This window comes from Paenisporosarcina sp. HGH0030 (assembly GCF_000411295.1).
GTDB lineage: Bacteria > Bacillota > Bacilli > Bacillales_A > Planococcaceae > Paenisporosarcina.
On record NZ_KE150423.1, the window covers coordinates 173015 to 230392 of the forward strand.

Annotated in this window: 61 protein-coding genes and 1 pseudogene (2 of these 62 only partly in view); 48 read left to right on the plus strand and 14 right to left on the minus strand. The window is 39.9% G+C overall.

What is annotated here, in order from left to right:
- The 4 genes from HMPREF1210_RS15550 to hflX all read left to right on the plus strand — a co-directional run.
- Positions 1-338 carry the 3' portion of a VOC family protein gene (locus HMPREF1210_RS15550; RefSeq protein WP_016429654.1) on the plus strand. The gene continues 337 nt to the left of window position 1, outside the view, so 338 of the gene's 675 nt are visible here — the last part of the coding sequence; the start codon falls outside the window, past its left edge; it ends in the stop codon at positions 336-338.
- A gap of 158 nt (positions 339-496) precedes the next feature.
- Entirely contained in the window at positions 497-865 is a 369-nt protein-coding gene (locus HMPREF1210_RS15555; protein ID WP_369758162.1) for a DUF485 domain-containing protein, read from the plus strand.
- Positions 862-2397 (plus strand): cation acetate symporter, encoded by a 1536-nt coding sequence (locus HMPREF1210_RS15560; RefSeq protein WP_016429656.1) that lies wholly within the window; start codon positions 862-864, stop codon positions 2395-2397. Before HMPREF1210_RS15555 ends, HMPREF1210_RS15560 begins: the two co-directional genes overlap by 4 nt.
- A gap of 289 nt (positions 2398-2686) precedes the next feature.
- Positions 2687-3958: a GTPase HflX gene (gene hflX / locus HMPREF1210_RS15565; protein ID WP_016429657.1), complete on the plus strand. Its 1272-nt coding sequence runs from the start codon at positions 2687-2689 to the stop codon at positions 3956-3958.
- 46 nt (positions 3959-4004) lie between these two features.
- Here hflX and HMPREF1210_RS15570 read toward each other — a convergent pair whose 3' ends face one another.
- Entirely contained in the window at positions 4005-5717 is a 1713-nt protein-coding gene (locus HMPREF1210_RS15570) for an ABC transporter ATP-binding protein (protein WP_016429658.1), read from the minus strand.
- Positions 5718-5972: 255 nt separating this feature from the next.
- On the opposite strand from HMPREF1210_RS15570, the gene HMPREF1210_RS15575 reads away from it, so the two are divergent.
- Positions 5973-7460: a peptide MFS transporter gene (locus tag HMPREF1210_RS15575; protein ID WP_016429659.1), complete on the plus strand. Its 1488-nt coding sequence runs from the start codon at positions 5973-5975 to the stop codon at positions 7458-7460.
- 356 nt (positions 7461-7816) lie between these two features.
- Here the strand turns inward: HMPREF1210_RS15575 and HMPREF1210_RS18145 are convergent, their stop codons facing one another.
- The gene (locus HMPREF1210_RS18145) at positions 7817-7954 is read right to left on the minus strand and encodes a hypothetical protein (protein WP_016429660.1); all 138 of its coding nucleotides are present in this window, start codon (positions 7952-7954) and stop codon (positions 7817-7819) included.
- A 137-nt stretch (positions 7955-8091) separates the two neighbouring features.
- On the opposite strand from HMPREF1210_RS18145, the gene HMPREF1210_RS15580 reads away from it, so the two are divergent.
- A complete protein-coding gene (locus HMPREF1210_RS15580) occupies positions 8092-8949 on the plus strand; it encodes a DUF6612 family protein (RefSeq protein WP_016429661.1) in 858 nt (285 codons plus the stop codon).
- 89 nt (positions 8950-9038) lie between these two features.
- Here the strand turns inward: HMPREF1210_RS15580 and HMPREF1210_RS15585 are convergent, their stop codons facing one another.
- Positions 9039-9383 carry a general stress protein gene (locus HMPREF1210_RS15585; RefSeq protein WP_016429662.1) on the minus strand — a complete coding sequence of 115 codons (345 nt, stop codon included), beginning with the start codon at positions 9381-9383 and terminating at the stop codon, positions 9039-9041.
- Positions 9384-9557: 174 nt separating this feature from the next.
- Here HMPREF1210_RS15585 and HMPREF1210_RS15590 point away from each other — a divergent pair, with 174 nt between their 5' ends.
- The 15 genes from HMPREF1210_RS15590 (at position 9558) to HMPREF1210_RS15665 (ending at position 24475) form a co-directional block, all read left to right on the plus strand.
- Complete coding sequence (locus HMPREF1210_RS15590) at positions 9558-10178, plus strand: phosphatase PAP2 family protein (protein ID WP_016429663.1); 621 nt, start codon at positions 9558-9560, stop codon at positions 10176-10178.
- A 172-nt stretch (positions 10179-10350) separates the two neighbouring features.
- Positions 10351-11406: a hypothetical protein gene (locus HMPREF1210_RS15595; RefSeq protein WP_016429664.1), complete on the plus strand. Its 1056-nt coding sequence runs from the start codon at positions 10351-10353 to the stop codon at positions 11404-11406.
- 280 nt (positions 11407-11686) lie between these two features.
- On the plus strand, positions 11687-12904 hold the full coding sequence (locus HMPREF1210_RS15600) for an MFS transporter (protein WP_016429665.1): 1218 nt from the start codon (positions 11687-11689) through the stop codon (positions 12902-12904).
- A gap of 115 nt (positions 12905-13019) precedes the next feature.
- Positions 13020-13361 (plus strand): DUF6054 family protein, encoded by a 342-nt coding sequence (locus HMPREF1210_RS15605; RefSeq protein ID WP_016429666.1) that lies wholly within the window; start codon positions 13020-13022, stop codon positions 13359-13361.
- A gap of 43 nt (positions 13362-13404) precedes the next feature.
- The gene (locus HMPREF1210_RS15610; RefSeq protein WP_016429667.1) at positions 13405-13773 is read left to right on the plus strand and encodes a VOC family protein; all 369 of its coding nucleotides are present in this window, start codon (positions 13405-13407) and stop codon (positions 13771-13773) included.
- On the plus strand, positions 13730-14302 hold the full coding sequence (locus HMPREF1210_RS15615) for a DNA topology modulation protein (RefSeq protein ID WP_051123245.1): 573 nt from the start codon (positions 13730-13732) through the stop codon (positions 14300-14302). The genes HMPREF1210_RS15610 and HMPREF1210_RS15615 overlap by 44 nt, the downstream gene beginning before the upstream one ends.
- Before the next feature lie 762 nt (positions 14303-15064).
- On the plus strand, positions 15065-15814 hold the full coding sequence (locus tag HMPREF1210_RS15625) for a gluconate 2-dehydrogenase subunit 3 family protein (protein ID WP_016429669.1): 750 nt from the start codon (positions 15065-15067) through the stop codon (positions 15812-15814).
- A gap of 16 nt (positions 15815-15830) precedes the next feature.
- On the plus strand, positions 15831-17543 hold the full coding sequence (locus HMPREF1210_RS15630) for a GMC family oxidoreductase (protein ID WP_016429670.1): 1713 nt from the start codon (positions 15831-15833) through the stop codon (positions 17541-17543).
- Between the two features lie 16 nt (positions 17544-17559).
- Positions 17560-17760, plus strand: a complete 201-nt coding sequence (tatA, locus tag HMPREF1210_RS15635; protein WP_016429671.1) for a twin-arginine translocase TatA/TatE family subunit — start codon at positions 17560-17562, stop codon at positions 17758-17760.
- 11 nt (positions 17761-17771) lie between these two features.
- Complete coding sequence (gene tatC / locus HMPREF1210_RS15640; RefSeq protein WP_016429672.1) at positions 17772-18602, plus strand: twin-arginine translocase subunit TatC; 831 nt, start codon at positions 17772-17774, stop codon at positions 18600-18602.
- Positions 18603-18913: 311 nt separating this feature from the next.
- Positions 18914-19774, plus strand: a complete 861-nt coding sequence (locus tag HMPREF1210_RS15645; RefSeq protein WP_016429673.1) for a GNAT family N-acetyltransferase — start codon at positions 18914-18916, stop codon at positions 19772-19774.
- A gap of 380 nt (positions 19775-20154) precedes the next feature.
- Positions 20155-21798: a ribosomal protection-like ABC-F family protein gene (gene abc-f / locus HMPREF1210_RS15650; protein ID WP_016429675.1), complete on the plus strand. Its 1644-nt coding sequence runs from the start codon at positions 20155-20157 to the stop codon at positions 21796-21798.
- A gap of 139 nt (positions 21799-21937) precedes the next feature.
- Positions 21938-22915: an ABC transporter ATP-binding protein gene (locus tag HMPREF1210_RS15655; RefSeq protein WP_016429676.1), complete on the plus strand. Its 978-nt coding sequence runs from the start codon at positions 21938-21940 to the stop codon at positions 22913-22915.
- Positions 22908-23549, plus strand: a complete 642-nt coding sequence (locus HMPREF1210_RS15660; RefSeq protein WP_016429677.1) for an ABC transporter permease — start codon at positions 22908-22910, stop codon at positions 23547-23549. Before HMPREF1210_RS15655 ends, HMPREF1210_RS15660 begins: the two co-directional genes overlap by 8 nt.
- Before the next feature lie 11 nt (positions 23550-23560).
- On the plus strand, positions 23561-24475 hold the full coding sequence (locus tag HMPREF1210_RS15665) for a glycine betaine ABC transporter substrate-binding protein (RefSeq protein WP_016429678.1): 915 nt from the start codon (positions 23561-23563) through the stop codon (positions 24473-24475).
- 54 nt (positions 24476-24529) lie between these two features.
- On the opposite strand, the gene HMPREF1210_RS15670 is transcribed toward HMPREF1210_RS15665, so the two are convergent.
- Positions 24530-25345, minus strand: coding sequence for an SGNH/GDSL hydrolase family protein (locus HMPREF1210_RS15670; RefSeq protein WP_016429679.1), 816 nt, complete (start codon positions 25343-25345; stop codon positions 24530-24532).
- 87 nt (positions 25346-25432) lie between these two features.
- Entirely contained in the window at positions 25433-25738 is a 306-nt protein-coding gene (locus HMPREF1210_RS15675) for a nucleotide pyrophosphohydrolase (RefSeq protein WP_016429680.1), read from the minus strand.
- Positions 25739-26226: 488 nt separating this feature from the next.
- Between HMPREF1210_RS15675 and HMPREF1210_RS15680 the strand changes: the two genes are divergently transcribed.
- From HMPREF1210_RS15680 to arsC, 6 genes are all read left to right on the plus strand, one after another.
- Positions 26227-26817, plus strand: coding sequence for a DNA-3-methyladenine glycosylase (locus HMPREF1210_RS15680; RefSeq protein WP_016429681.1), 591 nt, complete (start codon positions 26227-26229; stop codon positions 26815-26817).
- A gap of 64 nt (positions 26818-26881) precedes the next feature.
- Positions 26882-27400, plus strand: a complete 519-nt coding sequence (locus tag HMPREF1210_RS15685) for a type 1 glutamine amidotransferase domain-containing protein (protein WP_016429682.1) — start codon at positions 26882-26884, stop codon at positions 27398-27400.
- 178 nt (positions 27401-27578) lie between these two features.
- Positions 27579-28712, plus strand: coding sequence for a M20 peptidase aminoacylase family protein (locus HMPREF1210_RS15690; protein ID WP_016429683.1), 1134 nt, complete (start codon positions 27579-27581; stop codon positions 28710-28712).
- Positions 28713-28836: 124 nt separating this feature from the next.
- Complete coding sequence (locus tag HMPREF1210_RS15695; protein WP_016429684.1) at positions 28837-29169, plus strand: metalloregulator ArsR/SmtB family transcription factor; 333 nt, start codon at positions 28837-28839, stop codon at positions 29167-29169.
- Positions 29170-29183: 14 nt separating this feature from the next.
- Positions 29184-30479 (plus strand): arsenic transporter, encoded by a 1296-nt coding sequence (locus HMPREF1210_RS15700; protein ID WP_016429685.1) that lies wholly within the window; start codon positions 29184-29186, stop codon positions 30477-30479.
- Positions 30480-30493: 14 nt separating this feature from the next.
- Positions 30494-30913 (plus strand): arsenate reductase (thioredoxin), encoded by a 420-nt coding sequence (arsC, locus tag HMPREF1210_RS15705; RefSeq protein WP_016429686.1) that lies wholly within the window; start codon positions 30494-30496, stop codon positions 30911-30913.
- A gap of 39 nt (positions 30914-30952) precedes the next feature.
- On the opposite strand, the gene HMPREF1210_RS15710 is transcribed toward arsC, so the two are convergent.
- Entirely contained in the window at positions 30953-31753 is an 801-nt protein-coding gene (locus tag HMPREF1210_RS15710; protein WP_016429687.1) for a GNAT family N-acetyltransferase, read from the minus strand.
- A gap of 211 nt (positions 31754-31964) precedes the next feature.
- Here HMPREF1210_RS15710 and HMPREF1210_RS15715 point away from each other — a divergent pair, with 211 nt between their 5' ends.
- On the plus strand, positions 31965-32756 hold the full coding sequence (locus tag HMPREF1210_RS15715) for a GNAT family N-acetyltransferase (protein ID WP_016429688.1): 792 nt from the start codon (positions 31965-31967) through the stop codon (positions 32754-32756).
- A 78-nt stretch (positions 32757-32834) separates the two neighbouring features.
- Positions 32835-33635 (plus strand): alpha/beta fold hydrolase, encoded by an 801-nt coding sequence (locus tag HMPREF1210_RS15720; RefSeq protein ID WP_016429689.1) that lies wholly within the window; start codon positions 32835-32837, stop codon positions 33633-33635.
- A 169-nt stretch (positions 33636-33804) separates the two neighbouring features.
- Here HMPREF1210_RS15720 and hmpA read toward each other — a convergent pair whose 3' ends face one another.
- Positions 33805-34989 carry an NO-inducible flavohemoprotein gene (gene hmpA, locus HMPREF1210_RS15725; RefSeq protein ID WP_016429690.1) on the minus strand — a complete coding sequence of 395 codons (1185 nt, stop codon included), beginning with the start codon at positions 34987-34989 and terminating at the stop codon, positions 33805-33807.
- A gap of 156 nt (positions 34990-35145) precedes the next feature.
- On the opposite strand from hmpA, the gene HMPREF1210_RS15730 reads away from it, so the two are divergent.
- Both HMPREF1210_RS15730 and HMPREF1210_RS15735 read left to right on the plus strand, forming a co-directional pair.
- Positions 35146-35583 carry an Rrf2 family transcriptional regulator gene (locus HMPREF1210_RS15730; RefSeq protein ID WP_016429691.1) on the plus strand — a complete coding sequence of 146 codons (438 nt, stop codon included), beginning with the start codon at positions 35146-35148 and terminating at the stop codon, positions 35581-35583.
- A gap of 47 nt (positions 35584-35630) precedes the next feature.
- A complete protein-coding gene (locus HMPREF1210_RS15735; protein ID WP_016429692.1) occupies positions 35631-36560 on the plus strand; it encodes a manganese-dependent inorganic pyrophosphatase in 930 nt (309 codons plus the stop codon).
- A 127-nt stretch (positions 36561-36687) separates the two neighbouring features.
- Here HMPREF1210_RS15735 and HMPREF1210_RS15740 read toward each other — a convergent pair whose 3' ends face one another.
- A complete protein-coding gene (locus tag HMPREF1210_RS15740; protein WP_016429693.1) occupies positions 36688-37476 on the minus strand; it encodes an AAA family ATPase in 789 nt (262 codons plus the stop codon).
- 126 nt (positions 37477-37602) lie between these two features.
- Between HMPREF1210_RS15740 and HMPREF1210_RS15745 the strand changes: the two genes are divergently transcribed.
- Both HMPREF1210_RS15745 and HMPREF1210_RS15750 read left to right on the plus strand, forming a co-directional pair.
- Positions 37603-38310 carry a DsbA family protein gene (locus HMPREF1210_RS15745; RefSeq protein WP_016429694.1) on the plus strand — a complete coding sequence of 236 codons (708 nt, stop codon included), beginning with the start codon at positions 37603-37605 and terminating at the stop codon, positions 38308-38310.
- 120 nt (positions 38311-38430) lie between these two features.
- Positions 38431-39066 carry an FMN-dependent NADH-azoreductase gene (locus HMPREF1210_RS15750; RefSeq protein WP_016429695.1) on the plus strand — a complete coding sequence of 212 codons (636 nt, stop codon included), beginning with the start codon at positions 38431-38433 and terminating at the stop codon, positions 39064-39066.
- Here HMPREF1210_RS15750 and HMPREF1210_RS15755 read toward each other — a convergent pair.
- Entirely contained in the window at positions 39002-39472 is a 471-nt protein-coding gene (locus HMPREF1210_RS15755; protein WP_016429696.1) for a DUF2500 domain-containing protein, read from the minus strand. The two genes, HMPREF1210_RS15750 and HMPREF1210_RS15755, sit on opposite strands and share 65 nt — an antisense overlap.
- A gap of 76 nt (positions 39473-39548) precedes the next feature.
- Between HMPREF1210_RS15755 and HMPREF1210_RS15760 the strand changes: the two genes are divergently transcribed.
- Together HMPREF1210_RS15760 and HMPREF1210_RS15770 are read left to right on the plus strand one after the other, a co-directional pair.
- Entirely contained in the window at positions 39549-40571 is a 1023-nt protein-coding gene (locus tag HMPREF1210_RS15760) for a S66 peptidase family protein (RefSeq protein WP_016429697.1), read from the plus strand.
- A gap of 498 nt (positions 40572-41069) precedes the next feature.
- A complete protein-coding gene (locus HMPREF1210_RS15770; protein WP_016429699.1) occupies positions 41070-43232 on the plus strand; it encodes an EAL domain-containing protein in 2163 nt (720 codons plus the stop codon).
- Positions 43233-43399: 167 nt separating this feature from the next.
- Here the strand turns inward: HMPREF1210_RS15770 and HMPREF1210_RS15775 are convergent, their stop codons facing one another.
- Positions 43400-43921 (minus strand): YceI family protein, encoded by a 522-nt coding sequence (locus HMPREF1210_RS15775; protein ID WP_016429700.1) that lies wholly within the window; start codon positions 43919-43921, stop codon positions 43400-43402.
- A gap of 247 nt (positions 43922-44168) precedes the next feature.
- On the opposite strand from HMPREF1210_RS15775, the gene HMPREF1210_RS15780 reads away from it, so the two are divergent.
- From HMPREF1210_RS15780 to HMPREF1210_RS15800, 5 genes are all read left to right on the plus strand, one after another.
- The gene (locus HMPREF1210_RS15780; protein ID WP_016429701.1) at positions 44169-44477 is read left to right on the plus strand and encodes a helix-turn-helix domain-containing protein; all 309 of its coding nucleotides are present in this window, start codon (positions 44169-44171) and stop codon (positions 44475-44477) included.
- Between the two features lie 74 nt (positions 44478-44551).
- Positions 44552-45466, plus strand: coding sequence for a UDP-N-acetylmuramate dehydrogenase (gene murB, locus HMPREF1210_RS15785; protein ID WP_016429702.1), 915 nt, complete (start codon positions 44552-44554; stop codon positions 45464-45466).
- A gap of 200 nt (positions 45467-45666) precedes the next feature.
- Positions 45667-48030, plus strand: coding sequence for a penicillin acylase family protein (locus HMPREF1210_RS15790; RefSeq protein ID WP_016429703.1), 2364 nt, complete (start codon positions 45667-45669; stop codon positions 48028-48030).
- A gap of 27 nt (positions 48031-48057) precedes the next feature.
- Positions 48058-48405, plus strand: a complete 348-nt coding sequence (locus HMPREF1210_RS15795) for a CrcB family protein (protein WP_016429704.1) — start codon at positions 48058-48060, stop codon at positions 48403-48405.
- Positions 48402-48743 (plus strand): CrcB family protein, encoded by a 342-nt coding sequence (locus HMPREF1210_RS15800; RefSeq protein ID WP_016429705.1) that lies wholly within the window; start codon positions 48402-48404, stop codon positions 48741-48743. Before HMPREF1210_RS15795 ends, HMPREF1210_RS15800 begins: the two co-directional genes overlap by 4 nt.
- A gap of 89 nt (positions 48744-48832) precedes the next feature.
- On the opposite strand, the gene HMPREF1210_RS15805 is transcribed toward HMPREF1210_RS15800, so the two are convergent.
- Positions 48833-49813 carry a P1 family peptidase gene (locus HMPREF1210_RS15805; protein WP_016429706.1) on the minus strand — a complete coding sequence of 327 codons (981 nt, stop codon included), beginning with the start codon at positions 49811-49813 and terminating at the stop codon, positions 48833-48835.
- A 98-nt stretch (positions 49814-49911) separates the two neighbouring features.
- Complete coding sequence (locus HMPREF1210_RS15810) at positions 49912-50331, minus strand: universal stress protein (protein ID WP_016429707.1); 420 nt, start codon at positions 50329-50331, stop codon at positions 49912-49914.
- 280 nt (positions 50332-50611) lie between these two features.
- On the opposite strand from HMPREF1210_RS15810, the pseudogene HMPREF1210_RS17860 reads away from it, so the two are divergent.
- Positions 50612-50836: pseudogene (locus HMPREF1210_RS17860) on the plus strand (cation-transporting P-type ATPase); the annotation flags it as partial.
- A gap of 19 nt (positions 50837-50855) precedes the next feature.
- Positions 50856-51974: a GNAT family N-acetyltransferase gene (locus tag HMPREF1210_RS15820; protein WP_016429709.1), complete on the plus strand. Its 1119-nt coding sequence runs from the start codon at positions 50856-50858 to the stop codon at positions 51972-51974.
- 40 nt (positions 51975-52014) lie between these two features.
- Here the strand turns inward: HMPREF1210_RS15820 and HMPREF1210_RS18150 are convergent, their stop codons facing one another.
- Positions 52015-52170 carry a lmo0937 family membrane protein gene (locus HMPREF1210_RS18150; protein WP_016429710.1) on the minus strand — a complete coding sequence of 52 codons (156 nt, stop codon included), beginning with the start codon at positions 52168-52170 and terminating at the stop codon, positions 52015-52017.
- 305 nt (positions 52171-52475) lie between these two features.
- Between HMPREF1210_RS18150 and mntR the strand changes: the two genes are divergently transcribed.
- From mntR to HMPREF1210_RS15850, 6 genes are all read left to right on the plus strand, one after another.
- The gene (gene mntR, locus HMPREF1210_RS15825) at positions 52476-52898 is read left to right on the plus strand and encodes a transcriptional regulator MntR (RefSeq protein WP_016429711.1); all 423 of its coding nucleotides are present in this window, start codon (positions 52476-52478) and stop codon (positions 52896-52898) included.
- A gap of 24 nt (positions 52899-52922) precedes the next feature.
- The gene (locus tag HMPREF1210_RS15830; RefSeq protein ID WP_016429712.1) at positions 52923-53789 is read left to right on the plus strand and encodes a S1 RNA-binding domain-containing protein; all 867 of its coding nucleotides are present in this window, start codon (positions 52923-52925) and stop codon (positions 53787-53789) included.
- A 162-nt stretch (positions 53790-53951) separates the two neighbouring features.
- Complete coding sequence (locus HMPREF1210_RS15835) at positions 53952-54866, plus strand: DUF1002 domain-containing protein (RefSeq protein WP_016429713.1); 915 nt, start codon at positions 53952-53954, stop codon at positions 54864-54866.
- A 272-nt stretch (positions 54867-55138) separates the two neighbouring features.
- The gene (locus tag HMPREF1210_RS15840; protein ID WP_016429714.1) at positions 55139-56107 is read left to right on the plus strand and encodes a ring-cleaving dioxygenase; all 969 of its coding nucleotides are present in this window, start codon (positions 55139-55141) and stop codon (positions 56105-56107) included.
- A gap of 33 nt (positions 56108-56140) precedes the next feature.
- The gene (locus tag HMPREF1210_RS15845) at positions 56141-56422 is read left to right on the plus strand and encodes a GNAT family N-acetyltransferase (protein WP_016429715.1); all 282 of its coding nucleotides are present in this window, start codon (positions 56141-56143) and stop codon (positions 56420-56422) included.
- Between the two features lie 320 nt (positions 56423-56742).
- Positions 56743-57237, plus strand: coding sequence for a DUF4064 domain-containing protein (locus tag HMPREF1210_RS15850; RefSeq protein WP_231391168.1), 495 nt, complete (start codon positions 56743-56745; stop codon positions 57235-57237).
- 109 nt (positions 57238-57346) lie between these two features.
- Here the strand turns inward: HMPREF1210_RS15850 and HMPREF1210_RS15855 are convergent, their stop codons facing one another.
- Positions 57347-57378, minus strand: the 3' portion of a protein-coding gene (locus tag HMPREF1210_RS15855) for a GNAT family N-acetyltransferase (RefSeq protein WP_036660369.1). 451 nt of this gene lie beyond the right edge of the window; the window shows 32 of its 483 coding nt (coding positions 452-483); the start codon falls outside the window, past its right edge — the gene reads right to left on this strand; its stop codon occupies positions 57347-57349.

A 57378-nucleotide genomic window follows, 5' to 3' on the forward strand; every position in this document is an offset into this window, starting at 1 on the left:
AGACATCTACAGGGTTTATACGGAAATGGAGAATGCTTTTTATTGAACAGACCGTTTCGGATGAATTGCCCCTTCCATTTTTTATCGAATGGAATGAATCTTTTGAAGAGCGTATGCAAAATTTGAGGGAAGATGGGACGCTGAAAGATTACAACGAACAGTTGCAAATTTCACGATGTGAATTCTTGGTAAAACATCCCCGAAACCAAGTGGAAAAGTGGGGAAGTCTTCTGGGGATTGAACCGTCAGATGACACAATAATTTTAGTAAACACCGATTTAGTTTTCCTGAAAGGCACTCAGGAGAAAGAGCGTCTCTCGCATTTAGAAATTAATTAATATTTCTTCCTTCCGAAACACATGCTTTCAGTGCATGTGTTTTTTTCTGCAATCTCAATCTCTCATACTCTTCGAAATCCGAATGAAATAGATTGACATTCTATTCTAATATTGTTTTAATTTTAATTGTATTCTGAAAATTAAAACAAAGAAAAGGGGTGTTTCAATTGGTAGTAGCAACAAAGCGAAATTCAACAAAAATTAAACGCAAATCATTACCCGATTTTGAAAAAATTGAAGAGTCTCCCGGTTTTCGTAATCTCTTAAAAAAGAAAAAAGCATTTCTGATTCCTAGTACACTATTATTTTTAGGCCTTTATATTTTATTTCCTATTATTATTTCGTATTCTGATGTTTTAAATGCCTCATTTATTGGTGATATTTCATGGAGTTGGATATATGCTCTTGGATTATTCATCATGACGTGGACTCTTGTAACCGTTTACATGAAAAAGTCGGCTGAATTTGACCGAATGGCTAATGAAACACTAAAAGAATTTAATTACGAGGAGGAGGATAACCAATGAATCCGATCGTAGTTATCTTATTTTTAATTATCGTAGGGATGACGTTGGTGGTTACATACTTCGCAGCCAAGAAAACAAATACAACAAGTGAATTTTATACAGCTGGTGGAGGTTTGTCAGGTTGGCAGAACGGTCTTGCGATTGCAGGAGATTACCTATCCGCAGCATCCTTTTTAGGAATAGCCGGGGCAATCGCTTTATACGGTTTTGACGGCTTCCTGTTCTCCATCGGTTATTTGGTGGCTTATTTAGTGGTTCTGTTTATCGTTGCGGAACCGTTGCGCAATCTTGGAAAGTATACGCTTGCCGATATGATCAATTCGAGATTTAACGCGAAGAAAGTTCGTGCTGGTGCGGCAATCAGCTCCATTACCATCGTTATTTTCTATATGATTGCCCAGTTGGTTGGAGCAGGGGCACTAATTCAATTGCTTTTTGATATACCTTATTGGATTGCTGTGTTACTCGTGGGGGTCATGATGACAGTCTATGTTTTATTTGGAGGTATGACAGCCACAAGTTGGGTACAGATTATTAAAGCGGTTCTGCTCATGGCAGGTACTATCATAATTTCGTTCCTTGTATTGAAGGAATTCCATTTCAATATTTTTGAAATGTTTACGTCAATGAAAACCGCAACTCCTCATGGAGCAGATTATTTGAATCCGGGAGTTAAATACAAAATGCCGTTGGATACAATATCCCTGATGATTGCCCTTGTATTTGGAACAGCGGGATTGCCTCATATCCTAATGCGCTTCTTTACAGTGCGTGACGCAAAAACGGCGCGCAGTTCGGTTATGTGGGCAACTTGGATTGTTGGTATTTTCTATGTCATGACCATCTTCTTAGGATTTGGTGCAGCTGCGTTTGTTGGACAAGATCTCATCGTGTCAACCAATCCTGCAGGAAATATGGCCGCTCCTCTTTTAGCTCAAGAATTAGGTGGAGATTTCCTGATGTCCTTTGTCTCGGCAGTTGCATTTGCGACGATTTTAGCAGTGGTTGCAGGGCTTGTATTATCAGGTGCCTCCGCATTTGCACATGATATTTATGGGCAAATCATTAAAAAAGGTAAAGCTACAGACAGACAACAGATGATGGCTGCTCGGTTCGCTTCATTGGGTGTGGCTGTATTCTCCATCATTTTGGCATTGTTCGCTCAAAGCTTGAATGTGGCGTTTCTTGTGTCGCTCGCCTTTTGTATTGCTGCCAGTGCCAACTTACCAGTTATCGTCTATACGATTTTCTGGAAAAAATTCAATACAGCAGGTGCAATTTCCGCCATGGCAACAGGACTAATATCTGCTTTAGTACTTGTTTCCATTAGTCCAAGTGTAATGAACCCGGTTGAAGGTGTAGCCATCATTACAGGAAACCCGATTTTCCCATTGACGAACCCGGCACTTGTATCAGTACCACTTGGATTTATTGGTGGATGGATCGGAACGCTTCTGACGAAAGAGTCGGACGTGAAGAAATTTGCAGAAGTTACAGTGAAAGCAAACACAGGTGGCTTCCGACAATTGTAAGAAGTTGTATCTATTTAAACGAGTATGATACGATATAAGTACTTTAAGGAACGGAGGTTTTCCAAATGATTGACTACAAATTCCGATGGAACACTTTGCGATGAAACTAAATAATGCAAAGAACTGCTACTGTGCAGGTTAATCGGGATAGGTCTATCCATTTTGAAAACCAATATACTTTTCAGAAAAAGAGAGCGACTCGTATGCTCTCTTTTTCTGTCTACTATTACTGGCAAAAAAAGGATTATTTCGATTTTCTCTCGGTAGGATATTGAGGAGGAATTCACAAATGGAAGAATTAATGGAACGTGCCATTGTCGTTGGCGTCAATTTAAACAAAGATGAACATTTTGAATATGGCTTAGAAGAATTACACAACTTAGCAGAAGCATTAAATGTAGAAGTTGTTGGAGAAGTGACGCAAAACTTGGATCGGGTAAATCCGGCGCACTATGTTGGAAAAGGAAAAATCGATGAAATCAAAGCCTTCTTTGAAGAAGCGGATGCTAATCTTGTCATTTTCAATGACGAGTTATCACCATCACAAATCCGTAACTTGGAAGCCGCATTGGAATGTAAAGTTATTGACCGCACCATGTTGATTTTGGATATTTTTGCTCGACGGGCTAAATCTAAAGAAGCACAAATGCAGGTAGAGTTAGCGCAGCTTCAATATATGCTTCCACGTTTAGTTGGATTGCGGGCATCACTTGGTCGTCAAGGTGGTGGCACTGGTGGGGGCTTTAAAAACCGTGGGGCCGGGGAAACAAAACTTGAACTCGACCGCCGGAAAATCGAAGACCAGATTGCGAAACTTCGTCGTGACTTAGATCATGTAAAAGACCAACGCGAAACGCAAAGAAAACAACGGAAGAAAAATGAAATCCCTGTAGTATCAATTGTGGGCTATACGAATGCCGGGAAATCAACGATCATGAATCGCCTACTTGCAAAAACAGGGCAAATCGATGACAAACAAGTTTTTGAAAAAGATATGTTATTTGCAACACTTGAAACGTCAGTCCGTCAAATCCGTTTACCTGATCAAAAAGAGTTTTTACTTACTGATACAGTAGGATTTGTCAGCAAGTTGCCAACACATTTAGTAAAAGCATTCCGTTCTACTTTGGAAGAAGCGCGAGAAGCTGATTTGCTCCTTCACGTAGTCGATGTGTCCAATGATGAGTATCGATACATGATGGACGTTACAAATGAAACGTTGCAAGCGGTTGGAGTTGAAAATGTTCAGACGCTTGAGGTATACAACAAGTCTGACTTAGCAGGTGTGAATTATCCACATGTGAGTGGAAATAACATCTGGATTTCTGCCAAAGAAGAAGCAGGACTGGATGAATTGATTGAACTGATTCGCACGCATATTTTTGCGGACTACAAGATGTGCCGAATGCTCATACCATATGACCGCGGAGACGTGGTGTCCTATTTAAACGAACAAGCCTCTGTTCAAGGGTCTGAGTATGAAGAAGAGGGTACGTTATTGAAAGTTGAACTAAAACAAGCAGATTATGAACGGTACCATGATTTTGTGCTGGATAAGTAAAAAAACGCATTCCCGATTTCCCGGGAATGCGTTTTTGCTTTTCTATTTATTGATATTGGATATTGTGTAATCTTGCAAATAGACCATCTGCTTCTACTAATTCCGTATACGAACCTTCTTCGGCAATACCTTCTTTCGTTACGACTAGTACACGATCTGCATCACGTATAGTTGCAAAGCGATGAGCAATAATAAGTGTTGTGCGATTTTCAGCCAGTTCACTTAAAGCTGCCTGGATAATTTTTTCCGTCTCCGTATCAAGTGCCGATGTTGCTTCATCTAATATGAGAATCGGTGGGTTTTTCAGGAACATACGAGCGATGGCTAAACGTTGTTTTTGTCCACCTGATAGTTTCAAGCCTCGTTCCCCGATTTGGGTCTCGTAACCATCTGGCAACTCGGAAATGAATTCTTGTAAATGGGCTTTCTTTGCTGCCTCCATTATTTCTTCCTCTGAGGCATCTTTTTTTCCATAGGCAATGTTTTCTCGGACCGTCCCAGTAAACAGAAACACATCCTGTTGTACGATTCCAATTTGTGAGCGCAATGATTGCTTACTCATATCACGAATATCAAGTCCATCGATTGTGATGGAACCTTCCGTGACCTCGTAAAAACGGGGGATCAATGAACAAATCGTCGTTTTACCTGCCCCAGAAGGACCGACAAATGCCACGGTTTCTCCAGCTTTAACTGTTAGGTTGATATCTGAAAGTACATGTTGATGTTGATCGTAGTTGAAATGGACATGATTAAACGAAATATTGCCCTGCAAATGATTCACATGTTTTGCATTTGGACGATCATTAATTTCCGGTTCCTGTTCGATTAAATCCAGGAAACGTCTGAATCCGGCCATTCCTTTTGGATAAAGCTCAAGCAATGCACTGATTTTATCCACAGGTTTAATTAGTACATTTATAAAGAGGACAAAGCTGACAAGTTCTCCATATGATAATTTTCCATTGACTGTGAACCATGCACCTACGACCAATACGATCAAAGTCATTAGACGCGTCATCATGTAAATGCTGGAATGCGTTCCAGCCATTACTTTGTAAGCGACAAGTTTAGCTAGTCTAAATTGCCCATTATCATGTTTGAATCTGTTGATTTCAAATTCTTCATTTGTGAAAGATTGAACCACCCTAACACCTGAAACACTGTCTTCAACACGACCATTTACATCGGCAATTTTGATGTACATGTTCTTCCATGCTTGATTCATTTTGATATTGCTGAATGTAACCAAAACAATCAAGAATGGAATCATAATAATAGCGATGATTGCAAGCTCAGGATTGATGTTGTACATAATGAGAAATGCACCGATAAACGTCATGATGGCGATAAAGAAATCTTCCGGTCCATGATGGGCCAGTTCGCCAATATCGAATAAATCATTTGTGATACGACTCATTACATGTCCCGTTTTGGTATTATCAAAAAAGCGAAAGGATTGGCGTTGTACATGGGTAAACAGTTGTTCACGCATGTCCGTTTCAATATTGATTCCAAGCTTGTGGCCTAAATAACTGACGATAAAATTCAGTAAGGTACTGAGTAAATATACGGCCAGCAGGAGGACGCTTACGGTTACAATCGTACCCCATTCCCCTGTAGGCAATAATTGGTCAATGAACCACTGGACTGCCAGTGGAAATGCAAGCTCTAATATAGCCACGATTATTGCACTGGTGAAGTCGATAATAAATAGTCGTTTATGGGGGCGATAATAAGAAAAGAATTTCCTAATCATATAAGTTCTCCTTGGTATTTTTAATACTGGCAATTATAACGGAAAATGGTCCTAAACACGATAAAAAACTTCAGAACTCGAAGGAAATCAAAGTATTTCAAGTTCCGAATGTTTTTTGACAATTTAAAGAGGGGACGTTAAAATGTATAAGTTGTCTTTTACTGATAAATCAATCGGACCTTTATTATCAGTATATTTTGCACATTCATTTACAAAAACGTATGTGTAATTATTAAAAAGAAAGTAGGGAAAAGAATGGCGACAAAACAAGAAATCGTCCAGTCGGTTCCTCAAAAAGGATTCTTTGGACATCCAAAAGGCTTATTAAGCTTATTCTTTACAGAGTTTTGGGAGCGTTTCTCCTACTACGGAATGCGCGCAATCCTGCTCTACTATATGTACTATGAACTAAACCAAGGTGGACTTGGTTTGGACAGATCGACAGCGAACTCGATTATGGCGGTATATGGATCACTCGTATACATGTCGGGGATTATCGGGGGCTGGATTGCTGACCGTCTATTCGGTACAACCAAAACCGTATTCTACGGTGGGGTAGCCATCATGTTAGGACATGCAGTCTTGGCATTACCAGGCGGAATCACGACACTATTCATTTCAATGGGCTTAATCATTATTGGTACAGGTTTATTGAAACCTAATATCTCTAGCATCGTGGGAGATTTGTATTCGGAAAACGACGTTCGTCGTGACTCTGGATTCAGTATCTTCTACATGGGTATCAACATGGGTGCATTCATTGCGCCATTAATTGTAGGTACTATCGGATTGGAATATAACTTCCATTTAGGATTTGGACTTGCATCAATCGGTATGTTCCTTGGATTAGTTGTATTCGTTGCTACGAAAAAGAAATTTCTTGGACTTGCAGGATCTCATGTTCCGAATCCAATGACTAAAGGTGAGCGTAAAACTGTATTCACGCGTATTTCGATTGCATTAGTTGCCATCTTGATTATTGGTTATATATTGATTGAAAACGGTATCATGACAATCGATGTCTTTACGATGATCGTTTCCATCTTGGGTATCGTCATTCCTACGATTTTCTTTATCGTAATGTATCGTAGTTCAAAAACGAACGCAGATGAAAAATCTCGTGTTCTTGCGTACATTCCATTATTCATCTCGGCGATGGTATTCTGGGCAATTCAAGAGCAAGGGTCAATCATCCTAGCTCAATATGCAGATGAGCGAACTAACTTAGTGCTTGGTTCATGGGAAATTAACCCAGCTTGGTTCCAATCGTTAAATCCATTATTCGTTATTGGGTTTGCACCGTTATTTGCATGGTTATGGGTCCGTCTTGGTGTTAAACAACCGTCAACACCTAAGAAATTTGCCCTTGGTTTATTCTTTGCGAGTATGTCATTCTTAGTGATGATTATCCCTGCTTACATGAATGGAACTGAAACTTTGGTTAGTCCATGGTGGCTAGTATTAAGTTTCTTCTTAGTAGTACTTGGGGAATTACTTCTTTCTCCAGTCGGAATATCAGCAACTACGAAGCTTGCGCCAGCAGCATTCGCTGCACAAACAATGAGCTTATGGTTCTTAACGAGTGCTGCCGCTCAAGCAATCAATGCGCAAGTCGTGAAATTCTACAATCCTGAAACTGAAATCGTCTATTTCGGTGTCATCGGGGCTGTTGCATTGATAATCGGTTTAGTGTTATATATTTCTTCACCAATGATCGAGAAGTTTATGCGTGGCGTACGTTAATGCACATTTTAAAGCCTACCGATATATATCGGTAGGCTTTTTTTGTATGGATTGATGAGTGGTGGAAGTTTAACGAGGTACTTATTTATCGTACTTTTGCGCTTGCCGCATGTTCCGCATAAGCCAACAAGTATGAAAACCACATATTTGTTGACTCACACTTCGAAAGTGCCGCTCCTGCGGTTACTCGTCGCAAAGAATATGGTCAAACTACCTTTGACCATATTCTTTCTTGCGGCTTGCTATTCGCAGTACTTTTTCGTTTTTGTGAAAAATCTTCAATATCAAGCAGAGACTAATTGTAGATGATAAGGGAGCCGATTCCCTCTAATTCGCATTAAAAGTTAACAAATCCATTATCTAATAATTACTTTCAATATCACGTTTAAGAATACAGTCAGCCATTTTAGAACTCCTCTTTTTTCATTCTGTTTTTGCATGCGATATTGTCGGTCTTTTTTCAAAATCGGGTATTCTTTTTCCAAATCCTTCATTGAGATCACTCCTTAAAATACATATTCAACAAAAGGTAAAAATTCCCTTCAACTCAAAAAAGATTTCCAATTGAAACCTTTTCGCGATACACTCGTATTATAAGTAGAAAGAAAATTGAGGTAAAGGTGGCGACAACATGAAAAAGTGGATGACACTTATGGCTACTAGTGCATTAGCGCTAAGTTTAGTTGCATGTAACACATCAGCAACTCCAACTTCCAAAACGTCAGAAGAAAACACAAGTGATTTAACACTTAAACAAGTATTTGAAAAATCATTAGCACAATCAGAATCTATTGAAAGCCTTAGTGCAGATCTTGATATGGTTCAAAAAATTGAAGTTCCCGCTCAAGATGTAGCAATGGATACATCTTCAAAAATGACAATGGATTTGATTGTCGATCCTTTGAGCATGCATCAAAAGGGTACTACGTCGACGACGATTCCAGGTGAAGAGTCAACAGGACAGCCACAAGAAATTGAAATGGAAAGTTTTATGACTGCAGATGGATTCTTTACACAAGATAACATGTCACAGCAATGGATGAAGTTGCCGAAAGATATGTACGAACAAATGATTTCCATTTCACAAAAACAAGCTGATCCATCTCAACAGCTGAAGGATTTAGAGATATTCATGGATGACTTCACATTCAATCAAGATGATAAAGAATACGTTTTGAAATTGTCTGCGTCTGGGGAAAAGTTTAATGAATTGATCCAAAAACAGTTAGCAGAAACCATGCCGGAGCTGGGTGCGGATGAACAAGAAATGCTGAAAGAATTAAATATCAAAAAAGTTGACTACGAAATCCATATCGATAAAGAAACATTTAATACAACAGCATTAAATGTAGTGATGGACATGACAATGGCGGTAGATGGGGAAGAAATGACCTTGTATCAAGATATGAAATCCACTTTTAGTAATTACAATGGTGTTAAAAAGATAGTGGTACCTCAAGAAGTACTAGATACCGCACAAGAAATGTAAAAAACAGCCTTTCCGAGATATGATTCTCGGAAAGGCTGTTTTATTAATATTGATTTTAAAATATAGATTTTCTACAAAGTTAAGGGGTCTTAATAAGTAAATCCAGCAGGTGTGTTTTTGACTACAACAACCACTTTGTGTTCATCTAATTTTTCTTCTAGTTGTTCTGCTTCCGGTTGACTAAAACCGAGTTCTTCGAATTGCGCACGAAGTTCGTCACCTTTTTTGCGGAAAACATTTGCAAGGGATGTACCTAACCCTTGTTCTGCAACGCCGACAGTATTCGCATCTGCCATATCAGCTACTTGATTTGTACGATGATTTTCATGAGTAAGTACGTAGATATCGTCCTCATGTACGCCTTTAGCTTTAATCTCCTGAATACCACGAATCGCTTCATCATCTGTTAAATACTCTTTATAGGTTACACTCATTTTAAAATCTCCTTTCAAATCGTTTATTCTGACACAATAGTACTTTACCACTCTCAACAAAGATTAAACGAAATAGGCTTAATTTCAATCGAAAGACTTAGACCAACAACCTATTAATGGGAAAAGAGTTGTAGGAATATGATAGAATAACTTTTAATAAGGAGCGTGAATGTTGTGAAAAAATGGTTTTATCCTTTGGCGTTTGTGACCTTTATTGGCTTCATCACGCTGTTTTTCAGTTTTACTCACGATGAAATGGTTGAATTTGATGAAGCAATAGGAGAAGCACTGATCGGAAACGAATATATTCGATTCTTTCATTACTTTGGGGAGCCAATCTGGATTGTCTCAGCAGCCGTTCTTTTGATTGTCTACCTCGCATTTAAAAGCCGAAACTATCGTGGAATGTTGTTTGTTCTATTTGCCGTTGGTGGAGGAAATATTATAAATCTCGCAATAAAAGAATGGGTGCAACGGGCTCGTCCTGATATTCCGCATCAATTAACGAGTTTCAGTTTTCCATCCAATCATGCCATGGTGGGCTTACTGTACATTTTTACATATGCATATTTTTTAACTGAAAATCGAGCATCCACTAAATGGCGTATCGGAATCTGGCTTAGTGCAGTTACCTTTACTTTGCTTGTTGGTTTATCACGCATTGCGGGTAACAACCATTATGGTACGGATGTGCTTGCAGGTTGGATGTGTGGCTATTCACTATTCATTCTCGTAGTCATTTGGTATGAGTGGCGAAATCGTCACATGAAAAAAAGAGTGGCCCAACCAGAATAAATAGAGTCTTGCGCCCAAAAAATGGCGGAGGACTTTTTTTGAAAGTGGTGAATTGACATGTTTTCCATTCCAGATGAATTGGTGGAATTAGGCAAGATTACAGACCATCTTTAAGGGAACAAATGGCAGAGGACTGGCTAAAAATCAGTCAATATTTGAAGGAGTTAACATAATGATACAGGAAAAAGCAATAAAACATGCACAGTATGTAAATTCACAAGTGTCATACTTAGGTGAAGGAGCATGGCATCAAGCATGGCAACTAACCTCCCCGCAACATAAATCGATGGTTCTTCGGATTCCAAAGAAAATTGCATATAAAAAAGAAGTTGCCTACGATGCAAATGCGTTACTAGCAGAGTATGGAGGTACGGAACAATACTATAGTTGGGTGAATAAAGTAGTACCTGGAGCAGCTCCAGAGAAGTTTGTTTATCATGTTTCGGAAGGTTTGACGTATACGATAGAATCTTTTGCTGGAAGTCATGTGGATTTACATGACTTAAATAGAGAAGATGCCCAAAAATTAGGATCCGAAATCGGACATTTATATCGAAAAATGGAGCAAGTAAACCATGGTCTCGAAGGGTTTGGTTTTTTTGATTGGAATGAAGAAAGTGGTCTGCACGGTCGTTTTTTAGGAGATTTCCATGAATTCGTTACAGCTGAAAGCAAGGAAATAATAGACGACTACATGGATTTATTAACAAAGAGACCAATCTTTAATAAACCTGAAATTAAAGAGGCAATTCTACGAATATGTGAAAATCGTTTAATAGAGATTGGTTCACCCGTACTGACAAATCAAGATGCATCACCAGAAAACTGGTTAGTGGATAATGGACAGATTCGGCTCATTGATCCTCTACCTATTTTATATATAGGTGAAGTAATGGCAGCGAACTTTATGAACCTATATGAAACATTATTTGTGGAACTTGCCCATACAGAACGGTATGGTAAACACCGTTTTCATGAATGTAGGGAAACATTACAATCTATAGCAAATGGTTTTGAACTGGGCTATTGTGGACAGAACGCTGATTTAATCCGCAAATTGAGAAGTGAACAGATGATTCAAGTCCTGAATTGCGCCGTCAGCCATAATCAAATGTTTATTGAAGGTTTGAACGAAGAACAAATTATCCGTTACGGCACAAAAGAAGATGTTGAAAATCGGCTGACTGTATTTGTCGAAAAACTAATTGAATTACAAGACCAGGTATAAATTTTTATCATGGTTAACCTAATTTTTTATAATGAAGTTACGTATAGGAAACATATCTCATACAATTAACCCAGATATGAGGAGCGAAATGACAAAAGTCATTTCGCTCTTTTTTGTATGACGTAAATGCCAAAAGGTCAGACTGAGACCGATAGAACATTCAAAGAGGTAGATAAGCGCTAAAATTTTTTAGATTTTCAGAGTTGTAGAATTGCGTTTATAGAACTATACTGATGTGTAAAGATAGATGATGACAAGTGTAAAGACAAGGAGACCTCACATGAAGACAATAACAGAAAAAGAGAATAAACCGATTTCCCGCAATAAATTATTGGGAATTGCCGGTCTTGGGTGGATGTTCGATGCGATGGACGTAGGAATTTTATCTTTCGTTATAGTAGCACTCGCGAATGAATGGGCTCTAACTCCTGAACAAATGGGATGGATAGGAAGTGTTAACTCCATCGGAATGGCAGTGGGGGCCTTTGTGTTTGGGATATTCGCTGATCGGGTTGGACGGAAGAATATTTTTATCATGACACTTGTTCTATTTTCAGTGGCGAGTGGATTGTCTGCATTTTCTGCTTCCCTGGCAATCTTTTTGATATTCAGATTTTTTGTGGGAATGGGTTTAGGTGGGGAACTGCCTGTTGCATCTACATTAGTATCTGAAAGCGTGGAAGCAAAAGAACGTGGTCGAGTCGTGGTATTGTTGGAGAGTTTCTGGGCAGCTGGATGGCTGATTGCAGCAATTATTTCTTATTTCGTTATTCCAGTCCATGGCTGGAGAGTTGCCTTAATCATTACTGCTTTGCCAGCAATATATGCAATTTATCTACGATTGAACTTACCGGACTCTCCGCAATTTACGGCAAAACGAGTTCGGGAGCGCACATATGCTCAAAATATTAAAGCGGTATGGTCTAAAACTTATGCAAGGCCAACGTTGATGTTGTGGATCTTATGGTTTACTGTTGTGTTTTCATATTACGGAATGTTCCTGTGGTTGCCGAGTGTCATGGTAATGAAAGGCTTTACGTTGATTAAAAGTTTCGAGTACGTGCTGATCATGACTATTGCACAATTACCAGGATATTTTACTGCAGCATGGTTAATTGAAAAAGCAGGTCGTAAATTCGTTTTAGTCACTTACTTACTAGGCACAGCTACCAGCGCATTTATATTTGGGAATGCGGATACTACGATGTTATTGATTGTATCTGGCGCGTTCTTGTCGTTCTTTAATTTAGGTGCATGGGGTGCTTTATACGCGTATACACCTGAACAATATCCTACTGTTATTCGAGCAACTGGTACCGGTATGGCGGCTGCTGTAGGACGAATTGGCGGGATTTTAGGACCATTATTGGTAGGGACGCTTATTACAAGAGGCTACGATATCGGTTGGGTGTTCGGCATTTTCTGTATTGCAATCGTTATTGGTGTGTTGGCAGTTGTTTTACTGGGGAAAGAAACGAAACAGCTGGAACTTGAATAATACAGACGGGAGATTCTCTTTAAAAGGGAATCTCCTTTTTTATTGTTTTCTTTGAAATTGGATGGAAACCTTTCATTCTCCGTAAACGTATAACAAGTTAAAGGGGGATTTGGAAATGAGTGTAAGAGAATTCGATATAAATATCAGTCCCGTTGAGGCAATGAACAAAATTCATAATGGGGTGATTGGAGGAAGTATTTCGGGAAAATTAGTAGATTACTATGAGCGCGTTTCTGGAGATCATCAAGTTGTGGTATTTGTTCTGGAAAAATTCTTTATGCGAACGAGTAATCGCTCTTCTATGACGGTAACCATTGATAATTTCGGTGACGCAACGAAAGTGCATGCCGTGGCATCCGGAAGTTCTGAAAGTCCGTTTTTTAGATTTGATTGGGGAGCGGGCGACAGTTTTGCGAATAGTGTGGAAAATGCATTGGCACAACATATTATAAGTTGATAGAATAAATCTACTAAATATGTGTGGTAAGGGAGAGTCGGATATGTTCAAAAGAATTGACACCGTTTTTTTACCTGTGCAAGACACAAAACGCTCAATCGAATGGTTTGAAGAGAAGTGTGGATTTAAATTGCGATGGCATGATGAGGAAAATGGTTATGCAGCAATGGACATCGGGAATGGAGAAACAGCTTTTACGCTCGTGAGAAATTCACAAATGGGTTCGAGTAAACCTGAAGAACATGAATGGTTCAATCTCTATACAACGGATATCCATGCTACCCATCATTTCATGTTAGACGCAGGTGTCGATGCAACACATGTGCAAACTGGAGGAAACGTAGAATTCTATCAATTTAAAGATATTGATGGCAATACGATTGGAGTCTGTTCATTTGAAGACGCAGCTTAAGCATAGAAAAATCCTGATTGTGGGATCGGGAGGAGCTGGGAAATCCACGTTATCTCGCCAATTGGGTGAAAGGTTAGGTTTGCCTGTCGTGCATTTGGATGCGATGTTTTGGCAACCAGGATGGAACCCTTCACCACGTCCTGAATTTATGGAAAGAGTAAAGAAGGAATTAGCGAAACCCGAGTGGATCATTGATGGAAATTATGACTCCACCATCGAATTACGTGCGCAGTATGCAGACCTTACTATCTATCTTGATTTCTCGAATGTCGTATGTCTCTATCGCGCATTTAAACGTGCGTGGATATATCGAGGGACAACACGACCGGATATGGGGAAAGATTGTCCGGAAAAAATAGATTGGGAGTTTGCCCGGTGGATTTGGCGTTACCCAAAAGATGCACGGCCTGAGATGCTCGCTGTTCTAGCCAAAGTCCAGACAGACGTCATAACACTGAAAACACCAAATGAAGTGGAACAATGGCTACAACAAATGGAGGACATAAAAAAGAGTGAATCATCCACTTAAGGATGATTCACTTTTTTTTATGTTTTTTAACGTCGAGTAAACGACAAGGCGATCTTCGTAATAAGAACCTTTTTTATTGTATTCAACAGTACACGTGATGAGGTTCAATCTACTGCCAGTGCTGAATCCGAATATCTCTCTAAGGGGGGATTCATCAACCGGGTAGATTTCAACTCGATCCACAATGAATACAAGTTTCGCACCATCAAATCTATCCGAACCACAACAGAATTCGCCTCCTTATCGATGTCAACTTGATTGTAAGATTCGACTAAGAAGAAAGCAAGCAACGTATAAGAGACTCCGCTAATAAGAACCCACATATTATCTTGAAAGAAGTAGAGAAAAATTCCAGGGATGAGAATGAAAATACTTAATAGTAGTAGAGCTGTTGATCTATAAAAATCCACGAGATGCTGGATGGCTGTTATTTCATCCGTAAACGCCACTTTCCATGAAGGTATATCCACCACTTGGAAAAGGTTTAAATCTTCCTCAATTTGGACATTGTATATTTAAGAGAGTTCATAATCTGCGGTGGTAGTATCGTATGCATACACAACATTCAGACTGTCAACTTTCCATCTCAAAAAGAGGGATTCCTTTTAACGTTAAATTTGTGTGTATAAGTAATCCTCCTGTATTACGAATGAATAATTCAGAATATTCGTTATATGAATAATGGCATATTTATTCAAAACTGCTAATTTAACATACTATCAAAAATTTCGACAGTCTAATTAAAAGAAGGAGAGTGAAGGCATGGCGAAGAGAGTGAAGAAGTTTTCTAGACGTGATTTCCTGAAAACTTCAGGGGTGGCAACTGGTGCACTTATTGGAGGGGGAATTCTTGGTGGTTTGATTGGCTACAATTCAAAAAATGCAACGACTACGCCAACTGAAACCATGCATGGAGGTCACACGGAAACGGGAACGTCGGATAAAGGTCTAATGTTTTTTACAAGCGAGCGAGAGTTTCAAGTACTGGCCAACGCAACTGAACGGATTTTTCCGAAAGACGATTTAGGTCCTGGTGCTATTGAGCTTGGGGTACCGTATTTTATCGACAGTCAATTAGCAGGGCAGTATGGCAGTAACTCTAAGGAATACATGCAAGGACCATTTGCTATTGGTGCGCCTACCCAGGGATATCAAAGTCGTCTGACGCGTGCTGAAATCTTTAGACAAGGTATTGCAAAAATGGAAGCCGAGTCGTCGAGCAGATTCGATAAAGGATTTTCGGATCTAGAAGGTGCACAAATGGATGAAATATTGACAGCAATTCAAAAGGACGAAATAAAAATGGAAGGAACAACATCTGCATTTTTCTTCCGTCTGCTTCGGACTGCAACACTGGAAGGTGCTTATTCAGACCCTATGTATCGTGGGAATAATAATATGGACGGTTGGAGAATGAAGGAGTTTCCTGGCCACCAAATGGCTTATATCAATGTAATCGACAAAGCGGAATTCCAAAAAATCGAACCACAATCTTTAAGTGGGAAGCACTAGGACAGGGGGGAATTAAATGGTAACAACTTTACCGAAAGTAGACGTCGTGACTGTAGGAGTTGGATGGTTAGGGGGAATCATAGCAGCCGAATGTGCAAAGGCAGGCTTGAAAGTAGTAGGCTTGGAGCGCGGAAAAGAACGAAGTACTGAAGATTATATGAAAGTGCATGACGAATATAGATATGCAATAAGGTACGAACTCATACAGAATCTATCAAAAGAAACGATAACCATTCGGAATAACCGTGGGATGCAAGCACTTCCGATGCGACAATTAGGTTCATTTCTTTTAGGGGAGGGACTTGGAGGCGCGGGTACACACTGGAATGGACATACATGGCGTTTTCTTCCTTACGACTTCCAAATAAAGACACTAACAGAAAAAAAATATGGTCCCAAAAAGTTGTCTTCAGACTATTTACTTCAAGATTGGGGTATTACATATGATGAGTTGGAACCCTACTTTTATAAGTTTGAAGAAACCGCCGGAATCTCAGGTGAAGAAAAAAATCCATTTGCGGGCAAACGGTCAAACCCATTTCCAACGCCACCGATGAAGAAGACACCAATATTGCAAAAATTTGAAACGGCAACGTCCAAACTTGGCTATACACCATTTATGCTACCGTCAGCAAATTTGTCAGAAGCTTATACAAATCAGGATGGACAAACGATCAATGCCTGTCAATACTGTGGTTTTTGTGAACGTTTTGGTTGTGAATATGGGGCAAAGTCATCTCCTGAAGTTACGGTCGTTCCAACGGCAAAAAAAACGGGGAATTTTGAAGCACGCTTTGAAGCCAATGTAGTGGAAGTCATCAAGAGCGGAAATAAAGTTACTGGCGTCAGGTATTTGAACACGTTGTCGGGTGAAGAGTTTATTCAGCCAGCTGAAGTGGTTGTTCTAACAAGTTATGTCATGAATAATGCAAAATTATTAATGATATCGAAAATTGGTGAGCAATATAATCCGGATACCGGGCGTGGAACATTAGGTAAAAACTATTGCTATCAAATTTTACCGGGCGCAACGGGTTACTTTGAAGAACAAATGAACACGTTCATGGGGGCAGGTGCACTGGGGATAAGCATTGATGATTTGAATGGTGACAATTTCGATCATAGTGATTTGGATTTCATTCATGGTGGGAGCCTTTCTCTCCTTCAATCAGGTGCAAGACCGATTGAAACAAATCCGATTCAGAAAGATGTACCTACGTGGGGCGCGGAATTCAAGAAAGCGTCCATATATAACTATACCCGTACTCTTTCCATTGGGGCACAAGGAGCATCCATGCCACATAAAGAGAACTACCTATCATTGGATAGTAAATATAAAGATGCATACGGTGTACCTCTTCTTCAAATGACATATAATTTTACCGATCAGGACCGTGCGCTTCATAAATATATTACGGAAAAGTCTGCTGTTATCATGAAAGAAATGGGTGCAAAAACAGTCGAAAGCCGAACACCGATCACGGATTACGATATTGTCGCCTATCAAACGACGCACAATACGGGTGGGACAATTATGGGTAGCAGTCCCGAAAATAGTGTAGTGAATAATTATTTGCAGCATTGGGATGCGGAAAATCTTTTCGTTGTAGGTGCGGGTAACTTCCCACACAACGGAGGATACAATCCTACAGGTACGGTGGCAGCATTTGCGTATCGTGCTTCGGAAGGCATTATCAAATACAGTAAATCGGGTGGATCACTCGTATAAAAAAGGAGGAATACAAATGGGTGGATTAGGAGCAATAGGAGTACCAGGATTAATCATTATTCTTGTCATTGTACTCATCGTATTCGGACCGAAAAAATTACCAGAAATCGGATCGGCAGTAGGGAAGACATTCTCGGAATTTAAAAAGTCGACAAGAGGTCTAATGGATGACGACGAGCCAGTGAAAAAAGATGAAAAGAAATCTGAAATCGTATAGAAGGTGTAGATATGGACCCATACGAACACCACGACAAGAAAATACTAAGTCCATTGGACAAGAAATTGGTGGAAGAAGTAGGCGCAACAACTGAAATGGTTGATGAAGATGCGATTGAAAGCGATGAAGGCACCCTTGTGGATCATCTAACGGATTTACGGAAACAAACCATTAAAAGTGTGGCCGTGTTTCTATTTTTCTTCATTGTTGTATTATCAACCATCAACCTATGGTTTCCATTAGTGACTAGAGGCAATGAACTGATTGTGCTTGGGCCACTTGAAGTGGTGAAATTCTATATGTCGATTTCCAGTGCATTGTCTCTCGGTTTTTCACTACCCTTTATCTTTCATTTTATCGGGCAATTCGTTAAACCGGGATTGAATCATACAGAGAGTCGATTTATTGGTATTTACTCTCCACTCATGCTCGTCCTGTTTGTGGTTGGTATTTCATTTGGATATTTTGTTGTGAATCCCTTGAGTTATCAATTCTTGATTAATATTGGCGAAGTGAATTTTGAAGTGATGGTTTCAGCAAGTGAATATATTCACTTTTTATTAATGACGACAGTCCCACTTGGCCTGCTTTTTGAACTGCCTATCATCGCAATGTTTTTGTCAGCCATAGGCGTTTTGACATCAGTAAATATGAGAAAGGTTCGAAAATGGTCTTATGTGATACTGGCGATTATTTCGACAACGGTGACACCACCAGACTTTATTAGTGATTTCATGGTGCTGATTCCGATGATATTGTTGTATGAAATCAGTATTTTGTTAGTCGCAAAACTTGAACGCAAACAAATTACAACCAAAGAATTATCCATCTCCCAAGACTAGGGGGATGGATTTTTTTGTTTATCGTACATTTGCGCTAGCGGCATGTTTCGCATGAGCCAACAAGTATGAAAACCACATACTTTTGGGAATCACGCTTTGGCCCACATGAAGTGGCGTTTTTAACCTTCGTTCCTTAAATATTAATAGTTAAGGAATCAGCGCCACTCTAGCGGAATAACGGGCTGGCGATACCTGATTTCTCGAATTTTAAAGAAAAGTTCACAATCATTATTAAATTTTCTAAAAAGAGTGACATTTCTAGAGAATTTGTGTAATATCTACTATTAAAAACGGTAGGGAGATAGAATCGGATGAAATTCAATGTGTTTATTCAACCTCAGGAATTTGAGGATAAAGCTAAACCGTTTCTAATGCAAAATGAAGATTTATACAGTTTGTTTTACGGTGTGCTGCAGGGAATCAAAGCAGGTCGTTATGAAAATCCATTCATGGCTACGGTCGAAGAGGATGATCAAGTCGTGGCTCTCTTTCAAATGACGCCCCCTCATCCACTGAATATTATTGTGATTGATGAAATAAAAATGGCTGACATTTTGTCATTTGCGGCGCAAGAGATTTCTAATAGAAAAATTCCAGTTCCGTCGGCTGTCGGAGTGAAGCGTGTCGTAAATGCTTTTTCTGAAAAATGGCAGGAGCTGACGAAAAGTAAAGCCCGATTATTGATGGATCAAGGCTTATACCGTCTGGATAAAGCCGAACAATCACTCGAAAAAAGTTCGGGATCTTGGCGCTATGCGAGAAAAGACGAAGCGCCATTACTTGCAACTTGGTATAAAGCGTTCGAACAGGATACGGGACTTAAAAGCTCCCCACCTGAAGTGATTAATGAGCGCGTCATACAGTTTCTTGAGGATCAGGAAGTATTCTTTTGGGAAGATAACGGGAAAGTCGTATCAATGATGAAAAAAGCACGTCCTTCTGATCGAGGGGTAACCGTATCATTTGTTTTTACTCCTTACGAGGAAAGAAAAAAAGGCTATGCGCGGACGATGGTCGCTGCTGGAAGTGAAGAGTTGCTCAAAACATATGACTTCTGTGTACTATATACAGATATGTTGAACCCGACGTCCAACAAAATTTATCAGGAAATCGGTTACCGGAAGATTGCGGATTCCATTCACTTAGAATTTTTACCGGAAAAAGGGCAATGAAATGAGCGTGTATGGAAGTTCCGCATGTCCATTTTCATATCATACCGAGGTTTTCAGAAGTTGGCTTCAAAGTGGTGGAACCTGTTATTAAAATAAGTAATGGTGAAATGGACGAAATTGCGCGTCAATTGAAAAGCAATATGGTATAATTTTGTTACTAAGTATGAAGGGACGATGGGTGACTGATGGATATCTAATCTGATTTCTATGCAAATGAACATTTTTGCAAAACGGAAATTGGATTCGTCTGCCCATTTATCCCATCATCGTAACTCTTTTTGTACATAAAGAGCTTTTTTGTGATGACTATAAATGATCAGTGAATCCTTCCGTACAAAAACGGAGGATTTTTTTATTTCTCCGAAATTGGAGGGATCATGATGACCTTACTAGGAAAATTACAGAACGTATCGATTCAATTTGGAAGTAAAACAATCTTGAAAGATGTGACGATGGACATCAGACAAGGGGGATGCATTGGAATTGTCGGCGCAAATGGCGAAGGAAAATCAACCTTACTGTCAGTCCTTGCGAACGAAAAGGAACCAAGTGCAGGGTTAATTCAGTGGTTCGGTGGCATACCTTCGATGCATTATTTTAAACAGCAAGTATCTGAACTACAAGAATTTGCGCCTGCTCAAAAGAGGGAATTGCATAAATGGCAAGTTCCAAAAGGTCGCTCATATGAATTAATGAGCGGTGGTGAACAAATGAAACAGAGGCTAGTGCAAGCTTTTTCAAATCAAGTTCAGTTACTGATTTTAGATGAACCGACAAATCATTTGGATCAGCAGAGCTTACATGAATTAATAGCACAAGTTAAGCGTTTCAAGGGGACTGTAATGGTCGTTTCACACGACAGGCATTTCCTGGATGAAGTGGCTGATGGGATTTGGGAAGTGGAACATCAAGGTGTCAAAGCATATGAAGGGAATTATTCGGTTTATTGCACTCTCAAAGAAGAGAGACGAAAAGCGCAAACTCATCTATTTGAGGTGCAACAGAAAAAAATTGCCCAGATTGATGAACAGATTTCTTCTCTTCAAAATTGGTCTGCAAAAGCTCATTCACAATCGACCAAGCAAGAAGGATATAAAGAACATTATCGGGTAAAAGCAAAAAGGATGGATACTCAAATCCGTTCGAAACGTAAGCGGCTTGAAGGAGAAAAAGCAAAAGCCGAGCTCAATCGTCCAACAGAAGAGAAAGCAGTGTCATTTTCGATTGAAGCAAACCGTAAGCAAGGAAACCGCGTGATTGAATCCAAGTCCGTCACTAAGACTTTCGGAAGTCACACACTTTGGAAAGATGCTTCATTCACCATTAAGCAAGGTGAAAGAGTAGCACTCGTGGGACCGAATGGATGTGGAAAGTCCACATGGTTGAAAATGCTGATGGAAGAAGAACCGTATGAGGGTGAACTGTGGAGAACAAAAGCGATGCGTATAGGCTACTTGCAACAGTCCATAGATGATTTACCGGAAGAGAAAACCCCGGAAGAATGGTTTGTCCCTCATGATTTTGACTCCCGGGGAATGATTCAAACTTTGATGATCAATTTGGGATTCGGGAAAGAACATTGGCGATTGCCGATCAAGTCCATGAGTATGGGAGAGAAATTGAAATTAAAATTAATGGCATTCATGCTCGAACAAAAAGATGTATTGCTACTGGACGAACCGACCAATCACTTGGATTTACCTTCGCGTGAACAACTGGAGCAAACTTTGGCTACGTATCCAGGGACCATTATCGTTGTGACGCATGATCGATACTTTCTTGAGAAAATCGCCACAAAACTCCTGGTCTTTGAAGGTGGATGCATGAAAAAAATCGACATGACTTTTAAAGAATGGCAAAATCGCCAAGTTGAAACGGCACAACAGCAACAATTGTTGAAGCTCGAAACAGAAAGACAGGCAATCCTAGGAGAAATCAGTTTTATATCCAAACATGATTCGAAATATGAGGCACTTGACCAACGTTTCAATGAATTAACTGCTCAAATAAATGCTTTAAAGTAGTAAGCTGCATCCACTCGGTTACACTAATCGAGTGGATGTGTTTTTTTATGAATAAGTCCAAGAAAATATGCATATTTCATATGATTAACGGGTAATAGGAAAAAGATATACATACTGAAGCTTAAAAGGGGCAGAGGCTGTGATTCGATTTAATAAAGTAACGAAAAGGTTTGCGGATGGGACGGAAGCATTAAAAGATGTTTCATTGACCATACCGACAGGCATGTTAACGGTGATTATCGGTCCCAGTGGATGCGGTAAAACCACATTGATGAAGATGATTAACCGACTGGAAGTACCTACCTCAGGTGATATATTAATTGATGACCAATCTATTAAAAATCAAGATGAAGTGGGACTTAGAAGATCTATAGGCTACGTCATTCAGCGTATCGGCTTATTTCCCCACATGACTATCGCTAAAAACGCTGCATTGGTACCTACATTAAAAGGGTGGACTGCAGAAAAGACACAAGCCCGTGTCAACGAACTGATGGACATTGTTGGACTCGATCCGGAAACGTATTTGAACCGATTTCCACTTGAATTGAGTGGAGGTCAGCAACAACGTGTAGGCGTAGTACGTGCACTGGCTGGCGACCCGAACATTGTTTTAATGGACGAACCATTCAGCGCACTCGATCCAATCAGTCGTGAACAACTTCAAGATGAATTGCGAAATCTTCAACAAGAAATTCAGAAAACCATCGTTTTTGTCACGCATGATATGGATGAAGCGTTGAAAATAGCTGACCATATTATTGTATTGCGAGATGGAAAAGTGGAACAAGTGGGATCTCCAGAAGTGCTTATCCATCAACCTGCCAATGAATTTGTACGGAATTTTATCGGTGAAGAACGCATTAATCGTAAACGGTCATTTGGCAAATGGAAGATTGGGGAGTTGTCACCGTTTTACACTCAATCCAATATGAGAGAACAAATTGTTTCCATTAACTCTTCAGATGACGTGGAACAAGCAATTGCCTTATTGGAAAAGCCCCATACAGATGTATTGGCGGTTTATACGAATGAAGAATTTGTTGGCTACCTTGACCAATCTTCGTTGTTAAAGGCAGTAATAGCAAAGGAAGAAGGTGCTACTTCTTATGACTGATTTTTTGGATACACTCCAAAGTCGCTCTGATCTTATTCAACAAGCGTTCCTCGAACACATCTATTTATCTTTCATGGCACTGGCTATAGGCATTGCGATTGCCTTGCCGCTTGGAATATTGATTGCTCGCTATCGAAAATACGCAGAACCTGTAATAGGCATAACTGCAATATTTCAAACGATACCAAGTTTAGCATTATTTGGTTTCTTGGTGCCTCTCATCGGAATAGGGTCAAAAACAGCTCTCATTGCACTTATTATTTATGCTTTGCTACCAATCCTCCGCAACACCTATACAGGGTTGACCAGTGTTGACTCATCGATTATTGAAGCGGGACGCGGAATGGGAATGACGCGGACCCAGATATTAAAACAAATTGAGTTTCCACTTGCTTTGCCGTTTATCATGGCAGGTATTCGAACAGCTACCGTCCTGACAGTCGGGATTGCAACACTCGCCACTTTTGTAGGTGCCGGTGGTTTAGGGGATGTCATCTATCGAGGGTTGCAATCGTATAATAACTCGCTCGTTCTTGCCGGTGCACTTCCGGTAGCATTACTGGCTATCAGTTTCGATTTATTATTGAAATGGGTTGAAAAGAAAGCAACACCAAAAGGGATGAAAACACATTAGGAGGAAATGACATGAAGAAAAGGTTAGCGGGTATAACACTTTTAACATCGTTAGCGTTAGTTGGCTGTGGCTCATCAAACGATGCTGGTGGCGACGTAAGTGAACCGATTGTAATCAGCGGGAAACAATTTACCGAGCAGTTTATTTTACCCCAAATACTCGGCCAGTACGTGGAATCCAAAACAGATTACAAAGTGGAGTATAAAGAAGGGTTAGGTGAAGTGGCGATATTGACACCTGCGCTTGAAAAAGGTGATATCGATGTCTATGTAGAGTATACGGGAACAGGGTTGCAATCGGTTTTGGAGGAAAAGTTAGAACAAGATGAAAGCTCCGAAAGTATTCTGGAACGTGTTCGTAAGGGATATGAAGAAAAGTTCGGTGTCACATGGTTGGAACCATTGGGCTTTGAAAATACGTACACTTTAGCTTACAGCAAAGATAAACCTTATAATGCTGAGACCTATTCTGACTTGGTTGAAGCGTCGAAGTCAGAAGACATCGTGTTTGGTGCACCTCATGCTTTTTATGAGCGACCTGGGGATGGTTATGATGCCTTGCTGAAAGTGTATCCATTCGAATTCTCTGGTGAGGAAAGTCTGGATCCAAACGTAATGTACGAAGCGGTTAAACAAGGAGATGTTGATGTCATTACGGCCTTTACGACAGATGGCCGAATTGAACGATTCGATTTAGCCATCACAACAGACGATAAAGGTTTCTTCCCTAAATATGATGCAGCCCCACTTGTTCGTGAGGAAACACTCAAAACGTACCCTGAACTTGAAGATGTATTAAACGAATTAGCAGGAAAGATTTCTTTGGAAGATATGCAAAAGATGAATGCACGTGTCGATATTGATGGTGAAAAAGCAGAGGATGTAGCACATGACTTCTTGATTGAAAAAGGTCTGATCAAGAAATAACTAATTGATGTAAAACAAAAAGCGCAACTCTGCAAGAGCTGTGCTTTTTGATCTTTACATAGTGCTTGGAATAGTTTCTTGTTTTTGTTGAACGAAAGGCCATAATACTTCGGCCCAAACTTTATATCCGCGATCGTTCGGATGAATGCCATCTTTTAACGTAGATGGAAGGGTTATGTTTTTTGAAGACATATGGTAGAGCATAGCACCATGTGTATCAAAATAACGCCATCCCTGCTTTTTGATATAGGCAGCCGTTTCATCAACATAATCTGTAAACTTCAGGCCAAACTGATTAAGTGTTGGTCCAAATTTATTTTCGGTGCATGGATTTGGCGAGAGAAAAACGATGCGAGTTTCCGGTAATGCTTCAGCGTACAATTTGTATAGAGAATCCAATGATTTAAACGTATCATCCAAAGATACATTTTTATTGTGGTTATTAATTACAGATGTCTCAATAAATAAAACATCCGGTTGCTCTTTCAATATGGGAGCAGTCACATGATCTTCGAGTAACCTTACCGAAGTATAGCCTGAGTAACCATGATTTGAGATGATGAGGTCTTTCAGAGAATGGTTCGTATTTCGAAGATTTGCTTCGATACGTCCACGCCATGTTTTCGATTGATGGGAAGATCCAGAACCGCGTGTGACACTACTGCCAGTAACGGCCATTTTTGCTTGTCCTGAAATCATAGAACGGAAAACCAGATAATCGGCCAATGATTGGTTCGGATTGTATTTTGGATCGTACGTTTTAATGAGTGTTGGATTTGCGCTTACTTGATCTTGCTTTGTATCCGTTCTTGTATAAAAGAAGAGGAGTGACCCCGCTGCAATCCAAATTAACCACTTCCAGTTGTTCATGCAGTCAACTCCTTATTAGCTTTTATAAATAATGTAATATTCAGTTAACTATACTTCAATAGGAAAATAGATGTATGTAAGGACGATTTATACTGATTTAGACGGTATTGGGTACTTTATGGCATTTTTCTTCATTTTTTCACGAGCCGCTAACATTAAATCTTCACCGATTACATCGGAGAACTGAAGCAAGTAAATGAACACGTCAGCCATTTCATCCACGATGGCTTGTTTGTCGTGAGCAATCGCTTCTTCGCCTGAACGCCATTGAAAGCATTCTAAAAGTTCACTTGCTTCCAATGAAATAGAAATGGCCAGGCTACGTGCATCATGATTGCCTCCCCATCCACGATCGTCTCTAAATTGATTGATTTCATTTATTATCTCTTTCATTCTTATCATCCCCGTTTCAATAATATTTAATGTATTCGTTTATTATAATAAGGCAATTTTAAGCATACTGTTGATATTCCGCAAAACAGCTACTTTCCCTTAGGAAAGACGTTGGTCGACCTGTATTCAGCCAATGTCTTTGCTCTTGCGATTACTCGTCGCAGCGATGCACCATATTACTAAATAGTAAGTGATGCTATATTACTTACTGTAGTGGAAGGCGGCGACTCCAGCGGGATTAGCGTGTCCTGGTGAGACCCCGCAGCGCAGCGAGGAGGCTCACGGACCGCCCGCCTGTTTCTGTTTCTGCATCGCTACGCTAGCTTCGAAACATGGTAGATCGTTGCATCGCTACGCTAGCTTCGAAACATGAAAGTGCGTTGGAACAGAAATCAACAATATAGTTTAACAGCAGCCAGCACAAATGTACGATAAAAAAGAGGATAGCTTTACATAGTTAGTCTATAACAATAGAAAGGGGAATGCACATGAATTTCCAACCTATATCAGCCGACTTTTTTCAGCAATCAACTATTAATCTTGCGAAAAATCTAATCGGACAATACATCGTCCATCAACATCCATCGGGTTTGATCGTTGCCAAAATAATAGAAACGGAAGCATATATGGGACCTGAAGATCGTGCGGCTCACAGCTTCGGAAATCGTAGAACGAAAAGAACGGAAGTTATGTTTGGTGAAGCTGGCCTTGTTTATACCTATCAAATGCACACACATACATTGATGAATATCGTTAGCGGACCTGTCGGTAAACCCCAGGCTGTGTTATTACGCGCCGGTGAACCTATTGAAGGTCTCGACTTAATGCAAAAATTCAGGGGGACAACCCCGATGAAAAATTGGACAAATGGGCCAGGTAAGCTTGCAAAAGCACTGGGAGTGGGCATGGGTTACTATGGCCACCATTGGGCAGAAGAACCTCTATTCATTGCACCTGGGCCGGGTAGTGAAGAAGTGGAAGTGGGTCCGCGTGTTGGCATTCAGAATTCTGGTGAAGCAGTTCACTATCCATATCGTTTTTCAGAAAAAGGACATCCAATGGTTTCAAAATACCGATAAGATGTTTAACGGTATATTCCAGTGGAATAATTAGTAGGAACAAACTTTAAGGAGTGAGTTGGAAATGGCGAAAATTGCAACTTTAATCACGAAAATGTTTGAAGACATTGAGTATATGGATCCCGCGAAAGCTTTTAACGAAGCAGGTCATGAGGTATTTACAATTGAAAAAAAAGCAGGGAAAGAAGTGAAAGGCAAACAAGGGGAAGCGATGGTGATGATCGATCACGGCATCGATGATGTTAAACCAGAAGACTTTGATGCACTCTTTATCCCGGGTGGATTTTCACCCGATCTATTACGGGAGGATGAACGGTTTGTAGTATTTTCAAAAGCGTTCATGGATGCAAAAAAACCAGTATTTGCAATCTGCCACGGACCACAGTTACTGATTACAGCAAAAACTTTGGAAGGGCGAGATGCCACAGGCTATAAATCGATTGCTCAAGATATGTTGTACGCGGGAGCAAAATATGTGGATAAAGAAGTTGTGGTTTGCCAAAATCAATTGGTCACAAGCCGACAACCAGATGATATTCCTGCCTTTAACCGAGAGTCCTTGAAATTACTAGAACAATTATAATCGGAAAATGTCTCGCATTAGCGAGCCATTTTTTTATATTATACTAGTAAGGAAGTAAATCTCTTGTTAAAGAGCTTAACATCTACTGGGGTGAACAGGTTTCATCTGAAAAAAAATTACTAGTTCATTCCAATTAGGATACGGTATTTAGAAACGACATGTTCATGAGGTGAAAGGTATGAAGGAAAGTAATGAGTCACACAGGGCAAGAATAAATGAAGTGTTTGACTATTTGCATGCACATCCCGAAGTAAGTTGGAAAGAAGTTGGAACAACTGCTTACTTGAAAAAATTAATCGAACAAGAAGGGTTTACCGTTCAAACATTCGATGAATGCACTGGTCTTGTAGTTGAAGTGGGAGAAGGGGAAACGTGTATAGGGATTCGAGCAGACATGGATGCCCTTTGGCAAGAAGTGAATAGCGTATTCAAAGCAAATCACTCATGCGGTCATGACGCACATATGACAATGGGTGTTGGAACCTTGCTTGCGATGAAAGAAATAGGATTTCCCGAAGATATTCGTCTAAAGTGGATTTTTCAGCCGGCTGAGGAAAAAGGGCAAGGTGCATTGAAACTATTAAGTCTTGGCGTTTTGGATAATGTTGATTATTTATATGGAGTTCATCTTCGGCCCATTCAGGAAATACCGAACGGGACTGCATCAGCTGCCATCTGTCATGGTGCTGCAGGTCTAATAAAGGGCACTATTCAGGGGGAGGATGCCCATGCGGCAAGACCTCATCTTGGAAAAAATGCCATTGAAGTCGGTGCTGCTATTATTCAGGGCTTGCAAGCAATAAGAATGGATCCACTTATCCCATGTTCCGTAAAAATGACCAAACTACAAGCCGGAAGTGAGACAGGTAATATCATTCCGGGAAAAGCATCCTTTACACTTGATTTGCGGGCCCAAACAAATGATGCCATGCGTACACTTCGAACAAAGGTATGTGAAGTGATTCAAAGTGTGGAATCAATATATCATGTAAAAATCCAATATATTGTCCATGAAGGGTTGGTAGCGGCAATCGTGAATGAAGAAGCCTATGATTTGATGGCAGAGGCAATCTGCGAAGTAATCGGTGCCGATAATTTACAACCTCGAATTGAAACTCCTGGTGGTGAAGACTTTCATTTTTATTCCTTATATAAACCAAATATAAAAGCTACGATGTTAGGTCTCGGCTGTGATTTGTCCCCAGGACTCCATCACCCAAACATGACATTCAATCACAACTGCTTACATACCGGAATCGCAATACTCACCCAAACCATTTTGAATACAATTAAATCGATTTCTGCAAAATAAGATTGCCTTGGCAATCTTATTTTTTTGTATGGATCTAATCAACGTCTGTATTTATAATTCAGTGTTGCATACATAAGTGAATGCTTATATAATCGTGTTATTATTCATGGATTAGGAGATGCTTATGGACTATATAGCACTAGAACAGTATTTAAAAGGCATTGGTGACCAAAATCGGTTAAGAATCTTAACGTATCTCATGCATGAGTCATTATGTGTCTGTGAGTTAACGGAACTTCTTGATATGACGCAACCGGCAATTAGTCAGCATATGCGAAAACTAAAGACTGCAGATATTGTGAGCGAAGAAAAGCGTGGTCGTTGGACAATTTGGTCATTAAACGTTCGTCATCCACAATATCCGGTATTAATACATTTGCTCAGTTTACTACCTGCGCCTGCACGTACGGTAGAAGATTTAATTATAGAAGGCAAAAAAGTCATGTGTGAGGAATAAGTGGAGGAACTAAAATGGATTTATGGTTAGCAAGTATAGTTTTTATCGTGACATTAATTTTTGTCATCTGGCAACCGAAAGGGTTATCGATTGGTTGGTCGGCGATGGCTGGAGCGGCAATCGCACTTCTTGTAGGTGTAGTTAATTTTCAGGACGTCATTGATGTAACAGGATTCGTCTGGAATGCAACACTGACGTTTATAGCGTTGATTATCATTTCATTGATTTTGGATGAAATCGGTTTCTTCGAATGGTCGGCACTTCATATGGCCAGCTTTGCAAATGGAAGTGGCATTCGCATGTTTTTGCTCGTGACTCTACTTGGGGCTACAGTCTCCGCTTTATTTGCGAATGATGGTGCAGCTTTAATCTTGACGCCGATAGTGTTAGCGATGGTACGTGCTCTTGATTTCAAAGAGAAAATGATTTTACCATTCATCATGGCTTCTGGATTTATTGCGGATACCACTTCCTTGCCATTTGTCATCAGTAACTTGGTGAACATTGTTTCAGCTGATTTCTTTGGCATTGGCTTTATCGAATATGCGTCACGGATGTTAGTACCAAACTTATTCAGTGTAGCGGCAAGCATGCTCGTCCTGTATTTGTTCTTTGGTAAATCAATTCCCAAACACTTTGACGAAAAAATGTTAAAAGAACCAAAGAAAGCATTGAAAGATATCCGGATGTTCCATATTTCGTGGTACGTACTGAGTGTATTACTAGTTGGATATTTCTTGAGTGAATCATTGAATATTCCCGTTTCCTTTATTGCCGCTGCAGTAGCATTGATTTTCTTATGCATTGCTCGCAAAAGCAAAGCTGTTCACACACGGAATGTCATCAAAGGGGCTCCGTGGGCTATCGTGTTCTTCTCGATTGGTATGTATGTTGTTGTATATGGTCTTCGCAATGTAGGATTAACATCAGTGTTGACTGATTTAATCGAATGGACAACCAGTCATGGCCTATATACAGCAACGATTGGTATGGGTTTCATAGCGGCAATTCTATCAGCAATCATGAACAATATGCCGACGGTCATGATTGATGCAATTGCCATTGCCGATACGAATACATCCGGCGTGATGAGGGAAGCGCTGATGTATGCAAATGTCATCGGGTCTGATTTAGGGCCGAAAATGACGCCAATCGGTTCTCTGGCAACGTTGTTATGGTTGCATGTCTTAAATCAAAAAGGCGTAAAAATCTCTTGGAGCTATTATTTTAAAGTAGGGGTATTATTAACCGTTCCTACACTATTCATAACTTTAACAGGACTGTATATATGGTTGACGATAATTCACTAAAAAGGATGAGACTGATGGAAAAGAAAATTTTTTACTTTTTATGTACAGGCAATTCATGTCGTTCACAGATGGCAGAAGCTTTTGGTCATATGTACTTAGGTGACAAGTTTGAAGTTTATTCTGCTGGTATCGAAGCTCACGGTCTTAATCCGAATGCGATTAAAGCAATGGATGAAATCGGGATCGATGTTCGCAACCAAACATCAGATGTTATCGACCCAAAACTTTTGAACAAAGCAGATTTCGTGGTTACTCTATGTGGTGACGCTAATGACAAATGTCCCATGACGCCACCTCATGTGACTCGTTGGCACTGGGGCTTTGATGATCCTGCCCGAGCTAAAGGAACTGAAGATGAGAAATGGGCGGTATTCCAACGCGTGCGTGACGAAATTGGAGCACGTATCAAACAATTCTCTAACACAGGAAAATAAGCCAAAAGAGACATCGTGGGATCCTCCACGATGTCTCTTTTAAAAATTTTTACCCATATAAAACTCGTTTACGTAACTTCCATCAATGAGTAATGAGTTAGGACGGTTGCCTTCAATGCTATAACCCATTTTTTTATATAGTCCCATGGCACGTTCGTTTTTCTCCACGACTGTCAGTTCCAAGCGGGTTATCCCAACTTCATGTGCCCAAGTCTCTGCTTTTTTCATTAATGATGTCCCCACATTTTGACCATAATACGCTTGTCGTACACCGATTACTAGCGAAGCGCGATGATGCGCCCGGGGTGCCGGACCAGCAATCAATGCAACGAAACCAGCGAATTCGCCATTAAGAATGCCAACAAACATCCCGGAGTTTGCGGATTTTTTCCACTCACCGATACGTTTGCGAATGGACTGGACGGTCATTTTCCGTTCATCTTTTCCAAATAACATAAAATCCGATTCTGCATCAATATCTTGATACAGACGAATGATTGCACGTGCATCGTCCAAGTCTACGGGACGTATAATCATAATATTTTCGGGTTTATTTGAAGAAGAAGGATCGTAATCGAATGCTTCGGTTATTTTAACAAAAGTTACGGCTCTACCTAAGTCAATGCGTTTTACTGTATAATCTGAGTCAATCCACGCCAAGAAATGAGATGCAGGAGGTTTCGTCTTTTTCCACCAGCTACTATTTAAATAAGCTGCGTTTGGCAATTGTTGACCGACAATATTTTCGATTGCTGTATATGTAAGGGTGACTTCATTTTGATTAGCTTCTTCAAAAAAAGTTGCTAGTGGAATATACTTCTTCTCCAGTTTCTTTACCATTATTGACCTCTTTTCTGTATCAAAAGAAATGTGTTTAGATTAGTATAATAATATCACTTTTATCTAATGTAATCACTACTAAATTCATACTATATTCATACTATATCACTAAAAAAAGAAATTATCGCCTATAAAATGTAAAAAAATATTGAAATTTATAATATTCCTTTTTTACAACAGTATCTAAAGTCCTAAGGAGTGAATGATATAAATGATTAGAAAATTGATTGAAGCCGATCGTCAAATAACGATGGATTTCGTAGGGCAAAAACCTGCAGAGAATGTTTTTATTATTGGGGATATTGAAGGGCATGGATTCCATTCAAACATCCAGACGCTTTGGGGTGACTTTAATGAAAAAGGGGATCTAAGAGGCGTTTTATTAAAATACGATCAAAACTTTATTGTGTATGCACCAGCTGCTTTCGATGCAGAAGGATTTGCCAATATTATTAATAAAGATTTATCCTTCAGCTATTTATCGGGAATTGAAGAAATGGTGAATCAATTAGCGCCTTACATAAAAACTCAACCTAAAAAACCTCGCGTTCTCTATTATGCAAAATGTGAGACTGTAGAACACCTGCCTGCAATTCCTGCTGACATCAACTTGGAAAAAGCTCAAGCGGATGATGCCCGTGCAATCATCGCGCAAATGAAAGCAATTCCAGAGTTTTCAGAAGGCAATTACAGCGTTGAGAATAAACGAGAATCACTGGAAAAAGGTCTGGCCCGTGCATACTTAATCAAAAATAATGGAGTCATTGTAAGTTCAGCTTCAAGTACAGCTGAAAATAGTCAGTCTGCCATGATAGTAGGGGTAGGGACATTGCCTCTCTATCAGAAGAAAGGGCTCGCAACTTACTGTATGTCCAAGCTTTGTAGAGAGCTGCTAGAAGAAAATAAAATGTTGTGTCTGTTTTATGACAACCCTGCTGCAGGTGCAATCTATAAGCGAATTGGCTTCGTTGATATCGGAAAATGGTGCATGTGGACATATTAAAATACACGAATCTGTTGAATGGGAGAAGTGTACGATGGTTTAATAGAGGAAAGAGATTGCTAGAGGAGTTTGAATGCAGTGCTTCACTATAAAACATACATCGTTTCTTCTGATGCACCGTGGGTGTCATTTGTTCACGGCGCAGGAGGAAGTTCTTCCATATGGTATAAACAAATACGGGATTTCAGAAAAGAACACAACGTCTTATTAATTGATCTTAGGGGTCATGGTAAATCAGATCGCGGCCGTTGGAAAAAAGGCGATTCTTTTGCTCACATTGCCGAAGAAGTGAAAGATGTTCTTGATGAATTGAATATTGAACAAACACACGTGATTGGCATGTCACTTGGGACAATCGTTGCCCAAACGATGGCTGAACGTTTCCCTGAGAGAATCTCATCGCTGATTTTGGGAGGGGCCGTTATCCGCCTGGATATCCGAACTAAGCTTTTACTTTGGACCGGGCGTGTGACGAAGCGCTTCATCCCATATATGCTGTTGTATAAATTGTTCGCATGGATTATCATGCCAAAGAAAAGACATGAAGAATCCCGACTCGTTTTCGTTAACCAAGCAAAAAAGATGTGTCAAAAAGAGTTTATCAAATGGTTTTCGTTAACCAAGCTGATCAATCCCTATTTAACAAGGCTTCAAATGAAAACGAATGCCATTCCGACTCTATTTTTAATGGGGGAAGAAGATTACTTGTTTATGCCGCCGGTTGAAGAATTGGTGAGACGTAATGAGGAATTTAAACTAATTAAGATTAAAGATTCTGGTCATGTTTGCAATATAGATCAACCGGAAAGATTCAATGAATTGTCGATTGATTTCATTTCTGCTATACAAAAAAACAAAGCTATCACCGCAGTTGGGTGATAGCTTTGTTTTTTTGTTAAACGGTATATGAGCGTACATTTGCTCTTGCCGCACGTTCCGCATGAGCCAACAAGTATGAAAACCACATTCTTGTGGGGCGTCCGCGGAAAGGGCACAGATTCCTTCTTTTATTAACATCAACAGTAAAAGTTAAACATAGCCTTTTGTTTTATGCGTGAGCTGGTTCCAGAGTAACTGCCGGCCCGAAAAATTCGAAGTGTACATTTTCTTCAGAGAAGCCTAACTCATAAAGGCTATTCACGACTGCTTTCATGAATGGTACTGGACCGCAAACGTAAATATCACTTTTTGCAAGTACATTTTCCGCTAAGAACTCTTTTGTGATGAGTTGATTATTATCGGAATACTGTGTGACATAAGTCGTATCTTCCATAACGGATAGTAATGTATGAACTTCCTTTTTAAATGCATGTAATGACATATTTCTCGCTCCATGTAGGAAAGAAACAGGACGACTTGGTGAGTTTTGTGAAATTGTCTGCAACATACTCATCATTGGCGTAATGCCTACTCCACCACTGATTAAAGTGACCGGTTGTGAGCTATCGACGTTTAAATAGAAATCTCCCGCCGGTGCACTTACTTCAATTTGATCTCCGATTTCAACAGTGTTGTGCAGGTAACAAGATACTTTACCATTTGGATCCATTTCACTTTCCTTTTTCACGGAAATACGGAATGTTTCATTCCCTGGTGCTTGTGACAGACTGTATTGACGATTAAACATATATGTTTCACCCGGAATGGATAAACGCACCGTAATGTATTGACCAGGTTGGTACGTAGTGACAGCTGAACCGTCAGCCGGTTTTAAATAGAAGGAAGTAATAATATCGCTTTCTTTTATTTTATCTACGATGACAAAATCTTTGAACTCATTCCAACCATTGGATTGTGTAGCCGCTTCTACATACATTTCATTTTCGACTTGAATGAATACATCTGCAATAACGCCGTAAGCTTCTCCCCAAGCATTAATGATGTCGTCAGTCGCTGCATCACCCAACACTTCTTTAATTGCACCTAATAGATGTGCTCCTACAATCGGATAGTGTTCCGCTTTTACACCTAGTGAACGGTGTTTATGTGCAATTTGTTTGACTGCCGGAAGAAGGATAGCTAAATTGTCGATATGTTGTGCCGCTGCATAAACAGTATTGGCAAGAGCCGTTTGTTGGCGTCCTTGTTTTTGATTGGCATGATTAAATATGTTCAGCAACTCTGGATGTGCAGAGAATAAATTTTTGTAAAAAACAGTGGTAATATTCTGGCCGTGCTCAGCTAGAACTGGGACAGTTGATTTTACGATAGCGATTGTTTGAGAAGATAACATGTTTGTTTCCTACCCTTCATCATTTGATACTTTCACCATACGCCTGCCGGTTTCTTAAAGCAATATATAAAATACATCTTTAATATTTCAGACACATTTCTTTCACGGAAAAGACATAATAGCTATAATGATGTAGGAAGAAAGAGCGGTGAAATAATGCGAATGACAATGTATACCGATTTTTCCCTCCGCGTCTTGATGTATGTGGGGGCGAAAGGAAAATCGGAACTATCGACCATACAGGAAATTTCAACTGCCTATGGAATATCAAAAAATCATTTAATGAAAGTCACATATGAGTTAGGAAAACACGGATATATAGAAACAATCCGGGGGCGGGGAGGCGGAATACGTCTGGCTCTCCATCCTGAATCCATAAATATTGGAAAAGTCGTAAGAAAAACAGAAGACGATTTTTATTTAGTAGAATGTTTCAACTGTGCAACAAACCAATGTATCATCACCCCCGTTTGCAAATTGAGAAGAGTATTGCGTGAAGCAATGGTGGCGTACCTAGCTGTTTTGGATGGCTACACCTTGCAAGATTTACTAGTCAATAAAGAAGAGATTGGAGCCATTTTGTTTACGAAATAGGTATGATAAAATAAAAAACGTGAAGTTTGAATTATTGGAGGATACACATGGAAAAGGTATATGTACTAGGACATAAAAACCCAGATACAGATTCAATTTGCTCGGCGATCGTTTACGCTCATTTGAAGCGTGAATTAGGCATGGACGCAGTAGCGGTCCGTCTTGGCGATGTACAAAATGAAACTGCATTTGCTTTGGACAAATTTGGTTTTGAAGCACCACTTTTAATTGAGAAAGCATCACCAGATGTAAAACAAGTCATTTTAGTCGATCATAACGAAAAACAACAAAGTGTAGATGATATTGATGACGTTCAAGTAATCGAAGTTATTGATCATCACCGTATTGCGAACTTTGAAACAGCAGACCCATTGTATTTCCGTGCAGAGCCGGTAGGATGTACAGCTACGATTTTAAATAAACTGTTTAAAGAAAATGGTGTGGAAATTCCACCAAACATTGCGGGCATGATGCTATCGGCAATCATTTCAGATTCATTGCTATTTAAATCACCAACCTGTACCGTTCAAGATATTGCGGCAGCAAAAGAACTTGAAGTACTTGCAGGCGTAAATTCAGAAGAGTACGGTTTGGCGATGTTGAAGGCTGGAGCAGATTTAAGCGACAAGACACTTGAAGATTTACTTACACTCGATGCAAAAGAATTCGGGATGGGTAAATACAAAGTAGAAATCGCACAAGTAAATGCAGTTGATGTCAATGATGTAATGAGCCGCCAAGCAGAATTGGAAGATTTAATTTACCGTAAAATTGCTGAAAAAGAACTTAACTTGTTCTTCTTCGTTGTCACAGATATTTTAAACAACGATTCAGTTGCCTTGGCTTTAGGCGCCCAAGCTGAAAAAGCAGAAAAAGCTTTCGGCGTTCCCTTCATCAATAACGTTGCTTTATTAAAAGGTGTTGTATCACGTAAAAAACAAGTTGTTCCTGTATTAACAGAAGCATTAAGTGAATAAGAAAAGTATAAAAGCCGATTCCTTAAGGGAATCGGCTTTTAAATTGCGAGAAAGATAAATGGTTGCTCAGTATGACTCTTGGACAAGAACGTCAGAAAACTATCCTTGTGTTGACTCTGTAGTCATACTAAAGTTCCAGAAGATGACGTAAATATCGATTCGGTTCTTTCAGGAAATCTGCTGTCAAACGAACATGCTCCACTTCATTAAAAGTTGTGGGTGTCAGTTCATTTTCGTTAATTTCGAGTATTGTGGCCCCTGGATACGCCATGACAATTGGAGAATGTGTGGAAATAAGGAACTGGGCACCATCTTTCACCATGTCATGTAATAAGGCAAGGAATGTAAGTTGTTTATTTGGCGATAAAGGTGCTTCAGGCTCATCCAAAATATACAAGCCATTAGGTTTGAATCTTGCTTGGAACAAATCAAGAAAACTTTCTCCGTGCGACCTTTTATCCAGACCCTGACCATATAAGTGGCGAAGCTCAGAATATGTACGTGCGTAGGGCAATACTTCAAGGCTATGAGGATTCCGTTTTTTAATTTCTTGGATGGCAATTCGCGCTTCTTCCCGCATATTGGCGAGCTCTCTTGTATACGTAATGAAATCGGATGCCCTGAAGAAAAAACCATTGCGGGTTCTTACGGACCAAATCAATTTGAGCTCATCAGCCAGTTCATAAGCGTGTGAAAACGACTTATCTTGCTCCATATATTCACCGCTAATCAAGATGCTATCACTTGCTGCAGCAATACCCTCAAGCAACGTTGTTTTCCCGGAGCCGTTATCACCTGCAAGTATGGTAACGGGATGGGTGAACTTGAGTGATTCAAATTCCTCGATAAGAGGAAGATTGAATGGGTATTGATCTTGTACCGTACGACGTTTTCGAACAATTTCCCGTAAAATCATGGTCAAAAACACTCCTTTAAGAAACACTTTAGCACATTAACAAAAAGAACCGCACCATAAGTTCGGGCGAGCAGAAAAATTGCAGTGCCTATCCAAACGCACTACAATAACCATGAGGTGAATGGAATGAAAATTGAAGTATGGTCGGACTATGTATGTCCATTCTGTTATATAGGAAAGCGTCGGATGGAAGAAGCAATCGCTACTACCGGGTTGGCTCACAATATCGATGTTCAATTCAAAGCGTATGAACTGGATCCAAATTCGCCAGCGATTTCGGACAAGTCGACATATGAAATGCTTGCCGAGAAGTATCAGACGACTCCTGAAGCGGCGAAACGAATGACAGCTTCGGTTAGTCAACAAGCACAAACGGTAGGCTTGACATATGATTTTGATCGTATTAATGAAGCCAATACGTTCGATGCTCATCGGTTGGCGAAATGGGCGGAGGCACAAGGCAAACCGGCTGAAGTAAGCGAACGTTTGCTTAAAGCATACTTCATTGAAGCACAAGAAATCGGCCGACATGAAGTACTGTTAAATTTAGCAGAGGAGATCGGCTTAGATCGTAAGCAAGCTGCTGAAATATTATCCTCGAATGCATACGAGGCTGAAGTGAATCAAGATATCCAGGAAGGTATGTCCCTTGGTGTGCAAGGCGTGCCGTTTTTCGTCATCAACCGAAAATATGCAATTTCCGGAGCTCAACCTACTGAAGCATTTGCCGAAGCGTTAAGAAAAGTAGCAGAAGAAGAAGGTATTTCTACCAAGCTTCAACAATTGGGACAAGACAATGTGGGCATATGCAAAGATGATAATTGTGAAATCTGAAAAATGGAGAGCAGAGTTTTTGACTTCTCTAATGCTCTCCTTTAAAATTGCATCATATCTCGAATTAAAGATAAATAATTTTAAGATATATAACTTTCTAATAAAAAGGAGATCTTCCATATGAATGTTTTAGTAGTAAAAGCAAATAACCGTCCTTCTACAGAAGGCGTTTCAAGTAAAATGCACGATATATTTTTAAATGAAGTGACTAATGCAAAAGAATTGAACATCAACACATTTGATGTATTTAAGGAAGATATGCCTTATTTCGGTCAGGATTTCTTTGATGCGATGGCAAAATCAGCTCAAGCTGAACCGTTGAACGATCTTGAACAACGTATTTTGACTGCAGCAAATAAAGCAATGGATGCTTTCTTGGAGGCGGATGTTGTGGTATTCGCATTCCCACTATGGAATAAAACGATTCCAGCTCCTTTACAAACGTTCATTGATTACATTTACCGTGCGGGTGTAACATTCAGCTATAATGAAAATGGACCAGTTGGTTTAGTACCGGATAAAAAAGTCATTATTTTAAATGCACGTGGTGGTGTTTACTCGACACCGGAAATGGCACCATCTGAAATGAGCGTCAACTATGTGCGTATGATCATGAATTTCTTCGGTATTACTAATATTGAAGAAGTCATTATTGAAGGGCACAATCAATATCCAGACCGTGCAGAACAAATTATTGCAGATGGAATGTCTGAAGTGAAAGCTGTGGCATCACGTTTGGCGAAAGTAACAGTTTAAAATGCAAAAAGGATTGGGCACATTGTGTCCAATCCTCTTCTTTTTTCTTTCGCTCAAACCCTTTAAACCGCGATCCTTGAAAAGTGAGCATCCCCAAGTCTTCTTCGGCTAGTAACCCAAACTGGGAGCCATCGACGCCCAGTTCCATTCGATCTCCACTTTGTACTTGGAACGTCACGTAATACCACGTGCTTGCAGACGAATCTCCATGACCGCCGGAAGTTTTAGTGCGTTTCGTTACGACTTCAGCCGGTACGGTCAATACCGGTGATTGATTGTTTTTCGACCATTGAGATATTCCTTTGATTATGACAAAAATAAAAGTCCCGATTACTAAAGTGAAAATGAGAATGAAAAACGTAAAGAAAATGCCTGTTCCGAGTCCAGAAAACATAAATAAATCCATAATTTACAAACCCCCTGTAGTAAATGATACGAATTACGAGTAAAATAGTTTCAATATTAAAAAGAAGGTGACAACAATGATTTGCTATCCAAATGCTCTTCAACCAAGACAGACTATAGGATTCACTGCTCCTTCCTCCGGTGTAGAAGAAGAACTTCACCACTTGATTCATCAGAGCCAGAAACAGTTTGAAAATCGAGGATTTAACATAGAAATTGGGGAAACGGTGTGGACACAGCATAAAGCCGCTTCAGCCACGAAAGAAAAGCGAGCAAAAGAACTGAATGCGATGCTTCAAAACAAAGATATCCACGCAATTATCCCTCCATGGGGAGGGGAAATCCTACAGGAGATTTTGCCGCTTATTGAGTGGGAGCAAGCACAATCAAAATGGATTCTTGGCTATTCGGATACAAGTACTCTGTTGTTCGCATTGACATTGAAAACGGGTATTGCAACCGCACACGGAACGAACTTCGTAGACGTGAGAAGTGACGAATGGGATCCAACTACGAGTAGATTTTTGGATGTCCTGTCTGCTGAAGAAGGAGCAATCATCCATCAAGCTTCTTCTCTCAACTATCAATCTGAATGGTCTCATGATAGACAACCAAAACCGTACGTTTTTAATCTTGATACTGAGACGAAGTGGGAAACAGTTTACAATCGGCCGGTAGAAATGAAAGGCCGCCTTCTCGGTGGTTGCATGGATACCATTCGCCATTTAATCGGTACACCTTACGGAGACGTGAAAACGTTCCAGCAAACATACTTGGCAAATGAACCAATCGTGTGGTTCCTTGAGAACTGTGATATGTCCGCAACAGATTTCCACCGTACGCTAGTGCAAATGCAGCAAACGGGTTGGTTTGATTATGCATCCGGAATCGTTTTTGGACGCACACCAGCAGGTCAAGAGGTTGGGGGATTCACCACGCTTGATGCAATGGAAAGGTTGGCAGAATCGACAAACTTACCTATTATCTATAATGCTGATATCGGTCATGTGCCGCCGCAGATGACTTTCGTCAATGGAGCGTATGCAGTGATTAAAGCTTCAGACGGTAAAGGTGAAGTGACCATGACATTGAAAAAATAACAAAAAGCTGTTCTTCCCTGAAATAGAGAAGAACAGCTTTTCTTATGATAATCCTTGGCCTAGTATGAAACTCCACCGGCAATAGCTTGCAGAATAAAGACAACAAATAACAAGGTAATTAAACGCCAATCGAAAATAGCTGTAGTAAGAGAGTCGACTAAGTTTTTTGTAACTAAGGGAATGACTAATCCGGTTATCGTTTCAGCCAAGGCCAAAATAACCGCGAAAATAGTTATGCCTATAGGCCATTTGAGTGAACGAATCAATTGGAAAAATTGTGTGGATGATGAACTTTCAATCTTCAAAGTGTATGTCGTCCCTTCGTATCATTAAAATTAGTTAGTAATACCCAATTTTAATACTAATCTATCAGAGAAACATTGACTATCTTCCGACATTAATCGACAATAATATAGGAGATGAATATTGCATACATTTGGAATTTATATACAACATTTGGAAAACTAATGGATTGGGATAGATATGGGAGGTGACAATGTGTCAAATAGACAAGTACAAGCTTATTTTTTGTTGGTTATCATTTTATTGACAGTTGTTACCTTAACTATTTTTAATTATAAATCTTCAAAAGAATTTGTCCAAGAAACTGTAAAAAAAGAAAATCGTTTATTACTTGATAACTTTACAGATGAAACAAATAAGTTCTCAAATGAACGTGTAGCCGAGCTTGAGTTGATAGCTGATTACATAGCGTTACTTAAAACAGAAGAAGACATCGTTCAGTTTCTGAAGAATCAGCGTGAAAAAATGCCGTTTTTTTCTTCACTAGGTTTCATAACTCCTGAAGGGGAAGTGTTGGCGGGAGATGGTTCTCGTTTTAAAGTGAATCAACAAGAATCTTTTGATCGTGCTTTGCAGGGGGAGCTGGTCTTTAGTGAATTATTTCCTTACTATCAAGATTCCACACAGTTGGTAAGTGCAGTCCGAATTCCTGTATTCCAAGACGGCAATATCATTGGCGTACTCTCTGGAGTATTCAATATGGGCAATCTAGTTGGTGCGATCGCATCAGATTCAAACTTACCGGGGACATTATATTTATTTAGAGAGAATCAAGTGATTTTCTCTAATTCCAATCATGATTTTGAAACAGCTGTACCTAATGGATCTCAAGTCCTGTCCCAAATCAACGCAATGGGTCAAGGGACCATCATAATAGACGAGAATAAAGCACATTATGTTATGTATCAGCATACTAGTGGCGGTTGGACATTTGTAGTTGACTCCTATAAAGAGAAGACTGTTCAGCAAATTTCCTCCATTTTTTGGCGTAATACGATGATTGTAGTATTAGCAATTATCTTTCTTTGTAGCATTCTCTATTATTTGAAACGTAATGAACAACGTGAAGAAAACATGTTGAAACGTGATTTATTAACGAATTTGCCAAATCGGGTAGTGTTAGAAGAACGTTTAAAAAAAGGATTGAACCCACAGAATTTTAAAAGGTTCACCTTGTACTTTATCAATTTAGATCGATTTAAAGATATAAATGAACGAAATGGCTATCAGTTGGGTGATAGAGTGCTATTTGAGACAAGTCGAAAAATCCAGGCATTTGCCGGCAAGAATGAGTTGTACAGAGTTGGCGGAGACGAATTTGTTCTGCTTGTACCCGCTCATTCGGAAGAAGAATTACGAACCAGGGGACTTGAACTAGTAAAATTAATGGAAGTGCCCATCGAATTATCTTCAACGGAAAGTATGTGGGTAACATTCAGTGTCGGGATTCGTAAGTCTCAATTAGGTGACTGGCCAGATCTAATGATGCAAGATGCAACATTTGCCGTACAAGAAGCAAAAAAACAAGGCGGAAACCGTTTTGTCTTCTTCTCTCAGGAACTTGCCAATCAAAATGAGCGTGTTCGTTTGATTGCTAACAATGTGGTTCATGCGTTAGCCAACAATGAATTTTTCATGGTCTATCAGCCGGTTTATGATTTATCTACGAAAAACATAACGAGCTATGAAGCTTTGTTGAGGTGGAAGTCTCCAACTATTGGACAAGTGTCCCCTGTGGAATTCATTCCTTTATTGGAAGAAAGCGATTTGATTATTCCTGTTGGAAAATGGATTTTGCGCCAAGTGACGGCACAACTGAATCGTTGGGAAGCGGAAGGACACGAAGATTTTCAAGTGGCTGTCAATATCTCCGTCAGGCAAATGATGCATCCCGATTTTTTACATGATGTAAAATCCATTATTCACGAAGCTAACATATCTGCACAGCGATTAATTTTTGAAATTACGGAAACCGTGGCAGTACAAAATAGTGAACTAGCCAATCAAATTTTGACCGAGTTAAACAATTTAGGTGTCAAAACAGCACTGGATGATTTTGGAACCGGCTATTCTTCTTTATCAATATTAAAAATCTTACCTATCCAACAACTAAAAGTAGACCGATCCTTTATCGTGAAAATGGAACTAGAAGAAGACAAATCACTGGTGATTTTACAAGGGATTTTGGACATCGCTCGAAATCTTGGGATGACTACCGTTATGGAGGGTGTAGAAACACTCGAACAGCTCGATTTATTGAAAAATATGGGTGCTCAAAAAATCCAAGGTTTTCTAATCAGCCAAGCCGTAGTGGCGGAGCTTGCAATTGAACTGCGAAAACAAACATGGCTGCATTAAAAAAGGAACTTCTCTCGAATGAAGAGAAGTTCCTTTTGCATTCTTTTGAATTAGAATTTTTCTACGTTATCTCATGTCTAGTTCCAAGCGCAAACTCGCACAAAGAAGGCTTTCAAATCAACCTTCCAGAGCCGGCGTCGAGTTAGAGTGGCGCTTTTCATCTTCAATTAAGCAGGATTTGCTTCAAGTTCTACAGTGATTTTAATGTCTTTTCCTACTAATACACCGCCAGTTTCAAGCGCTTGGTTCCATGTCAAACCAAAATCTTCACGGTTGATTTTCGTTTCAGCTGTGAATCCAACTACTTCTTGGCCCCATGGGTTTGTGCCTTTACCCTCGTATTCAGCTTCAAAGACAACCGGTTTCGTGATGTCTTTAATCGTTAAATCTCCAGCAATTTCATATTCGTCGCCATTTTTCGAGATGTTGTTAGCCACAAATTTGATTTCCGGAAACTCTTCAGCATTGAAAAAATCACCTGAACGAAGGTGATTGTCACGATCTTCGTTACCTGTATTAATACTTGCCACATTGATATTGAAGGCAATATTTGCATTAGTTAAATCTGCTTCATTCGCTACTACAGTTGCACCGAAATCACCGAAATTTCCACGTACTTTTGATACCATCATATGTTTTACAGAAAATCCAATACTTGAGTGAGTTGCGTCGACATTCCAATTTTTCATTTTTATTCCTCCATGTTGTTTTTTATTTTCTATAAACTACTATATGCAGGTGATATCTCGATGTCAATAGTTCTTAATTAAAATATCTCGAATTAAAGATAATTATTTTTTATTAATAAACAACAATATATATATATCTAAAAGTAAGTTGTTAAAAGTAACCTGCTATTAAAAGGTAATTAAATTACTGAATGGTTTACGTGGGTTTTTATTTACGTTATAATGACTAACTATAGAGGTGATTTCAATGAAAGAAACTACATTATGCCCACGTTTATCAAAAGCGATGGAACTTATCGGGAAAAGATGGACTGGCTTGATTTTATATCAATTATTAGAAGGTCCTCAGCGATTCAACGAAATTGAATCAGCTTTGCCGGTTAGCGGACGTCTTCTTTCCGAACGCTTGAAAGAACTTGAAAAAGAAGGATTAGTTAAAAGACATGTTTTTGCCGAAGTACCTGTGAAAGTTGAATATTCTTTGACAGATAAAGGAAAAGGGCTGAAAGATGCAATTGCCAACATCGAACAGTGGTCAAAAGTATGGTTATCTTAAAATTACTTGTCAAATAGATCGCCAATACGCATACTATGTAATGGAAAGAGTTAAGGGAAAGGATTTGGCTTTTCATGACTAAACAGCGTTGGTTTGACGATTTAACAGAAAAAATTTCACACGAATGTGTAAAAATAGATGAACCACTTTACTTGCACACGATGACAAAAATGGGTGGCCGGGCCGATTTATTTGTATCTCCGACTACCGAAGAAGAAGCAATTTTTGTTGTGTCATATTCCCATCAACAACAGATACCCATGCTTTTGCTAGGGAATGGATCCAATATGGTGGTCCGAGATGGTGGAGTACGTGGAATTGTCTTGAATTTGTCTAAGTTAAATGAAATAAAAATTGATGGTACGCGTGTATATGCTCAAAGCGGTGCTGATATCATTGATGTATCTAAAGCTGCAGCAAAAGAAACCTTATCAGGTCTCGAATTTGCGTGTGGTATCCCAGGTTCAGTCGGTGGTGCAATGGCCATGAATGCGGGCGCATACGGTGGAGAGATAAAAGATGTTATTTTCCAGTGTACTGTATTGACTCATGAAGGGGAAAAGCTGGTCTTATCGAAAGATGAGCTTGAGTTGGATTATCGCATGAGTGTGATTACGAAAAAAGGCTATTATGTATTATCTGCAGAATTTGACTTAGTTAGTGGAGATCAACTGACCATTGATGCGAAAATAGCGGATTTGACACATTTACGTGAATCTAAACAACCTTTGGAATATCCTTCAGCAGGAAGTGTGTTTAAACGTCCTCCAGGTTATTTCGCTGGGAAACTTATTCAGGATTGCGAGTTGCAAGGCAAAGGATTTGGTGGAGCTGAAGTGTCGACGAAACATGCAGGCTTTATTGTAAATAAAAACAATGCCACTGCTACTGACTATATCCAAACAATTGAAATGGTCAAAGAGAAAGTAAAAGAACAATTCGGTATTGAATTAGATCTTGAAGTGAAAATTGTAGGCGAAAATGAATAAATGAAGAAGCCTCTAATTCCATTGGGATTAGAGGCTTCTTTCATTCCGTTAAACTAAAGAGACAACCTGTGCGAAGAATTATTGAAATAATACAAGTGGAATGGACTGTGACAGGTCATGTCCACTTGTTTTTTATTTGGAAGGACTTTTTTGGTATTAATCTAAATAATATAGTAAGAAAGTATCAGGGGGAGAAAGAAGTGAAGAGGAAGAGAAAAATAGGAAAATGGATTGCTTGGATTGTCGGCAGCATAGCACTGATTCTTTTAGCCGTAGTCATTTTTTTGAATGCCTACATCAGTAAATCCAAACCGCAAATTGAAGGGAACATGGCAGTGGATGTACTGGACGAGGAAGTAACGGTTACCCGTGATGAACAAGGGGTACCTCATATCAGCGCGAAAAGTGATGCGGATTTATATCGGGCTCAAGGATTCGTGCAAGCACAGGATCGCATGTTTCAAATGGATTTAGCGCGACGGCAAGCTAGCGGTCGTTTATCCGAAGTGGTGGGTGCAACAGCGGTAACAACAGACCAGTTCTTCCGTACGTTCAGTTTGAGAGAAGCTGCAAAAGATTCTTGGGCTGGATATGACGAAGACGCAAAGCAAGTGCTCTCTTGGTATGCAGAGGGCGTGAATGCGTACATGGAACAGGCGAGCGAGCAAGGCAAACTGTCATTTGAGTTTAAATTACTGGGATATGAGCCTGAGCCTTGGACAGAAGTAGATTCTTTAACAATCGGAAAATTCATGGCGTATGATCTTGGCGGGAATTGGTCGAGTTTAGCTGTTCGCCATTGGGCACTGGGGAACTATCCTGAAGATAAAGCTCGTGAGTTATTCATTACATATCCAGAAGATAAACCAGCGATTATTGCAGCAAATTTAGAGAACCAAGTAACAGTTGCAGGTCAATTTGACCCTACTGTTATTCCTAACGAATTCAATGGTAGCAATAACTGGGTGGTTTCCGGAGATAAAACAAAGTCGGGCTTTCCATTGCTTGCGGACGATCCGCATTTAGGATTAAGCACGCCGTCCATTTGGTATCAAATGCATCTACAGTCACCAGAGCAAAATGTAAGCGGTGTCATCTTTGCAGGAATACCAGGTATTATTTTGGGTCATAACGACGAAATCGCTTGGGGTGTAACGAACGTTGGCCCTGACGTTCAAGATCTTTATATCGAAACACCAAATCCTGAGAACCCAACACAATTCAAATATGAAGGAAAATGGGAACAGGCTGAAGTTCGTAACGAACCGATTAAAGTGAAAGATGGTGAAACGGTTGACTTCGAAGTTGTCGTTACCCGCCATGGCCCAATTGTTTCAAATGTCATGTTTGATGTAGAAGAACCAACGGCGCAGTTCTCCATGCAATGGACAGCACTGGAGCCCACGCGGGAACTACAAGCCGTGCTGAATATGAACAAGGCTTCTAATTGGGATGAGTTCGAAACGGCATTGGAGGATTTTCATGCTCCCGCACAAAACTTTGTTTTTGCAGGAAAAGATGGAACCATTGCGTACAAAGCGAATGGTCGTATTCCGATTAGAAAATCGGGGGATGCCCAGTTGCCAGTACCAGGTGATTCCGAGGAATACGGCTGGCAAGGGTACGTTCCGTATGATGAACTACCGACTGTTGTGAATCCTGATGAAGGGTATATCGCAACTGCAAATAATCAAGTGGTAGACAATTCCTATCCTTATCACATTACCGACTTTTGGGCTCAATCCTACCGCTATGAACGGATTGCGGAAGTATTGGAAGAAGGCGATGATTTCACGAAGGAAGATATGATGGCTCTTCAAATGGATCAACATAATCTACAGGCACGAGAGTTCTTAAAAGAGATGGTTACATCCGTTGAAAAAATGGATAAAGAAAATAAATATGATGATATAACGGATATGTTAAAAAAATGGGATCAAGTGGACTCAGTTGATGCTGCTGCACCTCTCGTTTTCCATAAATGGATCAAACAGTTGCCTGCCACTCTATTCAAGGATCAAATGCCAAAAGATATTTACGATTTATTGGCAGGGAAAGGCAATATTACGGATGCCATGATGCGTGAAAGTTTCCAAAATCAAGAAGGGGCATGGGTGAAGGAGCATGGAGGGGTGGATAAGTGGATGATGGATTCATTTGAAACTGCCGTCACTTCTATTACGGAGGAGTTTGGCAAAAACTCGGATGACTGGAAGTGGGGAGATTACCACCAACTCACATTTGACCATCCATTAGCAGGTGCGTCACCAATTTTTGCTTATTTCTTAAATCCATCACATGTGCCGATTGGTGGTTCCAATATTACGGTTCAAGCTGCAGGGTTTGCTGCAGATGGCTCGGTTGATCACGGGGCTTCTTGGCGTTTTGTAGCAGATATGAAGGACCTATCAAGTGCCCATCACATCGTAGGGCCTGGTCAAAGCGGTCATATGAAATCAAAATGGTTCCATAATCAAGTGAATGACTGGGCTGAAGGAGACTATCATGAAACGATGGTAAATGGTGACATACAAGATTCCCATACGTTAACATTAAAACCATAAGAGGGTATGTTAGGGCGTGTTAATCGTATGAAGGAATTTTTATTAGTGGGCATCGGTGGAATGATTGGTGCATTATTGCGCTATAGCGTGATGTTGACTACGCCAGATACGCTTGTTTTATGGATAGTAAATCCAATCGGTAGTTTCGTTTTGGGATGGTTGGCAGGACGTGCTGCCATTACCGGAAAACCCGCTTCCGTTTTATGGACAACGGGAGTTCTCGGTTCATTTACTACCTTTTCAACTTTTTCTGCGGAATGGCTAGATCTAATGCAAAATCATTTTGTGTTGGCAATGGCTTATGGTCTTGGCATGACATTGACTTGTTTTGTTACAGCCGCGTTAGGCTATAAGTTTGGAGGTGCACGTAAATGACACTTTTCTCAATAGTACTTGGTGGTTGTTTTGGCGCTATGTTGAGATATGCCATTTCCCTAAAAATCCAAGGTATGAAAGGAATTCTGTTGATTAACTGCGCAGGTTCCTTCTTGATGGGCTTATCCCTGTATATAGCCGTGGAAACGAGCTGGTTGCTCATATTTTGGACGGTTGGTTTTTTAGGTGCATTCACAACTTTTTCGACTTTTGCCGTTCAATTCATTGAAAGCTGGTCGAAAGGACAGCAACGAAAAGCAGTAGGTTATGCATTTTTCACCCTCGTCGGTGGTTTTTTGTCCGTCACCCTCGGATGGTGGATTGGAACTGTTATATAGCGAATTGCGAATAGATTGTCTCAAACCGTGAATAGAGGGAAATATGAAAGTAGTAAAGGGTCTTCCGTGAGAACGGAAGTCCCTTTTTATTAGAAATCCCCTTTTTCAATGACTCTGCCTAAACGACCCGTTGTAGTTTCAGCGAAGCGAATAGACTGATAAACAGATTCTTCCGTAGCTTCAATCACCGCTTGGAATAGTTCATTCATAAGAGGGTGATCATCCCTTAATAACGTTTGTGTTTCAAACGGATGATTTGATTCATGTGAAATGATATTGGCATTAGAGAATGCGATAACAATGTCACCACTGCCGTTATGTATGTGTGTACCCGTTCGGCCGAGTCCGATTGCTGCACGTTTCGCCATTCGCTTCAATTGACGTGCGTCTAGAGGAGCGTCTGTTGCAACGATGATAATGACGGACCCATCTGGTTTGTCCAAATTGTCTTGTGCCCAATTTGCCATACGACACTCATGAGCACGACCGAAATTCGTTAGTGTAAGAACTCCCACGGTAAATGCGTATTCTTCATGTTTAGCAATTCGCGATGAACTCCCGATGCCTCCTTTCACCCCGTAACAAATCATCCCGGTACCAGCACCAACTGCACCTTGTTCAAAACTTCCAGGTGTAGCGTTCTCCAGAGCTTCAATCGCATGTTCGGGACGAACCGCCATAAGGCGCATCGAATTTAAATGACTATCGTTGCATTCTCCCACTACCAAATTAAGCGAACTCGTGGAATCTCCGATTGCTGGATTTTGTTCCAACATGAAGGAGAGTGTGCCCTCTAATACCGCTCCGACACTGAATGTATTTGTCAGCATTATGGGCGATTCCATTAATCCCAGTTCTTCAAGTTGAATGAGACCGACCGTCTTGCCGAAGCCATTCAGGACAAAACTTGCAGCAGGTACTTTATGTAGGAATGGATTTTGCTCATGTGGCAATATCGCAGTGACCCCTGTACAAATCGAATCTTTTTCATCCAAATATTGTTTCAACGTGACATGTCCCACTTTTACACCGGGTACATCTGTAAGTAAATTTAATGGACCTTTTTCCACTGGATCATCTCCTGAACGAACATAAAGACTGACCAATGAATTGGTCAGTCTGAGTTCGAATTTATTAGTAAGTACTGAATTCATTTGCTTCAAGGTGTTTATTTGATTAGTAGGACAGGTGAATGTACACGTTTTGCCACTTTATGACTTACACTACCAAGCACCATTTCCTGTAGGGTATTTAGCCCCCGGCTGCCGATTACCACGATATCGTAATTTTCCTGGTTCGCATGCTCCACAATGACAGGACCGGCTTCACCATGCAGCAATTTAATTTCAGTTGAAATCCCTTTGGACGTAAATAATTCTTTTATAGGCATAATCTTGTTTTTGCGATCTATATGCAGCTCTTCACTACTCATGCTATGAATGACATCAGTCCTTGTTTTATCGTAATCCAAAACATATAACAAGGTAACATGCGCATCCGGACTTGAGCTCGCCAGAAAAACAGCGTGAGTTGCTGCTCTCTTCGAATGTACAGAACCATCTACGGCCACCAAAATTTGTTTATACATCCTCAACCCCCCTTAGTGAAGTGATTCTTCTCTGCCCTTTCTTTGCTTGAATTAATAAATTTAAACCTTATATACATGATATATATTCTCTAGAGTGAAAGCTAAATCCTTTATTTGCGCAGATACATTTTTATTTTTTGGAGTAATCGAAGCAATCTTTAAGTACTTCCTAAGAATCAAAACGAAGGTGAAAGAAATTTGTGCAACCTGGAATGCCATTCTGTCTACCTGGAACCTAAAAGTGTCAACCTGGACCGCGATTCCAAATCATAACGCTTTAGAAATGGCTGATGACCTGGAAAAACTTCCATATACCATTCAATTGAGCCGAAAAGCATTGCGTATTATTAAAGAAAACATTATGTTTGCATTAGGATTAAAAATAGTGGCGTTACTGCTGATCATTCCAGGGTGGCTGACTCTTTGGATTGCGATCTTTGCAGATATGGGGGCAACGTTACTCGTTGTATTGAATTCAATGAGATTACTGCGCATTCAAAAGTAACGCAGTTCGGGGGAAGAGCATGCGATTAACAGAATGGACAATGGAAGAGCAAGAACAACTGATACATTTTATGACCACAAATACCTGGCCTTTTCACGGAAATTCAAATCCTGCGAGAGAAATTATTGAAAAGACTATTGAAGAGGGCGGGTACGAATCTGACGAAGTCAAAACGTTTTGGGTCGAAAATGATGATCAGCAAAAAGTTGGTATTGTAAAAGTATTCGATTTGCAAGATGAAATACCCGTATTTGATTTGCGGATTGCTGATAGTTATCGGGGTCATGGATACGGTCCCGCTGCTTTAATCAAAGTGGCGGAATATGTATTCAATCTGCCTGAAAAGAAAATTCGTGTGGAAGGGCATACTCGACAAGATAACTTTGCCATGCGAAAAACGTTTGAACGTGCAGGGTTTGTAAAAGAAGGTCATCTTCGAAAAGCTTGGTTTTCACCAAAAGAAAATTCCTATTATGATGCTATTACGTATGGAATAACAAGGGAAGATTTTATTGAAGGTACGACTACCCCGGTCTTGTGGGATGATCAGCAAGTACCTGAGAAATCGGAAGCGAAAGTACATGTTGCGATGCGTAATTTCCCGGATTCATTTGAATCGGAGAGACTCTTTATCCGTGCACCAAAAGTTGAAGATGCACCACTGGTGTGGGAAAGTGTCAAAGTATCCCACAAAGCCCTCCAACCATGGATGCCGTGGGCACAAAGTAGTCAAAAAATCGAAGACACAACTGAAAATACAAGACAGGCTGTTGCCGATTTTGTCACAAGGAAAGATTTGCGACTTCATTTGTTTTTAAAAGAAACAGGTGAGTTTATTGGAGCAAGCGGCTTTCATCGTATAAATTGGGACATACCTAAGGTTGAAATTGGGTACTGGTTGGACAGTCGATTTGAAGGGAAAGGCTATATGACGGAAGCGGCTGAGCGCTTGACTGAATTTGCTTTCGAAGAGTTGGGAGCCAGAAGAGTGGAAATTCGGTGCGATACAGATAATGTGAGAAGTCGTGCTGTCGCTGAACGATTAAAATTTACGTTAGAAGGAATTCTGAAGCAGGAGTCGCTATCTGCGGATGGTAAATATATACGTGATACTTGTATCTACGCCAAAATCAAATAACGTGAAAAGGGATGTCCGTAATATACGGACATCCCTTTTGTTACACTTTTCGTTTACCCGTTACTAATTGTACGACTAAAATGATGCCTGCAATTAATAAAATCAAGTGAATCAGACCGCCGCCAATTTTAAATACAAGTCCTAATAACCAAAAAACTAATAATACGACGATGATCATCCATAATATTCTACCCATTCAAGCTCATCCTCTCTGCATTTAGGCCGCTTTTATATTAGTAAAGTACCCCTGATATTTTCGCCATAAACCACTCAAACTAAAATTAAGTTGTTTTTTGTACGTTTCGGCATATATAGCTTGCACATCCTACATAATTAGGAGATGCAACTTTGTAATTAACACTTTTGGGAAAGTATCTGCTTTTAATGACCATTTAGAGTATGTGTTGATTTTAACATCCTGTTGCGCTTTGCTTTATTCATTGAGAACGATAAGCGACTATAGTACACTTGTATAAGCTATGGAAAGAGAGGAACAGAGTGATGCCGACACCTAGTATGGAAGACCATATTGAACAAATCTATATGCTGATTGAGCAAAAAGGATATGCGCGTGTATCGGATATCGCTGAATCCCTTTCAGTTCTTCCTTCTTCTGTAACGAAAATGGTTCAAAAACTCGACAAAGATGGATACTTGATATATGAACGCTACCGAGGTCTGATGTTAACACCGAAAGGGTTGAAATTAGGAAAGCGGTTGGTTAAGCGTCATGATTTGTTGGAACAATTTTTGCGTTTAATTGGCGTACAGGAAGACAAAATATATGAAGATGTTGAGGGAATAGAACATCACTTAAGCTGGAATTCGATCGATCGTATTGCAGACTTGATTCAAGCGATGGAAGAAAACCCTGACTTTCTTCAAAAACTAGAAGAACTTAAAGAACAGCAACAATCAGAATAGGAAAAAGCGAAAGGAGTGTCCGCTATGAGCGAAATGATATCTGGAGAAATTGTTGACTTACAGATAAAGTCACAGGAATCTTCTAAATGGATATTATCCAATGGTGAAATTGAAGTACCAATCAATGGATCTGAAGCACCTGAAGGAGTTCAGGAAGGCGATACAATTAAAGTATTTTTATTTAAAGACCGTCGTGGCAATTTAAGTGCAACTTCCACATTGCCACATATCACAAAAGGTACTTACGGATGGGCAAGAGTCATTAAAATGGACGAGCGTGAAGGTGCAGTCGTAGATATCGGCAGTTCACGTGAAGTCATTGTGAAACCATCTGACTTGCCATTATTAAAAGAGCTATGGCCAAAAACTGGTGATCATTTATACATGACATTGAGAACCGATTTTAAAGGAGACTTATTCGGTCGACTGGCAACCGAAGATCGCGTAGCTGAAACATTCGTGGAAGCACCTACATCTGTAATGAATGAAAATTTGAAGGCTAGAGCATACCGCTTATTGCCAATCGGTTCGTTTTTCATCAGCGTTCCTCAAGGATACAGAGTATTTGTTCACCACACGGAACAAATGGCTGAACCACGTATAGGTGAAGAAGTTGATATTCGGGTGATTGGTGTGAAAGAGGATGGGTCATTGAATGGCTCGATGCTGCCACGAAAACAGGAGCGCTTGATGGATGATGCAGAAACACTGTATCGTTACTTGCAGGATGTTGGCGGTAAAATGCCATTTACTGATAAATCGACTCCAGATGAAATTTACGACATGTTCAATTTGAGCAAAGCTTCTTTTAAACGTGCATTAGGGAAGTTAATGAAAGAAAAGAAAATTGAACAAAAAGATGGTTGGACTTTGGTCAAATCTGACATTTAAGTTTAAAATACACCTTCAATGGGCACAAAAAGAATGGGGAGAAAAATCTCGCCGAAACTTTTTGTGCCTATTCGTCGTATTATCAAAAGGGAAGCATATTCATAGACAGAATGGCTTGACCCATCACAATAAGAATTGTTCGTTCTGAGAGGAGAAATATCAATGAAAAAGAATATTGTCCGCTTTGCTTCATTTCTATTAGCTGCCTCGTTGCTAATGCCTTCTGGTGCTTTGGCAAGCACAGGTTCCTCATCTTCTGGAAATGTAATTAATGAAAAATTTGGCATGCCAATCGTCGTGTACGGAGCTGATTTAACAGAAGCTGAAAAACAAAGTGTCAAAGACAGTCTGAATGTGACGAGTGAAAGCGAAGTCGAAGAAATCTCAGTAAATGGCGATGATTTAGTTAAGTATATTAAAGATGGAGATTCATCAGCCCGTATGTTTTCATCCGCAAAAATTACACGCGAGGATGCAGGCAAAGGCTTAGTGATTAAAATCGTGACAGAAGAGAATATCACGCAAGTAACCGCTGAAATGTACGAAAATGCAATGTTAACTGCCGGAATCGAAGATGCAACGGTTGAAGTGGCAGCACCAAAGAAAGTAACGGGTCATTCCGCTTTAGTAGGGATTTACAAAGCATATGAAGTCAGTGGAGAAACATTGGACAAAGAGCGTACGGATGTAGCGAATGAAGAACTTTCCGTGGCAACCATTTTAGCTGATAAACCGGGTATTGATGAAGCAAAAGTAAGTGAACTGTTAACGGAGATTAAAAAAGATATCGCAGAACAAAATCCTGCAACTAAAGAAGAAGTTGAAAAGATTGTTCAAGATCAATTGGCGAAACTCCAAATTGAGTTAAGTCCAGAAGACCGTCAATTATTGGTCGACTTAATGGATCGTATTCGACAACTGGACATCGATTTCAGTAAATGGTCTGATCAATTGAATGACTTAAGCAAAACAATTGAAGATAAAATCGGCAACATTGTTGAAAATGAAGGCTTTTGGCAAAGTGTTAAAGACTTCTTCAATAGTTTAATCGATTCCATTCGGTCATTATTTAATTAAGTGAAAAACCTCCCAAGTGGAGGTTTTTTTCATGAGGTGAAATGTTTAAATCTTGTACATGCAGCTACTTTCTTTCAAGGCTCAATTGGTCTAGCTCCAGTGCAAGAAAGGCGAAATATACGTTTTCTTCCTTCCATCGCCGGTGTCAAACTAGAGCGGAACTTTTCACTTTTCTACATTGAAACAGAACAATTGCGCATCCTTTAATTGCGTGATAAACTAAAAGAAAAAATATCTCGAATTCGAGATATTTTTATATAGGAGGAATTATTATGGAATTGGCCGGTATTCATCATGTATCAGCAATTACAGCGAACGCTGAAAAAAACTTTGATTTCTTTACTCGTATAATGGGTATGCGACTCGTGAAAAAAAGTGTGAATCAAGATAACACATCGTCATATCATCTGTTTTATGCGGATGCGGTAGGTACACCTGGGACGGATATGACCTATTTTGATATTCCGCACGCAGCAAAAACAGTACCTGGTGTTTCAAGCATCAGTAACACGGCTTTTCGCGTAAAAAGTGAAGATGCCCTGGCATTTTGGAAAGAACGCTTTACGGAACACAATGTTTATTTCGAAGAAGTGATTGAACGTTTCGGAAGAAGAACGATGTATTTTGAAGACTTTGAAGGATCACGTCTCATGTTGGTAGTTGATGATGGAAAAGGAGTACCTTATGGAATCCCTTGGACAAAATCAGCGGTTCCTGAAGAATTTGCAGTTGTTGGATTAGGGCATGTCACTTTGACTGTTCGCAAAGCTGAACAAACACAACTTGTCTTGACTGAAGTATTAGGTTTTACAAAAGTAGGCACGTATCCATCACCTATTCAAGGAATGCCTGAGATTACGGTTTTCTCCACTGGGGAAGGTGGGCCTGCATCAGAAGTGCATATTGAAGAACGTCCCGATTTGCCAATGGAGCGACCAGGTCGTGGGAGTGTCCATCATGTGGCATTCCGGGTAAAAACGTTTGAAGACTATGATAAATGGGAAGAGTTACTCCGTTCAAAAGGATTTATGACTTCTGGCAAAGTTGATCGCTACTACTTTAAATCAATTTATTTCCGTGAACCAAATGGAATATTATATGAACTGGCGACTGATGAGCCAGGGTTTGCCACTGATGAGTCAATGGATACATTAGGTGAAACCCTTGCATTGCCACCGTTTTTGGAATCACGTCGTGAACAAATCGAAGCCTCACTTCGCCCGCTTTCATTGAAAGAGTAGATTATGCTACACTGAAAAAAAGGAGTGATGGGAATGGAGTTCCAGTTTAAAGAATTAGGTCATGATGCATACGCAATTGTGCATGAAAAAGATGGTCAGGCCTTAGGGGAAATTACATGGACGTTGCTTGGGGATGTAATGGTGATGGATCATACATTTGTTTCTCCGGCACTTCGGGGGCAAGGGGTAGCTAAACAATTACTCGATCATTCAGCAGCATATGCTCGGGAAAACGAATATAAAATGGAAGCCGTTTGTTCATATGTCGTGTCTGCTTTCAATCAATCAGATGAATATGAAGATCTTAAAGCATAAAAAAGGCAATCCGCTAATTCATTTAGTGGGTTGCCTTTTATGTCGACTTCGTCATATTGTTTATCCCTCACATTTGAGTAAAAATAAATAAAAATCCAGTTAATACGGAAGACCCTACCATTGTGTACATGAAATCTGATTGACTGAAAATTAATTTCTTTTCCATCTTGCATCAACTCCTTCCATTATGGTATTACTGATTGTGTACCCGTGCATTCCACTTTTAAAACAGGTTTATTCATAATTTCTTAAGGGAATAAAGAATAATGAAACCATATTACCTGTGGTTCGTACATAATATAGTAAATAAAATTTAAGAGGTGAATGCTTTGAGCAGAGCGGGAGAAGTAACATTAGGTGTAATTGGTACTATATTAAACGTCATTTTATTAATTTTTGCGACACTTACAGTTGTGGGGGCATCCAACGCAAACCCCGATGAATTGAAACAAATGTTAGAAAAAGAAATAATGTTATCCGATCCGTCCATAACAGCTGAAGACATTGCTATATTTAATGATGCTGTTGATGTCGGTCTGAATGTAGTCGGCGTGGTAGGATGGGTAATTGTTGTAACTTTACTTATCAGCGTCATTTTAAGTATATTGGGCGTAGTGAAAGTGTCCAAAAACAAGAGTCCGAAAGCTGCAGGAATCTTATTCATCTTTGCAGGGTTATTGTCAGGTATTTTGTTATTAGCGCCAATTTTGTTCTACATTGCAGCAATTATGTGTTTCGTGCGTAAAACACCAGTAGAAGATTCTTACTACAACAATGAAGTGCAACATCAAAATCAATCACAACAACCATTATAAAAAAGTGGAAAGCGCTAATCTAGTCTAAATCTGGCGCTAACCATATACGGCTTTTACAGGTAGGTTTTAAGTTAATAGCCTAACTAGATAAGAAAACGCCTGTTAACATTTAATTGTTAACAGGCGTTTTTAAATAATAAA

Excerpts from the sequence above, each read along its gene's own strand:
- HMPREF1210_RS15560 (WP_016429656.1), top strand. The coding sequence starts at position 862 with ATGAATCCGATCGTAGTTATCTTATTTTTAATTATCGTAGGGATGACG.
- hflX (WP_016429657.1), top strand. The coding sequence starts at position 2,687 with ATGGAAGAATTAATGGAACGTGCCATTGTCGTTGGCGTCAATTTAAAC.
- HMPREF1210_RS15570 (WP_016429658.1), bottom strand. The coding sequence starts at position 5,717 with ATGATTAGGAAATTCTTTTCTTATTATCGCCCCCATAAACGACTATTT.
- HMPREF1210_RS15575 (WP_016429659.1), top strand. The coding sequence starts at position 5,973 with ATGGCGACAAAACAAGAAATCGTCCAGTCGGTTCCTCAAAAAGGATTC.
- HMPREF1210_RS18145 (WP_016429660.1), bottom strand. The coding sequence starts at position 7,954 with ATGAAGGATTTGGAAAAAGAATACCCGATTTTGAAAAAAGACCGACAA.
- HMPREF1210_RS15580 (WP_016429661.1), top strand. The coding sequence starts at position 8,092 with ATGAAAAAGTGGATGACACTTATGGCTACTAGTGCATTAGCGCTAAGT.
- HMPREF1210_RS15585 (WP_016429662.1), bottom strand. The coding sequence starts at position 9,383 with ATGAGTGTAACCTATAAAGAGTATTTAACAGATGATGAAGCGATTCGT.
- HMPREF1210_RS15595 (WP_016429664.1), top strand. The coding sequence starts at position 10,351 with ATGATACAGGAAAAAGCAATAAAACATGCACAGTATGTAAATTCACAA.
- HMPREF1210_RS15600 (WP_016429665.1), top strand. The coding sequence starts at position 11,687 with ATGAAGACAATAACAGAAAAAGAGAATAAACCGATTTCCCGCAATAAA.
- HMPREF1210_RS15605 (WP_016429666.1), top strand. The coding sequence starts at position 13,020 with ATGAGTGTAAGAGAATTCGATATAAATATCAGTCCCGTTGAGGCAATG.
- HMPREF1210_RS15610 (WP_016429667.1), top strand. The coding sequence starts at position 13,405 with ATGTTCAAAAGAATTGACACCGTTTTTTTACCTGTGCAAGACACAAAA.
- HMPREF1210_RS15615 (WP_051123245.1), top strand. The coding sequence starts at position 13,730 with ATGGCAATACGATTGGAGTCTGTTCATTTGAAGACGCAGCTTAAGCAT.
- HMPREF1210_RS15625 (WP_016429669.1), top strand. The coding sequence starts at position 15,065 with ATGGCGAAGAGAGTGAAGAAGTTTTCTAGACGTGATTTCCTGAAAACT.
- HMPREF1210_RS15630 (WP_016429670.1), top strand. The coding sequence starts at position 15,831 with ATGGTAACAACTTTACCGAAAGTAGACGTCGTGACTGTAGGAGTTGGA.
- tatA (WP_016429671.1), top strand. The coding sequence starts at position 17,560 with ATGGGTGGATTAGGAGCAATAGGAGTACCAGGATTAATCATTATTCTT.
- tatC (WP_016429672.1), top strand. The coding sequence starts at position 17,772 with ATGGACCCATACGAACACCACGACAAGAAAATACTAAGTCCATTGGAC.
- HMPREF1210_RS15645 (WP_016429673.1), top strand. The coding sequence starts at position 18,914 with ATGAAATTCAATGTGTTTATTCAACCTCAGGAATTTGAGGATAAAGCT.
- abc-f (WP_016429675.1), top strand. The coding sequence starts at position 20,155 with ATGACCTTACTAGGAAAATTACAGAACGTATCGATTCAATTTGGAAGT.
- HMPREF1210_RS15660 (WP_016429677.1), top strand. The coding sequence starts at position 22,908 with ATGACTGATTTTTTGGATACACTCCAAAGTCGCTCTGATCTTATTCAA.
- HMPREF1210_RS15665 (WP_016429678.1), top strand. The coding sequence starts at position 23,561 with ATGAAGAAAAGGTTAGCGGGTATAACACTTTTAACATCGTTAGCGTTA.
- HMPREF1210_RS15670 (WP_016429679.1), bottom strand. The coding sequence starts at position 25,345 with ATGAACAACTGGAAGTGGTTAATTTGGATTGCAGCGGGGTCACTCCTC.
- HMPREF1210_RS15675 (WP_016429680.1), bottom strand. The coding sequence starts at position 25,738 with ATGAAAGAGATAATAAATGAAATCAATCAATTTAGAGACGATCGTGGA.
- HMPREF1210_RS15680 (WP_016429681.1), top strand. The coding sequence starts at position 26,227 with ATGAATTTCCAACCTATATCAGCCGACTTTTTTCAGCAATCAACTATT.
- HMPREF1210_RS15685 (WP_016429682.1), top strand. The coding sequence starts at position 26,882 with ATGGCGAAAATTGCAACTTTAATCACGAAAATGTTTGAAGACATTGAG.
- HMPREF1210_RS15690 (WP_016429683.1), top strand. The coding sequence starts at position 27,579 with ATGAAGGAAAGTAATGAGTCACACAGGGCAAGAATAAATGAAGTGTTT.
- HMPREF1210_RS15695 (WP_016429684.1), top strand. The coding sequence starts at position 28,837 with ATGGACTATATAGCACTAGAACAGTATTTAAAAGGCATTGGTGACCAA.
- HMPREF1210_RS15700 (WP_016429685.1), top strand. The coding sequence starts at position 29,184 with ATGGATTTATGGTTAGCAAGTATAGTTTTTATCGTGACATTAATTTTT.
- arsC (WP_016429686.1), top strand. The coding sequence starts at position 30,494 with ATGGAAAAGAAAATTTTTTACTTTTTATGTACAGGCAATTCATGTCGT.
- HMPREF1210_RS15710 (WP_016429687.1), bottom strand. The coding sequence starts at position 31,753 with ATGGTAAAGAAACTGGAGAAGAAGTATATTCCACTAGCAACTTTTTTT.
- HMPREF1210_RS15715 (WP_016429688.1), top strand. The coding sequence starts at position 31,965 with ATGATTAGAAAATTGATTGAAGCCGATCGTCAAATAACGATGGATTTC.
- hmpA (WP_016429690.1), bottom strand. The coding sequence starts at position 34,989 with ATGTTATCTTCTCAAACAATCGCTATCGTAAAATCAACTGTCCCAGTT.
- HMPREF1210_RS15730 (WP_016429691.1), top strand. The coding sequence starts at position 35,146 with ATGCGAATGACAATGTATACCGATTTTTCCCTCCGCGTCTTGATGTAT.
- HMPREF1210_RS15735 (WP_016429692.1), top strand. The coding sequence starts at position 35,631 with ATGGAAAAGGTATATGTACTAGGACATAAAAACCCAGATACAGATTCA.
- HMPREF1210_RS15740 (WP_016429693.1), bottom strand. The coding sequence starts at position 37,476 with ATGATTTTACGGGAAATTGTTCGAAAACGTCGTACGGTACAAGATCAA.
- HMPREF1210_RS15745 (WP_016429694.1), top strand. The coding sequence starts at position 37,603 with ATGAAAATTGAAGTATGGTCGGACTATGTATGTCCATTCTGTTATATA.
- HMPREF1210_RS15750 (WP_016429695.1), top strand. The coding sequence starts at position 38,431 with ATGAATGTTTTAGTAGTAAAAGCAAATAACCGTCCTTCTACAGAAGGC.
- HMPREF1210_RS15755 (WP_016429696.1), bottom strand. The coding sequence starts at position 39,472 with ATGGATTTATTTATGTTTTCTGGACTCGGAACAGGCATTTTCTTTACG.
- HMPREF1210_RS15760 (WP_016429697.1), top strand. The coding sequence starts at position 39,549 with ATGATTTGCTATCCAAATGCTCTTCAACCAAGACAGACTATAGGATTC.
- HMPREF1210_RS15775 (WP_016429700.1), bottom strand. The coding sequence starts at position 43,921 with ATGAAAAATTGGAATGTCGACGCAACTCACTCAAGTATTGGATTTTCT.
- HMPREF1210_RS15780 (WP_016429701.1), top strand. The coding sequence starts at position 44,169 with ATGAAAGAAACTACATTATGCCCACGTTTATCAAAAGCGATGGAACTT.
- murB (WP_016429702.1), top strand. The coding sequence starts at position 44,552 with ATGACTAAACAGCGTTGGTTTGACGATTTAACAGAAAAAATTTCACAC.
- HMPREF1210_RS15795 (WP_016429704.1), top strand. The coding sequence starts at position 48,058 with ATGAAGGAATTTTTATTAGTGGGCATCGGTGGAATGATTGGTGCATTA.
- HMPREF1210_RS15800 (WP_016429705.1), top strand. The coding sequence starts at position 48,402 with ATGACACTTTTCTCAATAGTACTTGGTGGTTGTTTTGGCGCTATGTTG.
- HMPREF1210_RS15810 (WP_016429707.1), bottom strand. The coding sequence starts at position 50,331 with ATGTATAAACAAATTTTGGTGGCCGTAGATGGTTCTGTACATTCGAAG.
- HMPREF1210_RS15820 (WP_016429709.1), top strand. The coding sequence starts at position 50,856 with ATGCGATTAACAGAATGGACAATGGAAGAGCAAGAACAACTGATACAT.
- HMPREF1210_RS18150 (WP_016429710.1), bottom strand. The coding sequence starts at position 52,170 with ATGGGTAGAATATTATGGATGATCATCGTCGTATTATTAGTTTTTTGG.
- mntR (WP_016429711.1), top strand. The coding sequence starts at position 52,476 with ATGCCGACACCTAGTATGGAAGACCATATTGAACAAATCTATATGCTG.
- HMPREF1210_RS15830 (WP_016429712.1), top strand. The coding sequence starts at position 52,923 with ATGAGCGAAATGATATCTGGAGAAATTGTTGACTTACAGATAAAGTCA.
- HMPREF1210_RS15835 (WP_016429713.1), top strand. The coding sequence starts at position 53,952 with ATGAAAAAGAATATTGTCCGCTTTGCTTCATTTCTATTAGCTGCCTCG.
- HMPREF1210_RS15840 (WP_016429714.1), top strand. The coding sequence starts at position 55,139 with ATGGAATTGGCCGGTATTCATCATGTATCAGCAATTACAGCGAACGCT.
- HMPREF1210_RS15845 (WP_016429715.1), top strand. The coding sequence starts at position 56,141 with ATGGAGTTCCAGTTTAAAGAATTAGGTCATGATGCATACGCAATTGTG.